Source organism: Acidimicrobiales bacterium, assembly GCA_040219085.1.
GTDB lineage: Bacteria > Actinomycetota > Acidimicrobiia > Acidimicrobiales > JAVJTC01 > JAVJTC01.
In genome coordinates this window covers 1-57,671 of record JAVJTC010000028.1, presented here as the reverse complement: position 1 = coordinate 57,671, position 57,671 = coordinate 1, and the positions used below count along the sequence as shown (strand labels likewise).

51 protein-coding genes (1 of these 51 running past the window's edge) are annotated in these 57,671 nt (G+C 66.2%); 15 read left to right on the top strand and 36 right to left on the bottom strand.

The window, feature by feature from the left end; genetic code table 11:
• From RIE08_11915 to RIE08_11900, 4 genes are all read left to right on the top strand, one after another.
• Nucleotides 1–568 carry the 3' portion of a glycosyltransferase family A protein gene (locus RIE08_11915; protein MEQ8718305.1) on the top strand. The gene continues 365 nt to the left of window position 1, outside the view, so only the last 568 of its 933 coding nucleotides appear in the window; its start codon lies off the left edge, out of view; its stop codon occupies nucleotides 566–568.
• 55 nt (nucleotides 569–623) lie between these two features.
• Nucleotides 624–2,189: a gamma-glutamyltransferase gene (locus RIE08_11910; GenBank protein ID MEQ8718304.1), complete on the top strand. Its 1,566-nt coding sequence runs from the start codon at nucleotides 624–626 to the stop codon at nucleotides 2,187–2,189.
• A 260-nt stretch (nucleotides 2,190–2,449) separates the two neighbouring features.
• Nucleotides 2,450–2,734, top strand: coding sequence for a type II toxin-antitoxin system Phd/YefM family antitoxin (locus RIE08_11905; protein ID MEQ8718303.1), 285 nt, complete (start codon nucleotides 2,450–2,452; stop codon nucleotides 2,732–2,734).
• Entirely contained in the window at nucleotides 2,731–3,006 is a 276-nt protein-coding gene (locus RIE08_11900; GenBank protein ID MEQ8718302.1) for a type II toxin-antitoxin system RelE/ParE family toxin, read from the top strand. Before RIE08_11905 ends, RIE08_11900 begins: the two co-directional genes overlap by 4 nt.
• Nucleotides 3,007–3,037: 31 nt before the next feature.
• Here the strand turns inward: RIE08_11900 and RIE08_11895 are convergent, their stop codons facing one another.
• The 3 genes from RIE08_11895 to RIE08_11885 form a co-directional block, all read right to left on the bottom strand.
• Complete coding sequence (locus RIE08_11895) at nucleotides 3,038–3,952, bottom strand: acyl-ACP desaturase (GenBank protein MEQ8718301.1); 915 nt, start codon at nucleotides 3,950–3,952, stop codon at nucleotides 3,038–3,040.
• A 91-nt stretch (nucleotides 3,953–4,043) separates the two neighbouring features.
• A complete protein-coding gene (locus tag RIE08_11890) occupies nucleotides 4,044–5,246 on the bottom strand; it encodes a DUF1015 family protein (GenBank protein MEQ8718300.1) in 1,203 nt (400 codons plus the stop codon).
• Between the two features lie 5 nt (nucleotides 5,247–5,251).
• The gene (locus tag RIE08_11885; GenBank protein ID MEQ8718299.1) at nucleotides 5,252–6,469 is read right to left on the bottom strand and encodes an NAD(P)-dependent oxidoreductase; all 1,218 of its coding nucleotides are present in this window, start codon (nucleotides 6,467–6,469) and stop codon (nucleotides 5,252–5,254) included.
• A 104-nt stretch (nucleotides 6,470–6,573) separates the two neighbouring features.
• Here RIE08_11885 and RIE08_11880 point away from each other — a divergent pair, with 104 nt between their 5' ends.
• The 6 genes from RIE08_11880 (at nucleotide 6,574) to RIE08_11855 (ending at nucleotide 13,796) form a co-directional block, all read left to right on the top strand.
• Nucleotides 6,574–7,095: a phosphoribosyltransferase gene (locus RIE08_11880; protein MEQ8718298.1), complete on the top strand. Its 522-nt coding sequence runs from the start codon at nucleotides 6,574–6,576 to the stop codon at nucleotides 7,093–7,095.
• Between the two features lie 7 nt (nucleotides 7,096–7,102).
• Nucleotides 7,103–8,623 carry an FAD binding domain-containing protein gene (locus tag RIE08_11875; protein ID MEQ8718297.1) on the top strand — a complete coding sequence of 507 codons (1,521 nt, stop codon included), beginning with the start codon at nucleotides 7,103–7,105 and terminating at the stop codon, nucleotides 8,621–8,623.
• Entirely contained in the window at nucleotides 8,620–10,935 is a 2,316-nt protein-coding gene (locus tag RIE08_11870) for a xanthine dehydrogenase family protein molybdopterin-binding subunit (GenBank protein MEQ8718296.1), read from the top strand. The genes RIE08_11875 and RIE08_11870 overlap by 4 nt, the downstream gene beginning before the upstream one ends.
• A 14-nt stretch (nucleotides 10,936–10,949) precedes the next feature.
• Complete coding sequence (locus RIE08_11865) at nucleotides 10,950–12,248, top strand: Zn-dependent hydrolase (GenBank protein MEQ8718295.1); 1,299 nt, start codon at nucleotides 10,950–10,952, stop codon at nucleotides 12,246–12,248.
• On the top strand, nucleotides 12,245–13,180 hold the full coding sequence (locus RIE08_11860) for an N-carbamoyl-D-amino-acid hydrolase (GenBank protein MEQ8718294.1): 936 nt from the start codon (nucleotides 12,245–12,247) through the stop codon (nucleotides 13,178–13,180). Before RIE08_11865 ends, RIE08_11860 begins: the two co-directional genes overlap by 4 nt.
• A 214-nt stretch (nucleotides 13,181–13,394) precedes the next feature.
• Complete coding sequence (locus RIE08_11855; GenBank protein ID MEQ8718293.1) at nucleotides 13,395–13,796, top strand: hypothetical protein; 402 nt, start codon at nucleotides 13,395–13,397, stop codon at nucleotides 13,794–13,796.
• On the opposite strand, the gene RIE08_11850 is transcribed toward RIE08_11855, so the two are convergent.
• The 8 genes from RIE08_11850 to RIE08_11815 all read right to left on the bottom strand — a co-directional run bounded on the left by RIE08_11850 (nucleotide 13,771) and on the right by RIE08_11815 (nucleotide 24,642).
• Nucleotides 13,771–15,050, bottom strand: a protein-coding gene (locus RIE08_11850) for an IS3 family transposase (protein ID MEQ8718292.1) whose coding sequence is annotated in 2 segments (ribosomal slippage) — nucleotides 13,771–14,777 and nucleotides 14,777–15,050 — 1,281 coding nt in all. Because the reading frame shifts where the segments join, the coding sequence is not laid out codon by codon here. The genes RIE08_11855 and RIE08_11850 overlap by 26 nt on opposite strands.
• A gap of 34 nt (nucleotides 15,051–15,084) precedes the next feature.
• Nucleotides 15,085–15,660, bottom strand: coding sequence for a putative DNA base hypermodification protein (locus RIE08_11845; GenBank protein ID MEQ8718291.1), 576 nt, complete (start codon nucleotides 15,658–15,660; stop codon nucleotides 15,085–15,087).
• 784 nt (nucleotides 15,661–16,444) lie between these two features.
• Complete coding sequence (locus RIE08_11840; protein ID MEQ8718290.1) at nucleotides 16,445–17,884, bottom strand: aldehyde dehydrogenase family protein; 1,440 nt, start codon at nucleotides 17,882–17,884, stop codon at nucleotides 16,445–16,447.
• A gap of 46 nt (nucleotides 17,885–17,930) precedes the next feature.
• Nucleotides 17,931–19,487, bottom strand: coding sequence for an acyl-CoA carboxylase subunit beta (locus tag RIE08_11835; GenBank protein ID MEQ8718289.1), 1,557 nt, complete (start codon nucleotides 19,485–19,487; stop codon nucleotides 17,931–17,933).
• 57 nt (nucleotides 19,488–19,544) lie between these two features.
• Entirely contained in the window at nucleotides 19,545–21,413 is a 1,869-nt protein-coding gene (locus tag RIE08_11830) for a biotin carboxylase N-terminal domain-containing protein (GenBank protein ID MEQ8718288.1), read from the bottom strand.
• A gap of 50 nt (nucleotides 21,414–21,463) precedes the next feature.
• Nucleotides 21,464–22,297, bottom strand: coding sequence for a fumarylacetoacetate hydrolase family protein (locus RIE08_11825; GenBank protein MEQ8718287.1), 834 nt, complete (start codon nucleotides 22,295–22,297; stop codon nucleotides 21,464–21,466).
• A 292-nt stretch (nucleotides 22,298–22,589) separates the two neighbouring features.
• Nucleotides 22,590–23,072 (bottom strand): MaoC/PaaZ C-terminal domain-containing protein, encoded by a 483-nt coding sequence (locus RIE08_11820; protein MEQ8718286.1) that lies wholly within the window; start codon nucleotides 23,070–23,072, stop codon nucleotides 22,590–22,592.
• 58 nt (nucleotides 23,073–23,130) lie between these two features.
• Entirely contained in the window at nucleotides 23,131–24,642 is a 1,512-nt protein-coding gene (locus RIE08_11815) for an AMP-binding protein (GenBank protein MEQ8718285.1), read from the bottom strand.
• A gap of 103 nt (nucleotides 24,643–24,745) precedes the next feature.
• Between RIE08_11815 and RIE08_11810 the strand changes: the two genes are divergently transcribed.
• The 3 genes from RIE08_11810 to mftD all read left to right on the top strand — a co-directional run bounded on the left by RIE08_11810 (nucleotide 24,746) and on the right by mftD (nucleotide 27,410).
• Nucleotides 24,746–25,630, top strand: coding sequence for a CoA ester lyase (locus RIE08_11810; GenBank protein MEQ8718284.1), 885 nt, complete (start codon nucleotides 24,746–24,748; stop codon nucleotides 25,628–25,630).
• Nucleotides 25,631–25,742: 112 nt separating this feature from the next.
• The gene (locus RIE08_11805) at nucleotides 25,743–26,222 is read left to right on the top strand and encodes a MaoC family dehydratase (protein MEQ8718283.1); all 480 of its coding nucleotides are present in this window, start codon (nucleotides 25,743–25,745) and stop codon (nucleotides 26,220–26,222) included.
• Between the two features lie 15 nt (nucleotides 26,223–26,237).
• Nucleotides 26,238–27,410 (top strand): mycofactocin biosynthesis FMN-dependent deaminase MftD, encoded by a 1,173-nt coding sequence (gene mftD / locus RIE08_11800; protein MEQ8718282.1) that lies wholly within the window; start codon nucleotides 26,238–26,240, stop codon nucleotides 27,408–27,410.
• Between the two features lie 201 nt (nucleotides 27,411–27,611).
• Here the strand turns inward: mftD and RIE08_11795 are convergent, their stop codons facing one another.
• Both RIE08_11795 and RIE08_11790 read right to left on the bottom strand, forming a co-directional pair.
• Nucleotides 27,612–28,625 (bottom strand): LLM class flavin-dependent oxidoreductase, encoded by a 1,014-nt coding sequence (locus RIE08_11795; GenBank protein ID MEQ8718281.1) that lies wholly within the window; start codon nucleotides 28,623–28,625, stop codon nucleotides 27,612–27,614.
• 130 nt (nucleotides 28,626–28,755) lie between these two features.
• The gene (locus RIE08_11790; GenBank protein ID MEQ8718280.1) at nucleotides 28,756–30,057 is read right to left on the bottom strand and encodes a substrate-binding domain-containing protein; all 1,302 of its coding nucleotides are present in this window, start codon (nucleotides 30,055–30,057) and stop codon (nucleotides 28,756–28,758) included.
• Between the two features lie 216 nt (nucleotides 30,058–30,273).
• Here RIE08_11790 and RIE08_11785 point away from each other — a divergent pair, with 216 nt between their 5' ends.
• Nucleotides 30,274–30,780, top strand: a complete 507-nt coding sequence (locus RIE08_11785; protein ID MEQ8718279.1) for a nuclear transport factor 2 family protein — start codon at nucleotides 30,274–30,276, stop codon at nucleotides 30,778–30,780.
• Between the two features lie 80 nt (nucleotides 30,781–30,860).
• Here RIE08_11785 and RIE08_11780 read toward each other — a convergent pair whose 3' ends face one another.
• The 9 genes from RIE08_11780 to RIE08_11740 form a co-directional block, all read right to left on the bottom strand.
• Nucleotides 30,861–31,511, bottom strand: a complete 651-nt coding sequence (locus tag RIE08_11780) for a TetR/AcrR family transcriptional regulator (protein MEQ8718278.1) — start codon at nucleotides 31,509–31,511, stop codon at nucleotides 30,861–30,863.
• 113 nt (nucleotides 31,512–31,624) lie between these two features.
• A complete protein-coding gene (locus RIE08_11775) occupies nucleotides 31,625–32,719 on the bottom strand; it encodes an NDMA-dependent alcohol dehydrogenase (protein ID MEQ8718277.1) in 1,095 nt (364 codons plus the stop codon).
• Between the two features lie 67 nt (nucleotides 32,720–32,786).
• Nucleotides 32,787–33,923, bottom strand: a complete 1,137-nt coding sequence (locus tag RIE08_11770) for an acyl-CoA dehydrogenase family protein (protein ID MEQ8718276.1) — start codon at nucleotides 33,921–33,923, stop codon at nucleotides 32,787–32,789.
• Nucleotides 33,924–33,946: 23 nt separating this feature from the next.
• Nucleotides 33,947–34,351 carry a cupin domain-containing protein gene (locus RIE08_11765; protein ID MEQ8718275.1) on the bottom strand — a complete coding sequence of 135 codons (405 nt, stop codon included), beginning with the start codon at nucleotides 34,349–34,351 and terminating at the stop codon, nucleotides 33,947–33,949.
• On the bottom strand, nucleotides 34,348–35,388 hold the full coding sequence (locus RIE08_11760; protein MEQ8718274.1) for an ABC transporter permease: 1,041 nt from the start codon (nucleotides 35,386–35,388) through the stop codon (nucleotides 34,348–34,350). Before RIE08_11760 ends, RIE08_11765 begins: the two co-directional genes overlap by 4 nt.
• A gap of 2 nt (nucleotides 35,389–35,390) precedes the next feature.
• Nucleotides 35,391–37,946, bottom strand: coding sequence for an ATP-binding cassette domain-containing protein (locus RIE08_11755; GenBank protein ID MEQ8718273.1), 2,556 nt, complete (start codon nucleotides 37,944–37,946; stop codon nucleotides 35,391–35,393).
• A 130-nt stretch (nucleotides 37,947–38,076) separates the two neighbouring features.
• Nucleotides 38,077–38,922, bottom strand: a complete 846-nt coding sequence (locus RIE08_11750) for an LLM class F420-dependent oxidoreductase (GenBank protein MEQ8718272.1) — start codon at nucleotides 38,920–38,922, stop codon at nucleotides 38,077–38,079.
• On the bottom strand, nucleotides 38,922–39,260 hold the full coding sequence (locus RIE08_11745) for an EthD domain-containing protein (GenBank protein MEQ8718271.1): 339 nt from the start codon (nucleotides 39,258–39,260) through the stop codon (nucleotides 38,922–38,924). The genes RIE08_11750 and RIE08_11745 overlap by 1 nt, the downstream gene beginning before the upstream one ends.
• A 167-nt stretch (nucleotides 39,261–39,427) precedes the next feature.
• Complete coding sequence (locus RIE08_11740; GenBank protein MEQ8718270.1) at nucleotides 39,428–40,579, bottom strand: substrate-binding domain-containing protein; 1,152 nt, start codon at nucleotides 40,577–40,579, stop codon at nucleotides 39,428–39,430.
• A gap of 203 nt (nucleotides 40,580–40,782) precedes the next feature.
• Here RIE08_11740 and RIE08_11735 point away from each other — a divergent pair, with 203 nt between their 5' ends.
• A complete protein-coding gene (locus RIE08_11735) occupies nucleotides 40,783–41,190 on the top strand; it encodes a TIGR03668 family PPOX class F420-dependent oxidoreductase (GenBank protein MEQ8718269.1) in 408 nt (135 codons plus the stop codon).
• A gap of 270 nt (nucleotides 41,191–41,460) precedes the next feature.
• On the opposite strand, the gene RIE08_11730 is transcribed toward RIE08_11735, so the two are convergent.
• The 14 genes from RIE08_11730 to RIE08_11665 all read right to left on the bottom strand — a co-directional run.
• Complete coding sequence (locus RIE08_11730) at nucleotides 41,461–42,366, bottom strand: alpha/beta fold hydrolase (GenBank protein ID MEQ8718268.1); 906 nt, start codon at nucleotides 42,364–42,366, stop codon at nucleotides 41,461–41,463.
• A 26-nt stretch (nucleotides 42,367–42,392) separates the two neighbouring features.
• The gene (locus RIE08_11725) at nucleotides 42,393–43,142 is read right to left on the bottom strand and encodes an SDR family oxidoreductase (GenBank protein MEQ8718267.1); all 750 of its coding nucleotides are present in this window, start codon (nucleotides 43,140–43,142) and stop codon (nucleotides 42,393–42,395) included.
• Entirely contained in the window at nucleotides 43,139–43,873 is a 735-nt protein-coding gene (locus RIE08_11720; GenBank protein MEQ8718266.1) for an SDR family oxidoreductase, read from the bottom strand. The genes RIE08_11725 and RIE08_11720 overlap by 4 nt, the downstream gene beginning before the upstream one ends.
• Nucleotides 43,870–45,015: a dihydrolipoamide acetyltransferase family protein gene (locus RIE08_11715; GenBank protein MEQ8718265.1), complete on the bottom strand. Its 1,146-nt coding sequence runs from the start codon at nucleotides 45,013–45,015 to the stop codon at nucleotides 43,870–43,872. The genes RIE08_11720 and RIE08_11715 overlap by 4 nt, the downstream gene beginning before the upstream one ends.
• Nucleotides 45,016–45,029: 14 nt before the next feature.
• Complete coding sequence (locus tag RIE08_11710) at nucleotides 45,030–46,028, bottom strand: transketolase C-terminal domain-containing protein (GenBank protein ID MEQ8718264.1); 999 nt, start codon at nucleotides 46,026–46,028, stop codon at nucleotides 45,030–45,032.
• Nucleotides 46,025–46,993: a thiamine pyrophosphate-dependent enzyme gene (locus RIE08_11705; protein MEQ8718263.1), complete on the bottom strand. Its 969-nt coding sequence runs from the start codon at nucleotides 46,991–46,993 to the stop codon at nucleotides 46,025–46,027. The genes RIE08_11710 and RIE08_11705 overlap by 4 nt, the downstream gene beginning before the upstream one ends.
• Complete coding sequence (locus tag RIE08_11700; GenBank protein MEQ8718262.1) at nucleotides 46,990–48,759, bottom strand: hydantoinase B/oxoprolinase family protein; 1,770 nt, start codon at nucleotides 48,757–48,759, stop codon at nucleotides 46,990–46,992. Before RIE08_11700 ends, RIE08_11705 begins: the two co-directional genes overlap by 4 nt.
• Nucleotides 48,756–50,804 (bottom strand): hydantoinase/oxoprolinase family protein, encoded by a 2,049-nt coding sequence (locus RIE08_11695; GenBank protein ID MEQ8718261.1) that lies wholly within the window; start codon nucleotides 50,802–50,804, stop codon nucleotides 48,756–48,758. Before RIE08_11695 ends, RIE08_11700 begins: the two co-directional genes overlap by 4 nt.
• The gene (locus RIE08_11690; protein MEQ8718260.1) at nucleotides 50,801–51,346 is read right to left on the bottom strand and encodes an FAD binding domain-containing protein; all 546 of its coding nucleotides are present in this window, start codon (nucleotides 51,344–51,346) and stop codon (nucleotides 50,801–50,803) included. Before RIE08_11690 ends, RIE08_11695 begins: the two co-directional genes overlap by 4 nt.
• Complete coding sequence (locus RIE08_11685) at nucleotides 51,343–53,466, bottom strand: NAD(P)-binding protein (GenBank protein MEQ8718259.1); 2,124 nt, start codon at nucleotides 53,464–53,466, stop codon at nucleotides 51,343–51,345. The genes RIE08_11690 and RIE08_11685 overlap by 4 nt, the downstream gene beginning before the upstream one ends.
• Nucleotides 53,463–54,458 (bottom strand): LLM class flavin-dependent oxidoreductase, encoded by a 996-nt coding sequence (locus RIE08_11680; GenBank protein ID MEQ8718258.1) that lies wholly within the window; start codon nucleotides 54,456–54,458, stop codon nucleotides 53,463–53,465. The genes RIE08_11685 and RIE08_11680 overlap by 4 nt, the downstream gene beginning before the upstream one ends.
• Nucleotides 54,455–55,810, bottom strand: a complete 1,356-nt coding sequence (locus RIE08_11675; GenBank protein ID MEQ8718257.1) for an aspartate aminotransferase family protein — start codon at nucleotides 55,808–55,810, stop codon at nucleotides 54,455–54,457. Before RIE08_11675 ends, RIE08_11680 begins: the two co-directional genes overlap by 4 nt.
• A 389-nt stretch (nucleotides 55,811–56,199) precedes the next feature.
• Nucleotides 56,200–57,030, bottom strand: coding sequence for an IclR family transcriptional regulator (locus RIE08_11670; GenBank protein ID MEQ8718256.1), 831 nt, complete (start codon nucleotides 57,028–57,030; stop codon nucleotides 56,200–56,202).
• Between the two features lie 352 nt (nucleotides 57,031–57,382).
• Nucleotides 57,383–57,671 (bottom strand): IS30 family transposase (locus RIE08_11665; protein ID MEQ8718255.1); only part of this gene is annotated, 289 nt, incomplete at its 5' end.

The window sequence follows — 57,671 nt, the reverse complement described above, 5'->3', positions numbered from 1 at the left end:
CGAGGCGGGCACCTCCTGGATCCATCGAGCCTCGGCCGGATACCTGGACACGCTCGCCACCGCCCTCTACGCGCCCAGGCCCTACCTCTCCGCGACGCTCGCACCGAGGGACCTGTTCTCGATACACGGAGGCTTCGACCCGGATCTCAGGAACTTCCAGGACTACGACCTGTTGCTCCGGTGGGCAGCCTCAGGAGTGCGCACGGTCGCTGTCGACGACGCCCTCTTCATCCGCAATTACCACCTCGCGTCACTCAGCAACCGACACGAGAGCCACATGCGTTCAGAAGCCATCCTCCAGGAGAAGTGGCTCCCGGCCGTCACCGACGCCGTAGGCCCGCTGCGAGCGCGTCGCTGGGCGGCCCGTCGCTGGGTCCAGCACCTCTCTGGACGCGTCGAGCGGGACCTTGCCCGCGGCGATCGCCGCTCGGCGGTGGGCGCCATCGTGGCCATGACACCCCATGTCTGGGCAGCGCCGGGGAAGGGACTTCGATGTGTCGCCAAGACCGCCCTCGGCCTCGACGCCTACCGCCGCGTCGTGGCCTCGGTGGGCCGCGGAACCGCCTGAACCGGGACACGACCGGGTTCGTCATGGGGGCCGAGGCGCCCTAGCGTCGGTCCCGATGACACCTGACACCTCCGTACGCGCCCCCCACGGCCTCGTCGCCAGTCCCGACTCGCTCGCGTCCCAGGCCGGAGTCGCAACCCTGCGGGCTGGCGGCACCGCGGTCGACGCGGCGATCGCCACCAGCGCCGTCCTGGCGGTCACCTCCCCCCACATGTGCGGGATGGGGGGCGACCTGTTCGCGCTCGTCCACGAGGGGCCGGGTGCACCGGCGTGCCTCAACGCCTCGGGGCGTGCCGGCAGCGGCGCCGACCCTGACCGCGTCCGCGCCCAGGGCCACACGACGATTCCGCTGACGGGTCACATCGCCGCTGTACCCGTACCGGGCTGCGTGGACGGATGGCTGGCGCTCCACGACCGGTACGGCCGACTGCCGCTCGCCGAGGTGCTCGAGCACGCCGTCGGTTTCGCCGACGACGGGTTCCCGGCCTCTCCGCTGCTCGCGGCCGCCGCCGGTGGCGTCGCCGACGTCCGGGGTGCTGCGGCTCTGCGGCCCGCCACCGACGGCGCGGGAGCACTGATCCGACGCCCCGGTGTCGCCCGTTCGCTGCGGGCCGTCGTGGACCACGGCCGGGACGGCTTCTACGGCGGAGAGTTCGGTGAGGGACTTCTCACGCTGGGCGCCGGCGAGTTCGTCCCCGGGGACCTCGCCGTGCCGCTGGCCGACTGGGTCGAGCCGCTGTCGGTGCGGGCCTTCGGCCACGACGTGTGGACGACGCCGCCGAACTCGCAGGGCTACCTGACCCTGCTCGGCCTCGCCATCATCGAAGGGCTCGACCTGCCCGACGACCCGGCCGACGGCGCCTGGGCCCATCTCATGGTGGAGGCAGCGCGGGCAGCCGGGCGGGACCGACCCGAGGTACTCCACGAACACGCTGACGTGTCGGTCCTGCTCGCGGCGGCCGAGGTCACCCGCCGTCGAGCGGGCATCGACCCGGAGCGACGCTCGCGTCTCGCGGGCCCCGCGGCCGACGGCGGCACGATCCACCTGTCGACCGCGGATGCCGACGGGATGGGTGTCTCGCTGATCCAGTCGAACGCCGCAGGCTTCGGGAGCCACCTCGCGGTCGGTGAGACCGACATCTTGTTGCACTGCCGTGGTGTCGGCTTCTCCCTCGAGCCCGGCCATCCCGCCGAGTACGGGCCGGGCCGTCGCCCACCCCACACGCTGTCCCCGGCGATCGTCACCCGCTCCGACGGCGGACTCGCGATCGTGGCGGGGACGATGGGCGGCGACGCCCAGCCCCAGATCCTGCTGCAGACGCTGACGCGGATGCTGCGGCACGCACAGCCGCCCGGTCCGGCCATCGCGGCCCCCCGATGGGCACTGGGCCTCGACGGCGGCAACGGCTTCGACACGTGGAACGCCGTCGGCGACCAGATCGTGATGCTCGAACTCGGTTCCCACGGTTGGGTGACGGGGCTCGAGTCGCGCGGACACGGTGTGCGACCGATGCAGCAGAGCCCCGGCTTCGGACACGCCGACGCCATCGTCGCCACACCCTCCGGATGGGCCGGCGCAGCCGACCCGCGCGCCGTGGTCGGCGCCGCGATCGGCTACTGATAGCCGCGAGCCGAAGCCGGGCCGAGCCCTGTCCCGTAGGCGACTCCAGCATCTTGTCCGAGTCTCACAGGAGCCTGCGCCGGTCAGCCACCCCCCTGCTACTTGCGGGCATCCCGATTCCAGTCCTTGCTTTTGAAGTGAGCCATCGGCACCGGCGGCGAACTCCGTCGCCACGTAGACGGGCGTCACCGTCGAAGCGGGCGACTCGGTCGCCGGGTGGAGGGTTGACGGAGGCAGGCAATCTAGCCATACTTCTAGCCATGTCCTCGAGCGAGCATCTGTCCCTGGCAGACGTGAAGAACCGACTGTCTGAAGTCGTCGACAGGCTCGAACGCGAGCATGGACGGGTCGTCGTGACCAAGCACGGACGACCTGCTGCCGTGATGCTCAACGTCGACGACTTGGAATCCCTCGAAGAGACACTAACGATCCTCAGCAGTCCGACGCTGACAGAAGCAATCCGTGACGGCCATGCCGACGTCGCCGCCGGCCGCACGGAGCGCCTCACGAAGGACCAGGCGCTCGCTCGCATCTCCAAGAAGTGACACCGGAGCCGTTCGAGGTCGACTGGGCATCGAGTGCACTTCGGTCGCTCGATCGCCTACCGGAGAAGATCGCGACCGCCTGCGTCGAGTTCGTCTACGGCGGACTCGCCGAGAACCCCCACCGGGTCGGGCGGGCGCTACGTTTCGATCTCGAAGGGAAACACAGCGCTCGCCGCGGCGACTTTCGGGTCGTCTACCAGATCGAGAACGAGCGTCGCGTCGTGACGGTCCTCGCGATCGATCACCGCAGCGACGTGTACCGGCCACACTGACGGGGGATATCGCCCCCCCCCGGCCGCCGAATCAGGTGCGGGTGAGCCGCTTCTTGCGCTTGGCGAGTCGGGTCTCGAAGTCCTCAGCGGCGACGAGGAGGTCGTCGTAGAGGCTCATGATCTTGTCCTGAGCCTGCGCCGCGGCACCCGACAGGCCGTCGAGTGAGCCGATGTTCCACTCGCGCAGCAGCGGCTGGACGACCTGTTCGGCGTGGATCCGCATGTTGTAGACACCGGCGCGCGCCATCTCCATGGCCTTGCGGCTGAAGCCGGGGATCGTCGTTCCCGGCATCTCGAAGTTCGACAGCACCTTGTAGATCGAGCCGATGACCTGGGTCGGCGCTTCCTTCAACATCGCCGTGGTCACGCCGCGGTAGAAGAGGAAGTGGTGGTTCTCGTCGGCCGCGATCCGTTTCATCAGCTGGAAGGCGGCCTCGTCGTCGGCGAGCGAGCCGGCGTTGCGGTGGCTGATCCGGGTGGCCAGCTCCTGGGCCGAGGTGTAGACGAACAGGTCGACGGGGTCGACGACGTCGGTGGCCCAACCCCGGGTGGTCGTCTCCAGGCGGTCGTCCTCAAGCTTGACGGGATCGCAGTTGCGCGAGACCAGCAGGTACTCGCGCATGGCGGACCCGTGCTGGGCCTCCTCGGCGGTCCACAGCCGGGCCCACTCGGCCATCGGCGAGTCCTCGGGGAACGACGTGGCGAGCTTGGCGTAGTAGTAGGGCAGGTTGTCCTCGGTGAGGAGGTTGACGTGCAGCGCGGTGCGGGCGATCGGCGACAGGGTCGCCTGACTCTCGTCCCATGGCTCGTCGGCGTAGCTGCGGCCGCGCTCCCACGGGATGATCTCGTGCGCGTACCAGTGCGCCCGGCGTTCGCGATGGGTCGCCATCAGCGACTCGATCGTCGGCGAGACGGATTCGACGAGCTCCACAGAGGCAGAAGTCACGAGCGAAGGCTACCGCTGCGCACGACATCGGCTCCAACGGCGGACGTGAACGGCGCGTGAAAGTGACCTTGTCCCGGCTCTCCCGGGAACCTCAACGAAGCCGCAGGAAGATCCCCGAGCGTGGCTTGGGATGGAAGAACGTCGACTTCGGTGGCAGGACCCGTCCGGCGTCGACCACGTCCATGAGCGTGTCGACACCGGTCGCCTCCAGGGCGAACCCGACAGTGCCGGTCAGGCCGCACCGCTCGGCGAGCGTGTCGAGACCAGCCGTGCCCGGGAGGTACTCGATGCGGTCACTCGCACCCGGATCGTCGATTCCGAACACCGGTCGCAGGACGCGGTCCTGGAGGACGTCGGCGGGCAGCGCGCCGCCGTCGTCGCCCCGGGCATCCACGTCGAGGCGCCACCAGTGACCGGCAGCGTGGACACCGAACGTCCGCGCTCCGCTGCCGGCGACGGGGCCGTCGGCTGCGGTGAGGGCTCCCGCCGCGGCCAATGCGGCAACGGCGTCGGCGGGGGCGCCGTCGACTGTGACCATCCGGTGGAAGGGGTACACCTGCAGCTGGGCGGCCGGGAACAGGGCGCACAACATGAAGCGAGCAGGATGGTCCTCTGCGAGGGTCCCGGCGGCAGCGAGGGCGTTGCGCGCTGCGACGGCCGCCGCCGTGCGGTGGTGCCCGTCGGTGATGTAGAGGACGGCATCACCGATCGCGTCGTCGAGGTTCGCGATGAGTGCCGGGTCCGCCACCCGCCACACGGTCTGCTCGAGCCCGGAGGCGTCGGAGAAGGCGAGGATGGGCGGACCGGCGGTGACGGTCTCGACGATGTCGTCGACACCGGGGTGCTCGCGGTAGGTGACCGCAATGGGACTCGACGAGACCCGCACACGTTCGAGGTGGTGACCGAGCAGGCTCGCCCGTGCGGCACGGGTGCGTTCATGGGGGCGGAGTCGACCTTCGTCCGCTATGGCAACCGGGACGTCGGCGACGACCGCTGTCTGCAAATGATCACCGAGGCGGAGCCGGTAGAGGTAGACGGCCGGGCCGTAGCTCTCGTAGGCGTCGGCGTCGAGAAGGCGCTGTAGTGCGGTGGCGCTGGAGTCGGCCAGGGCGCCGGGGTCCCGGGGCGAGCCTTCGGCGACGTCTTCGGGAGAGCGCGTGACGTGCAGGAAGACGTACGGGTTCTCGTCCATCATCTTTCTGCGTTCCGTCGCGTTCACCCCGTCGTAGGCAGGCGAGACGACGCGCTCGGCCCATTCCGGACGTACGACGTGGCCTTCGAAGGGGACGAGGATGCGGTTCAGCAGTCCGCCCCCCGCACCGCCACCGACAATATGTGTTCGCCGGCTGACAACTCGGCGACGAGATCCTCGCCGACCTCACCCACGACCTCGATGAGCGCCATCGCGGCCCGGCCACCGGTGAAGACCCGGTTCTCCATCTGCTCGACGTTGATGTCGGCGCGGCGCAGGACGTCGAACACGCCCGCCAGCACACCGACGCGATCGAGGTGCCGCACGACGACCGTGCACGAGCCGAGCCGGCGTGTCTCGACGTTGACGCAGTTGACGAGCCGCCCCTCGTCGAACGCCTCGATCACCTCGGCCACCGCGTCGGCCACCGAAACCTGCGCCTGGTCCGTCGACGCGCCGATGTGGTGGGTCGCGACGACGTTCGGGTGCCGCGCGAGCGCCGAAGCCCATTCGCCCTGCTTCTCCGGGGGCTCGTCGGGCCATACGTCGAGGCCGGCGTGCATGCCCAGTTCCAGGGCGCCGAGGAGGGCGTCCGGGTCGACCACATCACCCCGGGATGTGTTCAACAGGACGGGCGCGTCGGTGTCCGCGGCGAGAGCGGCGAGAACGGCGGAATCCACGAGGTGCCTGGTCTCGTTGCCACCAGGGACGTGGAGACTGAGGATGTCGACCGCCCGGGCGAGCTCCGAGGCGACGCTGTGGACCGTCACGTCGAGGTCGTCGATGAGGCGGCGGGTGGCCGCCGAGCGCCCGGCGCGGTCCAGGGTGTGCAATTCGAGACCGAACGCGGCCGCCCGGGTGGCGACCTCGGTGCCGATGCCGCCGAGCCCGACGATGCCTAGCCGTCGCCCTGCGAGTCCCCGCGCCTTCGAGTACCGGCCCTTGTCCCAGTGCCCGGCTCTGGCGTCGGCCGTCGCCTCGGCGATGTGGCGGTCGACCGCCAGGAGCAGACCCATCGTCAGCTCCGCGACGGCGATCGCGTTGCGACCGGGCGTGTTGCACACGGCGATGCCTCGGGCCGAGGCCATGTCCAGATCGATCGTGTTGACACCGGCACCGGCCCGCACGACGAGACCGAGGCGCTCGCCCGCCTCGAGGGCGGCCGCTGTGACCCGGGTGGACCGGACGACCACCGCGTCATGGCCCGTGATCGCGTCGACGAGTGACGCCTCGTCCAGGTCCGGGGTGAGCGTCACCACATGACCTCCCGTCCGCAGTCGGTCGACGCAGGACAGGTGGCAGGAGTCAGCGAACAGGATGCGCACGCCGCAACCCTAGGTCCGGTACCTGCCCTGTCGCCGGACGGCGCTAGCGTCGGAGTGACAAGCCGACGAATCGAGGCCATGACGGCCCCGGGAGGAACTTGGCGATGAGCACCGAGCGAGAGGTACTGGACTGGGACCTGTACGGCCGTGCGGTGCGCGAACTCGCAGTCCAGGTCGCGGATGACGGCTACCGCCCCGACATGATCCTCGCCATCGCCCGCGGCGGCCTCTTCGTGGCCGGATCCCTGGGCTACGCCCTGGGCGTCAAGAACCTGTACGTGATGAACGTGGAGTACTACACCGGCGTCGACGAACGTCTCGAGGTACCGGTGATGTTGCCTCCCTACGTGGACTTCGTGGACGTCGCCAACGCCAACATCCTCGTCGCCGACGACGTCGCCGACACCGGTCACACGCTCGAACTCGTCCGCGACTTCTGCGCCAAGAAGGTGACCGAGGGCAAAGTCGCCGAAGTCCGCACGGCGGTCCTCTACGAGAAGTCCCATTCGGTCGTGAAGTGCGACTGGGTCTGGAAGCACACCGACCAGTGGATCAACTTCCCGTGGTCGACCGAACCGCCCGTGGTGGACCTGTCCACCGCCCAGACCGACGCCGTCGACGCCTGAGCCACACATGCACCCGGTCCAACAGCACCACCGCCACGTCCACGGCTACCACGCGGTGACATCGGTCGACGCGGCGCTGGACCTGCTGGCCGAGCACGGGGAGGCGGCGCGGCTCGTGGCCGGCGGGACCGACATCCTCCTGGAACTCGAGCGGGGTGTCCGGCCCGGCATCGGTCATCTGATCGACGTCACCCGGATCGCCGGTGCCGATGAGATCACCGTCGGAGACGGCTCGTTGAACCTCGGCTTCGCGACCACGCATGCGCAGGTGATCGCGTCGAGCGACGTCGTGGAACACGCTCTTCCGCTGGCCCAAGCCTGCGTGGAGGTCGGCTCACCCCAGTTGCGCAACCGGGCGACGGTGGTCGGCAACCTCGTCACCGCCTCGCCGGCCAACGACACGATCTCGGCGCTGATCGCCCTCGACGCAGCGGTATCGATCCGCTCGGCGTCGGGCACCCGCGCTGTGGACGTGGCCGATTTCTACACGGGGCTGCGCACCACCGTTCTGGAACCCGCTGAGATGGTCACCGGGATCACCGTTCCGACCGCGCCGGCCGGGTTGGACCGCCGCGGGCTGTACGTGAAGCTCGGGCTCCGCAGGGCCCAGGCCATCTCGATCGTGCACCTGGCCGTCGTGGTCGACCTCGACGACGACATCGTGACGCGGGCACGGGTCGCGCTCGGCAGCCTGGCGCCGACCGTCTTCCGGGCGACCGGCGTGGAGAACCTGCTCGTCGGCGCCCCCCTCGACGGCGCGACCATCGACGCCGCTGTGGACGCCACCCGTGCGGCGGTGAACCCGATCGCCGACGTGCGGGCCACCGCCGAGTACCGCGCCGATGCCCTCGGCACCGTCGTGGCCCGGGCATTGCGGACGCTCGCGTCCGGCCGACACCGGGAACGCTGGGCGCCCGATTCGCCCCGGCTGTGGGTGAACGCACCCGGCGGCCACTGCCCCACCGGTGAGGAACACGCCACGTCCACCGACGGGCCGGCGCCGGTGACCGCCACGGTCAACGGGACGGAACTGACGGCTACCGCCGACCCGTCCTCGACGGCCCTCGACTGGCTGCGCGAGAGCGCGCACCACGTCGGCGAGGGCAGCCTCACCGGGACCAAGGAGGGCTGCGCCGAAGGCGAGTGCGGCGCCTGCACGATCGTGATGGACGGCATGGCGGTCATGTCCTGCCTCGTGCCGGCCCCCCGCGTGGCCGGGACCGACATCACCACCGTGGAGGGACTGGCCCGGCTGGGACGGTCCGCCGAAGGCGGCGACAACACCGTGGAGGGACTGGCGGAGCCTGACCAGCTGCATGCCATCCAGGAGGCGTTCGTGGACAAGGCCGCGGTGCAGTGCGGTTTCTGCATCCCCGGCTTCCTCGTGTCGGGCGCGTCGCTGATCGCCGAGCACCCCCGGCCGACGCCGGCTCAGATACGCACCGGGCTGTCGGGCAACCTGTGCCGCTGCACCGGCTATTACAAGATCATCGAGGCGGTCGAGGCCGCGGCGGAGGCGTCGTCGTGAGCGCCCCGGTGCGCCACAGCCCGCCCGGCGGCGTCGGCCAGTCGAGCCGCAAGATCGACGCCCACACCAAGGTCACCGGCGAGGCCCGCTACCCCGACGATCTCGCCCCGGCCGATGCCCTGTGGGCCCGGGTGGTCTTCACCGGGAAACCCCACGCCCGGCTCCTGTCGCTGGACTTCGCCGCGGCCGAGGCGATGCCCGGCGTGATCGCCGTGTTCGGCTCCGCCGACATCCCCGTCAACGAGTACGGCCTGACCCTGTTCGACCAGCCGGTGTTCGTCGGGCTCGAGAACTCGGGGCGCAGCGTGGTGCGCTGCGACGTCTCGCGCTGGGAAGCCGACCACCTGGCACTCGTCGTCGCCGAGACGAAGGCCGCTGCCGACGCGGGGGCCGCTGCCATCGTGGCGGAATGGGAGGACCTCCCGCTCATCGACGACATCGATGCCGCTCTCGCCAAGGACGCCGCGCCACTGCACCCGGAGCTGACCCCGGACTCGAACATCTACCAGACCTACAAGTTCCGGCGGGGCGACATGGACGCCGGGTGGGCCGAGGCCGACGTGATCGCCGAGGGCGTCTACGAGGTCCCCCACCAGGAACACGCATACCTGCAGCCGGAGGCCGCGCTGTCCTACGTGGACGATGAGGGTCGCCCGACCGTCGAGGTCGCGGGCCAGTGGACGCACGAGGACCGTGAGCAGATCGCCCACGCGCTTGGCCTGCCCCATGAACGCGTTCGCGTGATCTACCCGGCCATCGGCGGTGCGTTCGGCGGCCGCGAGGACACATCGCTGCAGATCGTGATGGCCCTCGCCGCGCAGCAACTCGCCGAGCGGGGGGAGACCCGCCCGATCCGGTCCCGCTGGTCACGCGAGGAATCGATCATCGGGCACCACAAGCGCCACCGCGGCCGGATCCGTACGCGTTGGGGGGCGAAGGCCGACGGCACGATCGTCGCCGTCGAGGCCGAGTCGTATCTCGACGCCGGCGCCTACAACTACACGACGAACAAGGTCCTCGGGAACCTGCACCTGTGCGTACCGGGGCCCTACGTCGTGGCGAACCTCCACGTCGACAGTCACGCGGTCTACACGACGTCGGTTCCCGGTGGCGCCTTCCGCGGCTTCGGTGCCCCCCAGGGCGCGTTCGCAGCGGAGTGTCAGATCAACAAGCTGGCCGATGCCCTCGGCATGGACCCGGTGGAGATCCGCCGCCGCAACATGATCCGCGACGGCTCGATCGGCCACACGGGTTCGGTCTACCCCGAAGGCGTCAGCCTGCCGGCCGTCATCGAACGCTGCGCCGCCGAGTCCACCTGGGACGACCCCGCCTATGAGCCTCCCGGCGTGGACCCCGAGCCGTTCGCCTCGCTGCCGTCCGAACCCGACGACATCCGCCGCGGGCGGGGCTTTGCGTGCGCCTACAAGAACGTCGGCTACTCGTTCGGCTTCCCGGAGCGGTGCGAGTCACGCATCGTCCTGCACGGCGAACCGGGCGAAACCGAACCGACGAGCGCAGATCTCTTCCACGCGGGGGCGGATGTCGGCCAGGGCGGCCACACGGTGTTCCGCCAGATGGCGGCAGAGGCGACCGGCCTTCCCGCCGAGGCGATCCGGGCCCACTACTCCGACACGGCCACGGCCGGCGACTCCGGTTCGGCTTCGGCGTCCCGGCTCACGTGGATGTCGGGCAACGCCATCCTCGGCGCCGCCGAGGAGGCGGCGAAGGCCTGGCTCGACGGCGAGCGTCCGGCCGAGGGGTTCTTCCGCTACGTGCCTCCGCCCACGCAGGCGCTCGACCCCGACACTGGCGAGTGCGACCCGAACTTCGCCTACGGCTATGTGGCGCAGAGCGTCGACGTGTCCGTCGACATCGGCACGGGTCACGTGACCGTGCACCGGGTGGTCTCGGTGAACGATGTCGGCCGGGCGATCAACCCTGATCTCGTCGTGGGCCAGATCGAGGGTGCGGTCGTGCAGGCCCACGGCTACGCGATCACCGAGGATCTCCAGTTGCGCGACGGCCACATCACGAACCCGCGCCTGTCGGGATACCTGATGCCGGGCATCGGCGAGATCCCCGAGCGGGTGGAGTCGGTGGTGATGGAGGTGCCTGACCCGATCGGCCCGTTCGGGGCCCGTGGCATGGCCGAGATGCCCTATCTCCCCTACGCCCCCGCGGTCGTCAACGCGCTTCACGACGCCACCGGCGTCTGGTTCGACGCGTTCCCGCTCACACCGAGCCGGGTCCTCGCAGGACTGCGCGCCGCGGGCATCACACCGTCGTCGATCCCCCCGGTCGCTGCCAGATGAGCGAGGTGGGGTCCATGGTCCCGCCGCACTCCGATCTGCGCGTGGACGGCGGACGCCTGCTGCGCCGACTGCGTGAGTTGGCCGGGATCGGGCCGATCACCGGGCCGACTGGCGCGGCCGGGTCGTGCCGGATGGCTCTCACCGACGAGGACCGCGACGGCCGCGATCTCGTCGTCGCCTGGATGCGGGATCTGGACCTCGACGTGACGGTGGACGCGATCGGCAACGTCGTCGGTGTGCGCCCCGGACGTCACGACGGTCCGCCGGTGATGACGGGCAGCCACATCGACACCGTCCGCACGGGCGGTATCTACGACGGCAACCTGGGGGTGCTCGCCGGCCTCGAGGTGGTCGAGACGCTGGCGTCGGCCGAGGTCGTCACCGACCGACCCCTCGCTGTCGGGTTCTTCACCGGTGAGGAGGGGGCCCGTTTCGCCCCTGACATGCTCGGCAGCCTCGTCTACGTCGGCGGCATGGGCCTCGAGGAGGCGCTCGCACTGACCGACACGGACGGGGCGGTCCTCGGTGACGAACTGGACCGCATCGGCTACCGCGGTACCGCACCGTGCCCGGGACCCGCTCCCCATGCGTTCGTGGAGCTCCACATCGAACAGGGTCCGGTCCTCGAGGCCGAAGGTCTCACGATCGGTTCGGTGACCGGGGTGCAGGGGATCTCCTGGACCGGCATCGAGATCGCCGGGCAGTCGAACCATGCGGGCACGACGCCGATGGCCATGCGCCGCGACGCCGGCTGGGTTGCCGCTGCCGTCACGACGTTCGTGCGTGAGCTCGCTGTGGAGATGGGCGGCAGCCAGGTCGGCACTGTCGGCACGATCGACCTGCATCCGGACCTCGTCAACGTGATCGCGGCCCGGGCCCACCTCACGGTGGACCTCCGCAACACCGACGAGGCGGCGCTGGTCGAGGCCGAGGCCCGCCTCGCCGCCGAGTTGGATCGCCTCGCCGCAGCCGAGGGTGTCACGATCAGCTCCGAGGCGATGGCGCGTTTCGAGCCGGTCGTGTTCGACGAGGGTGTGATCCGCCGGATCGAGGAGACCGCGATGCGCCTCGGTCACCGGGTGCGGCGGATGCCGTCGGGGGCCGGGCACGACGCCCAGATGTTCGCCCGCGTCTGTCCGACCGGGATGGTCTTCGTACCATCCGTCGGGGGGATCTCCCACAACCCGGCCGAACACACCGGCCCGGCCGATCTGACGGCCGGCGCCGATGTCCTGTTGCAGACAATGCTCGGATTGGCGACGATCGTTCCCCCTGCGGACAAGGGGACCGACGAAGAGGAAGACGGATCGTGACGAGGAGGGTGCGGGTCGCCGCGGCACAGATGGGACCGATCGCCCGTGCCGACTCCCGGGCGGACGTCGTGGAGCGCCAACTCGTGATGTTGCGCGATGCGGCCGAACGCGGCTGTGACCTCGTCGTGTACCCCGAGCTCGCACTGACCACCTTCTTCCCCCGCTGGTGGATCGACGATCAGGACGAGGTGGACTCGTTCTACGAGACGCAGATGCCGGGCCCCGAGACCGCTGTCCTGTTCGACGAGGCAGCCCGGCTCGGTGTCGGCTTCTGCCTCGGGTACGCGGAGCTCACGCCCGACGGCCACCGCTACAACACCTACGTCCTCGTCGGGCCCGACGGGGTCGAGGTGGCGAAGTTCCACAAGGTCCACATCCCGGGCCACTCCGACGACGAGCCGGACCGGCCGTTCCAGCACCTCGAGCGGCACTACTTCGAGTCCGGCCCCGAGGGCTTCGGCGTGTGGCGGGCCTTCGGCGGTCTCGTGGGCATGGCGCTGTGCAACGACCGTCGCTGGCCCGAGACCTACCGGGTGATGGGACTCCAGGGCGTGGAGTTGGTGCTCATCGGCTACAACACGCCGATCCACTACGCCCCGGATCCGACGCAGAACACGCTGGCGTCGTTCCACAACCATCTGGTTATGCAGTCCGGCGCGTACCAGAACGGCACCTGGGTGGTCGGCGTCGCCAAGGGCGGGACCGAGGAGGGCGTCGAATCGCTCGCCCACTCGGCGATCTACGCGCCGTCTGGCCAGATCGTGGCTCAGGCCGTCACCGAAGGCGACGAGGTGATCGTCGCCGACTGTGACCTCGACATGTGCGCCCAGTACAAGAAGACGCTGTTCGACTTCGACCTCTATCGGGAGCCCCGCCACTACCGGCTGATCACCGAGCAGAAGGGCGTGGTCGAACCCCCGGCTGCGCCGTGAGCTCTGGACGCGGCCCGGGCCCCGTTTCCGAGCAGTGTCATAGCGAATCCAGCCGTTCGGCCCGGACCCCGTTTCCGAGCAGTGTCATAGCGAATCCGGCCGTTCGTCCCCGACCCCGTTTCCGAGCAGTGTCATAGCGAATTCGAGTGGCCCGTCCTGGTGGCGTGCGAACACGGCAGGCACCGATGTCACAGGCTGCGGCCAACCTGGCGGCATGAGAGTCGATATCGACCATGCGAAGCGAGGTGAGCTGCGCGGACGTGGCCTGAGGCACGTGTTGGTCGTGTGCCTGGCGGATGCGAACCAACCCGTCAGCCTTCACGAGCTCGCCAAGACAGTCGCGCGCCGCGGGGTACACCTTCCGGGCGCTCCCACCAAGCTCATCTCAGACTCCCTGCGGTGGGAGATCCGCCGGGGCAGGGTCAGGCGGGTCCGTCGGGGCATCTACGAGTTCGCGGGTGCGCCGCCGTCAACGATGCGCTGGATCCGCACCCGCGTCAGCCTCCTCCTCGGGATCGTCGCGGACGCAACAACTCAACACACCAGCGAGGACCTCGACGCCGTGAAGCGCCCCAGGTTCTCTGCCGCTCTTATGCGGGTTGCGGCTCTCGGTTGAGGGTCGCGTAGTGGGCTTGTTCGTAGTCGATGGGGGTGGCGTAGTCGAGGGTGCTGTGGAGGCGCCGGTTGTTGTACCAGTCGACCCAGCCGGCGGTGGCGTACTCGACGTCGGCGAGGGTCCGGTAGGGGCCGGCGTGGAACACGGTGGTGCGGATGCACTCGGTCTTGAACAGGCCGATCGTGGACTCCATGAGCGCGTTGTCGTAGGCGTCGCCGACGCTGCCGATCGAGGGGTGGACGCCTTCGAGGTCGAGGTGCTCGGTGAAGCGGATCGAGGTGTATTGCGACCCGGCATCGGCGTGGCCGATCAGCTCGCCGGGCACGATCGGGTGGCCGTCGCGGTCGCGTTGCCAGATCGCCATGCGCAGCGGCGCCATCACCAGGTCGGTGTCTTTGGACGTGGCGGCGTTCCAGGCCACGATCCGGCGGGCGTACACGTCGACGATGAACGCGACGTAGGTGAACCCGGTCCAGGTTCGGACGTAGGTGAAGTCCATGACCCATTTCTTGTTGGGTGCTGGGGCGGTGAAGTCCCGGTTCAACAGGTCACCGGCTCGGCGGCCGTCTTTGGCCGGGATCGTCGTTCGGATCCCCTTGGCCCGTCGGACACCTACCAGGCCCAGGCTGCGCATGGCCCGATCGACCGCACCCGGCGTGGCGTCAGGGATCGAGTGGCGCACGGCCCGGAGCATCTTGCGACGTCCGTAGAGGCCTTCGGGGGTGAGTTGGCGGCGTCCGTCGTCGGTGACGGTCCAGGCCAGGTCGCGGACGCAGGCCTCGACGAGCGCGTCGCTGAGTGTGCGGGCCGCCACTTGCTGGGCGGGTTGGCTCCAGGCCCGGTAGGTCCGCGCGGCGACCTGGCAGCCCTGCTCGGTGAGGACTCGACAGATCGACTCGACCGCGTGGCCCTGGGCGCGCATCTCGTCGATGAACGCCACGATCAACGGTCGCGGGGGTCGAGTTCCCCCGCGAAGAAAATCGATGCCTGTCGCAGGATCTCGTTGTCCTGCTCGAGACGCCGGACCTTGGCCTTGAGTTCCTTGATCTCGGCCAGCTCCTCCGACGTCGGGCCCTGGCGTTGGCCGCCATCGATCTGGGCCTGGATCACCCAGCGGCGCACGGTCTCCTTCCCGACGTTCTCGCGTCGGGCGACAGCCTCCGCGGCCGCCGTCAACGACGAGTACTCCTGCAGATGGTCGAGGACCTGACGCACGCAGCGCTCCTTGACCCTCGGATCGATCTTCTTCGGCATAGTTCGCATCCTTCCAACTCAGAAAGACGCGGCATCAATCCCGGGGCGCTTCAATCTGGCCGATCGTTCCATCTCGGAGCAGCTCATGGATGAGGGCGAGGTGGTTGTGGTGCTTACGAGCGAAGCCGAGTTGGGGGTTCGGCATGATGTAGGCGGCAGAGTAGACGCGCCGGTCGTTGTCGATGAGTTCGTCGAGGACGCAGGCGTAGCGGCGGGCGTCGAACGAGGCGGCGGTCGGTTCGCCGACCGCGGCGACAAGGTGTTCCCAAGAGTCGGCTCTGTTGAAGATCTTGAAGAGCAGCGTCCGAAAGATCGTGTCGGCGGCGGTGCGGGGCTCGTCGTAGATGACGTTGTGGAGGAGATACTGACTGACGCGGTCCGAGGCGCGGTACGCGTTCGTGAACCGGGGACGCGCGATGACGGGGTCGGAGGTCCAGGGGGCGGGTCGGTTGTGTGCGCGCCGGAAGAACACTGCTTGGCGTTCGGCGGCGAGGTTCCAGTACGACCAGAACACCTCGGTGACGATTACTCGCCGCCCGGCGAGGCGAATCGCCCAGGATCCTTTGGGAGGACGATCGCCATCCGCAAACAACTGCCCCGCTTGCGTCATCGGGCCCACGGTAATCGGCGTGGACGTTCGAGTTCGCTGATCCCTACTTCCGTCCTTACCTTCGCCTCGGAGTAGGGATGATCCGCGCTCAGCGGCAGACAACCCGGATTCTCGTTTTCCCAGCTCAGGCCATGAATACGGCACCACCGGTCACCAGTGGATAAGTGCAGGAGAGATCCACGACCTCTTCGAAGCGCTGGAGATGTTCCTGTACGACGTCGCACAAGACCGATTGTCCGACACGAGCCTACGACAGCGTCCGTGCGACGTGGACAGCGCCTTGGTCGCACTCGGCCTCGTCGAGACTAAGGGTCGAGGCCCCGCCATTCTGAGAGCCCAGGCGTCGACCATGTCGCCGGCTCGTCTTCGGCAACGCCGATGTCTGTTTGGCTCATGTCTGCTTGGAGACATCGCAGGACGAAGGTGCGCAACCTACTCAAGCAGCTCGGAGTGGTAGCCCTCGCTGACTCCGGCTCTCCCGAGCGGGGAGTCGAACGGTTGGATCTGATCGTGTCCTTGGCATCAGGATGAGAACCCAACACAGCCTCACTTGGTTGGAGTGGTTGAGGCGTTCGGCGACCTACGGGTCAAGTGTCCTGCGCCCTCAGTGTTCCGTCAACGGCGCAGTCCTCAACAGTTGCAGCGTGGAGCCGGCGGCCAGATGTTGACATCGATTCGCTGGGATCCTTTCGAGAACCGATGCACCGAGGCCTGGGTGAGGCCCGGTAGTTCTTGGCCCCAGTCAGCGTCGGTGGCAGTCTCGTGACTTCGTCATTCCTCGACGTCATTCCTCGACGCTCCCGAGGATCGCCTTCGTGCTGAGGAACCCCGCGAGCCCCCACTCGTCGTGCTCGTAGCCGTTGCCCGACTGCTTGCGTCCACCGAACGGTGACGACGCGTACTGGGTGAACTCGTGGTTGATGTAGACGTGGCCCGCCACGAGACGACGCGCAACCCTGAGTGCGCGGTCCGTGCTCGACGACTGAACGACAGCCGCGAGCCCATAGATGCTGTCGTTCGCGATCGAGATCGCGTGCTCCTTGTCCTCATACCCGATGATGGACAAGACCGGACCAAAGATCTCAGTTTGCGCGATCTCCATCGAGTTGTCGACGTCCGCGAACACGGTCGGCTTCACGAAGTATCCCCGGTCCAGTCCCTCGGGACGGCCTGTCCCACCACACACGAGAGTCGCCCCGGCATCGATGCCGGACTGGATCAGCCCCTGGACGTGCTCGAACTGCATCCGGTTGACGAGCGGCCCCATCGTCGTGTCGGGGCTGGTCGGGTCCCCCACGACGTGGTCTTCGGCAGCGGTCTTCGCGATGGCCGCTGCATCGGCCATCGCTGCAGCGGGCACGAGCATTCTTGTGGCGACACTGCACGACTGGCCGGCGTTCGCGTAGCACGCAAGCACTCCTCGCGGAACCGCAAGCTCGAGGTCGATGTCATCGAGGATCACGTTCGGGGACTTGCCGCCGAGTTCCTGGTGGACGACCTTGACCGTGGCGGCGGCGTCCTTTGCGATCTGAACACCCGCCCGGGTAGAACCGGTGAAGGACACGACGTCCACCCTGGGATGCGACACGAGCGCCGCCCCGGTCGTGGGACCTTCGCCGTTGATCAGGTTGAAGACACCGGGCGGGATCCCTGCCTCATCGACGACCTCGGCGAACAGAACTGCGTTCAGAGGCGCGACCTCGCTCGGCTTCAGCACCATCGTGCACCCGGCGGCGAACGCCGATGCGAACTTGGTGAAGACCTGGTTGACCGGCCAGTTCCATGGTGTGATCAGCGCGGCCACCCCCGTCGGCTCACGAACGACCAGTGTGTTGCCGCGGAGGGCCTCGAAGGAGATCCGCCGGAGAGCGTCGATGGTGCAGCGCAGGTGGGCCGAACCGAGGTCGCACTGAGCGGTCGAGGTGAGCGAGATCGGGCCTCCCATCTCTGCGGTCATCGCGCGGGCGAACTCGTCGCGCCGGCGCTCGTACACGGCGAGCACGGCCTCGAGCCAGGCGATTCGCTGCTCCGTGGTCGTCACGGAGAAGGACTCGAAGGCTCCGGCAGCAGCGTTGACGGCCGCATCGACATCGGCCCGGCTCGCCAGGGAGATGGAACCGATAGCCTCGGTCGTCGCCGGGTTCTCGACTTCCATCGTCGCCCGGTGTCGCGGCGCGACCCACTCACCGCCGACGTAGAACATTTCCTGGTGCTCGCTGATCATCGAGGCGCCTGACTCTCTTTCGGGGAGCCCGGTCGGACGAACCGGGTCATACTGGCTGCACTCCGTTGCGGCGCGAGGGCGAGACACGTGGGCGGCGGGAATAGACCGCGTACCTGCGGATTAACTCGTCGCGGAGATCGTTGGGGGGGACGACCGCCTCCACCGCGTTCTCGTTCGCGATCCGGAAGACGTCGATCCCGGCGGCGTACTCCTCGTGCTTCTCGCGGACGAACGCCGCGCGCTCTTCAGGGTCCTCGAACTCCTGGATCCGGTTGTAATGGATCGCATTTACGGCGGCATCGGGCCCCATGAGAGCGGGCTTCGCTGTCGGAAGCGCGATCACAGCGTCGGGGTCCATGGGGGCACCGGACATCGCGAGGTATCCGCCGCCGTAGGCCTTGCGGACCAGGACGGCGATCCGCGGGACGCGGGAGGCTCCAACCGCATAGAGCATCTTGGCGCCGTGCCGGATGATCCCGTCCCGCTCGACGGCACTTCCTATCATGTACCCGGCTATGTCAACCAGGAACAGAAGTGGGACGTTGAAGGCGTTGCAGATCCAGATGAAGCGGGCTGCCTTGTCCGACGAATCGCTGAAGAGGACACCGCCCCTCACCGACGAGTTGTTGGCGACGATCCCGACGGGCTTGCCGCCGAGCCGTGCGAAGCCAGTCACGAGCTCCTCGGCGAAGAGCGTCTTGTACTCGAAGAAGCTGCGTGAGTCGACGAGCGAGTCGATGAACTCGACGACGTCGAAGGCGGCCGACTCACTCTCGGGAACGATTTCCTTCGGCGACCGGCCATCGTATGGCTCCTCGGGCGGTGCAGAGGGCGGCTCTTCCTTCCAGCTGGACGGAAGGAACGAGAGCCAGACTCGGATGGCGGCGATCGCCTCCTCGTCGTCCTCGACCAGTACGTCGCCGAGTCCCGACACCTGGCAGTGCATCTCCGCACCGCCCATCTCCTCGAGTGATACCTTCTCGCCGGTTACCATCTCCGCCAGCCGCGGTGAACCGAGGTAGGCGGTCGCGTTTCCTCGGACCATGATCGTGAGGTCCGACAGCGCTGGCACATAGGCCGATCCCGCTGGGGAGGGGCCGAAGAGCGCACACACCTGTGGGACCTGACCCGAGATCTGGATCTGGTTGTAGAAGATGTTGCCCCAAGCGCGCCGCCCCGCGTAGCTCTCGAACTGCTCGTCGATCCGCGCACCGGCGGAGTCGAAGAGGTACACGATCGGAACACCGGCCTCGACGGCGACGTCCTGGGCACGGATGATCTTTTCGAACGTTCTCTTCCCCCAGGTTCCGGCCTTGACCGTGTAGTCGTTGGCGATCACACAGATCTCGCGTCCGTCGACCGTGCCGAAGCACGTGACGACGGCGTCACCCGGCAGCCCCTCGTCGAATCTTGCCAGGAGGCCGTCTTCGAACGACGGCTCGGAGTCGAAAAGGAGCTCCAGCCGCTCGCGGACCAGCAGCTTATTGGCCTCGTGTTGTTTCTGGCGTCGGTCTTCTGGGCCGCCCAGACGAGCGACGGCCAAGCGCCGATCCAACTCCTGGTGGATGTCGTCGATCACGTCGGCAGCATCTGCATTCGGCATCTCATTGACCCATCGCTGGAGGTGTGACTTGACAACTTGGGGACGGCGCGCAACTGCTCATGCGGCGCCGCCAGGTTCGATCTCGACGAGGATCTCGCCCGACGCGACGACGTCGCCGACCTCCACCGTTATGGCCACGACCTCACCATCCACATCGGCCGTGATCGAGTTCTCCATCTTCATCGCCTCGAGAACCAACAGGACCTGCCCCTTCATCACGGCGTCGCCCACGGCGCTCGTGAGCGCGATCACGGTGCCCTGCATCGGGCTGCGCACCTTTCCGTCTGCGCCGGTAGCGTCCCGCGGAGCGCGCCGATCCGGGGCCGGCCGCGCAGCAAATCGAGACCGCGCCCTGCCGGACGGCTCTGGCCGCGACTGCGCGGGCCGAGGAGCCTCGGGCCGACGGTGAGGATCCCCCGGCGGAGGCTGCGTGGTCGCTGATGTGATCTTGTATTCGCGCCCGCCGACCCACACGATTCCGTCGTCGGACGCGGGCATCGAGGCGGGCGCGGGCCCGGCCACGGAAGACAAGGCGACCCCATCCTCGTCGTGTCGCGCCAGCTCCTCAGATAGGAGCTCCGTCAGCTCGAGCTCGTGTTCCAACCAGCGGGTGCCGACAGCGCCTGCGACGAAATCGGGGTGCCTTAGGATCGCAGTAGCAGCCGGAATCGTTGTGGGAGGTCCGACGATGTGGAGTCCCTCGAGCGCCGCGACCGCACGGACTAGCGCCCAACCCCGGGTCGGCGCCCACACGACCAGCTTTCCGATCAAGCTATCGAAGTCCGGCAGGACGTCGTCGCCGGGCTCATAACCGGAGTCGAAACGTATGCCGGGCCCGACGGGGATCCGAAGATCGGTCACGAGGCCCGGCGAAGGAATGAATGCTCCCGTTGATACGTCCTCGGCATTGACCCTGACCTCGATGGCGTGACCCCGCGGGGTCAGCTCCCTCGCCGCAACGCTCAGCCGTCGCCCCGCTGCGATGTCCAGCTGAGCGGCGACGAGATCGATGCCGAGCACCTCTTCGGTTACAGGGTGCTCGACCTGGATACGGGTGTTCATCTCCAGGAAGTAGAAAGCTTCGTCAGCCGGCTCGTAGAGGAACTCCACCGTGCCGGCCCCGACGTAGTCGACCTCCTCGGCGAGACGGATCGCCGCTTCGGCCATGGCAGCCCGCGTGGCGTCAGCCAGGCCGGGAGCGGGAGCTTCCTCGACCAACTTCTGATGCCGGCGCTGGACCGAGCAGTCCCGGTCGCCGAGAGCAAGGACGGTCCCGTGGGTGTCAGCGAGAACCTGCACCTCGACATGGCGAGCGGAGTCGAGGTATCGCTCGAGGTAAACTGCTGCGTCTCCGAAGGCCGCTTCAGCTTCGCGCTGTGCCCCTTCGAGTGCGTGGGAGATCTCGGACGCGTCCCGAATCAGCCGCATTCCGCGCCCACCTCCGCCCGCGGAGGCCTTCAGAAGCAGCGGAAGCCCGTGGGTGTCCGCGAACTCCTCGATGAGGCCGACCGACGACACCTGGTCGGTCCCGGGAACGATGGGGACCTCAGCGACGACGGCACACTCCCGTGCCTTGATCTTGTCGGCCATCGTGGCGATGACATGGGCCGGTGGCCCAATGAATATGAGACCGGCCTCTTCGACGGCGGCGGCGAACTCCGCGCGTTCGGAGAGGAACCCGTAGCCGGGGTGGACGGCGTCGCAGCCGCGGGACTTGGCGGCGTCCACGATGGCTGCGATGTCAAGGTACGAGCGGGATCCGGACGGAGCGTCGATCGCGACGGCGTCGTCCGCGATCCTCACGTGCCAAGCCTCCTGGTCCGAATGGCTGTGGATCGCCACTGTTTCGATACCGAGCTGGGCACAGGTCGTCAAGACCCTCACCGCGATTTCGCCCCGGTTTGAGACCAGGACCCGGGAGATCACGCAGTCCGCGTCAGCCTCGAAGAGCGCGTCGGCCGTTCCGGAGTGCGCCCTCACGAGGCCTCCACGCAGCGGTTGGAGCAGGATCCGAGGCCTGTGATCTCAGAATGGAGTGTTTGGCCCGCGTCTAGGTATACCTCCGGCGACCGGCCGGCGCCGACGCCGGAGGGCGTGCCGGTCAGGATCACGTCTCCGGGGATCAGCCGAGTGTGTCGGGACAGGTAGAAGACGAGCTCGGCTGGTGAGAAGACCAGATCGCTCGTACTCCCTCTCTGCATGACTTCGCCGTCGACGGTGCACGTGAGTTCGAGGCCCGATCCGTCACCCACCTCGTCGGTCGTTACCAGGAAAGGTCCGAGCGGAGTGACAGCGTCGAAGGACTTCGCGAGAAACCACTGTGAGGACTGTCGCTGGAGATCACGAGCGGTGACGTCGTTCGACACGGCGAATCCGGCGATTGCGCGGCCAGCATCCCGTGGCTGCTCGATGGCGGGTGCCCCGGCGCCGAGGACGACCGCCAGCTCGATCTCCCAGTCCCACATCGTCGATGCGGAACTCAAACACAAGTCGTCGTTGGAGCCCAGTAGCGAGGTGCCGAACTTGGAGAAGACCGTCGGACGATCAGGGATCTCACGACCCATCTCCTCGATGTGACCGCGGTAGTTATGCCCGATGCAGAAGACACGCGCTGACATCGGAAGTAACGGAGCGAAGTCCAAGGCGAGATGCATAGGCACGTCGGCGCCTTCGATAGATTCGAGACCACTGATCGAACCCGCCGACGCCAGCGCCTCGGGCACTGTACGGAAGGGCAGCATCTTCGGGGACCCGCCGTCGATTCGGGCGACGCGCTCGTCCGTGCCTAGCCGCACTACTGCAACTCTCACCTACTTCCTCCTAGTCCCCTGTGGCTTCTACCGCGCTGCACGCCCGCTCAAAGACTAACCTAGGTTCCCGCTGTAGCCAAACGAGCGCTCGTACGTCACGCCAGCAAACAGCGGGGGTTTAGGGAACTGCCTGGTTCATACCCGAGCGTGTGCTCGTACGGCCCCGCCCGATGAGACACGGCAACATGCGCCGTCCGTCAGGGTCCTCGGATCGGGAGCCACAAAGGTCTGGGCGTTTCTAGGGCAGGATCCGCCGAGTCGCAGTCTGCACTGGGAGTCTTCGCCGATGAGCTCACGCGTGGCGGGTTGTGAGCAGGAAGCCTGATACGAATGTCATCACTTCGGCGTCGTCCTGGTTGGTGATGCTGTAGCCGAGGTGGGCCTTCCCGTACTCGGGCTTGGATGATCGCGACGCCTCGAGAACCGTCGCGGTCACAGTGATCGTGTCGTCGATGAAGACCGGAGCCGTCGCCCTGACTTCGTCGAGTCCCAGCCATGCGACGACGGCGTCGCCGAAGACTGTGGTCTGGACGATCAGCCCGAGCGAGAGCGCGAGGGTCAGCGGACCGTGCACGATGCGGTGACCGAATCGCGTCTCCTTGGCAAACTCCGCGTTGGTGTGGAGCGGGTACCAGTCACCGCACGTCATCGACCACATCACTAGATGCGTCTCGGTGACCGTGAGCCCCTGAGAACGGACCGCGCGTCCCACTGCGAAGTCCTCCCACGCAACGTTCCGGTCCGGATCGGATACGGGATGGGCGAGACTCTCCATGTGTATGACCCCTTCAACAAGCGAACGCTCGTACGCCACATCAATTCGATTCCGGCCGCTACCAGAGGTCCGCGTCGCGGAGTTCACTCTTGATGATCTTCCCGCTGGGGTTGATCGGGATGTCCTGCCTGGACACGAATGCAATCCGTTTGGGGATCTTGTAGGCGGCTAGATAGTCCCGGCAGTAGGAGCGGAGGTCCCGCTCCGATAGCGACGCTCCCTCGTCGAGTGCGACTATGGCTCGGACCTCTTCGTCCCACTCATCACTGACGACCCCGATCACAGCAGCCTCCGACACGGCCGGATGGCTGTAGAGGACCCGTTCCACTTCCTGGGAGTAGACGTTCTCGCCGCCGGACTTGATCATGTCCTTCTTCCTGTCGTGAAAAAAGAGATAACCCTCGGCACTTTGGGTCGCCATGTCCCCGGTCTTGAGCCAGCCTTCCTGAATGGCATCGGCGGTCGCGTCAGGACGATCGTGATAGCCCAGCATCACGTTCGGACCTCGCACGCAGATCTCACCTACGTCGCCGGTCGCGACTGGCTCGCCGTCGTCGCCGCGCAGCGAGACTTCCGTTAGCACGAACTCGGTGCCGATCGAGCCGTCGACCTCCTCGCGGAACATTTCGCCGGGGAGTAGCCGGCTGACGATCGGACCGGCCTCGGTCAGCCCGTACTGGTAGTAGATGTCGGTCGCGGGAAGGGCGTCCCTGACGGCGAGCTTGTCGGGCATCCGGAACGTGGCTCCACCGACGTAACAGCGACGGTAAGTGGCGAATCGCTCGCCGCCCAGATTCCCGCTCGCGAGCAGGCGCCGGACCATGTTCGGTACGAGGAACCCATTCGTCACGCCCTCGGACGCCGTCACCTCGGCCACGGCGTCTTCGTCGAAGCTACGCAGGAGCACGCTGCGCGCACCGAGGACCACGTGGGGCAAGAACCAGCACAACAGCGAACCGGAGTGAAACATAGGAGCGATGATCAGCGTCCTGTCGGCGTGTTCCATGCGGGTGTCGATGATCATGTTCATGCAGTTCGCCAGCACGTTCTCGTGTGTGAGTACGACAGCTTTCGAGAAGCCTGTGGTGCCGCCGGTGAAGATCATCACATTCGGATCAGCCGGGGAGACCGCGACCTCCGGTTCACTGCCGGAGCGAAGGAAAGATTCGTAGGCCTCGCCTTGGTGAATCACCGTCTCGACGTGCGAGAGGCCGACGTCACGCGCCGCGCCGAAGGACTCGATGTGAGGCTTCTCGACCAGTACAACCCGGGCGTGGGTCGACTCGACGCCGTGTACCAGCTCCCGCGAGGACCAGAGGTTGTTGTATTCGACAGCGACCGCCCCGGCCGCGACGATCCCGAGATACGTCTCGGCTGAGAACCGACTGTTCCCTGACAACACGCCAACGGGATCGCCCGGCTTCACTCCGGCCTCGAGAAGCCCTCGTGCCAGGGCCCAACATCGATCGGCGACCTCACCCCAGGTGGATGAACCCGACTCGTCCACGAGCGCTATCTCGTGCGGGTAGCGGCGCTTGTTCCATCGGAGTGCGTCACCGACTACAAACATGGCTCCCCTTCGGCGTGGCGCAGGCCAAGCTGGATCTTCGATCGAACCCTAGCCGATACTGGCCAGGCTTGCAAACAAACGCTCGTACGTCTACGCTGGTGGTGTGAACCTGGCCCCAATGCGTTCAGCCCTCTTCGTCCCTGCGCACAAGCCGTGGGCCCGAAAAGCCGTCGATTCGGGCGCGGACGCCGTGATCCTGGATCTCGAGGATGCGGTTCCAGAGGATCAGAAAGTTGCGGCCCGCGCGGGGTTGCGGGAGGCAGTCAGCAGCATCCGCGACGCCGACGCAGCGCCTGTCGTCCTCGTACGGCCCAACGCACTCGACAGCAATCACTACGCGTCCGACGTCGAGGCCGCCGTTGTCGAACGCGTCGACGCCCTCTTGTTGCCGAAGCTCTTCGGCGCTGACGACGTCCGCGAGTTCGAGGCTGTCGTCCGATGCTTTGAGGTGATGCACGCCGTTCCGCAGGGATCGGTGGCGCTCGTCCCGTCGTTGGAGACGGCGCGGGCGATTCGGGACTGCACCCAGATCATGACGGCTTCGGACCGGATCGTGTCGGTCCTTGTCGCCGCGGCCCGTGATTCCGACGTATCACGCGAGGTCGGTTTCACCTGGACCCCGGAGGGACTCGAGACGCTGCAGTACCGCACAGCTGCGATCGTCGCCAGCCGCGCCGCAGGAATTGACGCGCCAATGGTCGGGCTGTGGCAGGAGCTCACCGATCTCGACGGTCTTGGCCGATTCGCACTTCAGAACTCACAACTCGGCTTCCGCGGTCAGGTTGTGATCCATCCCTCCCACGTCGCCGTCGTCAACGAGGCGTATACACCTCCGGGGCATGTCCTGGAACGCTACCGACGGATGGTTGCAGCGTTCGAGGTCGGGCAGGAGGCCGGTTCCGCTGCAGTGACGTTCGAGGGGGAGCACATCGACATCGCACACGTCAAGACGGCCCGGACCATCCTCGCCCGCTTCGATCACGCATGACCACGGCGCGCGGCACGTAGAGAACCGACGACGGGGCGTTCTGGAGCACATCCCAGCACGCTGCGCTCGAAGAAGATTGACAGAGCCGAGAAGACACGGAAGAGAGGCAGCCATGAGTGGGATGTACCTGGAGGACTTCGAGCCTGGCCTGGTACTGCGCCATGCGGTGACGAGGACAGTCACCGAGACCGACAACCTGTTGTTCACGACGTTGACGATGAACGTCCAACCACTGCACCTGGATGCGGAGTTCGCCGGCAGGACCGAGTACGGATCGAGGATCGTGAACAGTGTCTTCACTCTGGGCCTTGTCGTTGGCATCCCCGTCGCCGACACGACGCTCGGTACGACGCTCGGAAACCTCGGCTTCGAAGAGGTGAAGCTCCCCGCTCCGGTGAGGATCGGCGACACGCTCCGTGTCGAGACGGAGGTCCTCGAACGCCGGGAGTCGAAGTCCCGACCCGACGCCGGCATCGTGCGGCTCGAGCACCGGGGCCTGAACCAGGACGGAGAACTCGTCTGCGCGGTGCGCCGGGCCGCGCTGATGCTGAAGACGCCAGCCGAGAGAGACCGGAACCAGCGCCACTCTTGAACAACGGGAGGCACGATGTCCAGCAAGTGGTTCGAGTCCGTGGCCGTCGCTCAGCGTCGGGCGAAGCGCTTCCTGCCAAGGTCGGTCTACGGGGCGCTTGTGGCCGGGTCCGAGGCCGGGGTTTCGGCGAACGACAACACCGCGGCGTTCCGCGAGCTGGGTCTGCGCCCGATGACGGCGGGTCAACCCGCCGAGCGAAGGTTGGACACGACGGTGATGGGTCAGCCGATGTCGATGCCCGTGATGATCTCGCCGACTGGCGTGCAGGCCGTCCACCCTGATGGAGAGGTGGCGGTCGCCCGGGCTGCGGCCGCCCGCGGTGTCGTCATGGGGCTCAGCTCGTTCGCTTCCAAGCCCATGGAGGACGTGATCGAGGCGAACCCCCAGACCCTGTTCCAGATCTATTGGGCGGGCGACCGGGATTCGATGGGTGCCCGCATGGAACGCGCCCGGGGCGCCGGAGCCGTCGGACTGATTCTCACTCTCGACTGGTCGTTCTCCCACAGCCGGGACTGGGGCAGTCCCGACATCCCCCAGGCCATGAACCTCAAGACGATGGCGAAGCATGCCCCCGAGGTGGCGATGCGCCCCATGTGGCTGCTCGAGTGGTTGCGCTCGGGCGGACTCCCCGGCCTCGGCGTCCCGAACTTCGTGCCGCCCGGCGAGCGAGTCCCCGGCTTCTTCGAGGCGTACGGGACCTGGATGATGACGCCCCCGGCCACTTGGGACGACGTCGCATGGGTTTGCGAGCAGTGGGGTGGACCGTTCATGGTCAAGGGCATCGCCCGCGCCGACGAGGCCCGTCGCGCCATCGACGCAGGCGCTACCGCCATCTCGGTCTCGAACCACGGCGGAAACAACGTAGACGGCGCCCCCGCGGCGATCCGGGTCCTTCCCGAGGTGGTCAATGCGGTCGGCGATCAGATCGAGGTCGTCATGGACTCCGGCATCCGGCGTGGAAGCGATGTAGTCAAGGCCCTCGCTCTCGGCGCGAAGGCCGTCATGATCGGCCGTGCCTACCTGTGGGGCCTCGCCGTCGCGGGCCAGGCCGGTGTCGAGAACGTCCTCGACGTCCTGCGGATGGGGATGGACTCTACGATGCTCGGGCTGGGCAAGGGTGCCATCGACGACCTGGGCCCCGACGACATCCTTATCCCCGAGGGGTTCCCCCCGCCAAAGATCTCCTGACGCAGCCGCTCTTGGCCGGTCGCTAGCGTGAGCAGATCGCTGACAGGCATCCAAGGCGACGACAACCCTGCACTGCCCATTGGGCGAGAGCGGCGTGGCATGGCTAGCCGCACTGCCTATTGGGCAAGTGGTCCTCATCGCACTCGAATCTGCGACGAGATGCCGAGTGCCGCGCACTTCTGCATGTAGTAGTGCGGCTTGTCAGAGCGCGCTCAACCGGGGCTCCACCTCCGCAGCGAACATCTCTATTGATCGGTTGCTGCTCGAGATGGACAACCCCGGAGGCCGCGCCCAGAACGTCAGCAGATCGAAGGGCTGGTCGCCGTGCTGCCGAGTTATCTCAGCCACCACTTCATCGGGCGTACCGACGATGTTCACCTCGCGCGACATCGGTGTGCGTTCACGCATGGTTTCGGGCGTGTCGTGCGGTCCTGGCTTCTCATCGCGGTACCACGCTTCGTAGACGTTCTCCTGGTACCTGAGGTGTGGTTCGATCTCCTGCCAACCTTGCTCGGTATCGTCGCAGACATAGATCATCCGGTTAGTCCCGAGCGGGCGCAGGTTATTACTTGTGAGCTGACGCTGCGCTTGGACGAAGGCGTCGATAGCTTCCGGTGGTGTCCCCTGATCGGCGAGGAATGCAGCTCCGAATCGAACCGCCCTCTGTGCGGCGGCGACACTGGACCCCCCGATCCAGATCGGCGGGTGCGGGCTCTGTGAGGGGGGTGGAGTGACAATCACGTCGTCGAAGTCGAAATGCCGGCCGTGATGAGAGAACGGCTCGCCTGTCCAGGCTTGGAGGAGCAACTCGATGGTCTCGTCGGTTCGCGACCCGCGCTGTTGACGGGGGATCCCTAGAACCTCAAACTCGTGGGCCCGATAGCCCGGTGCCAAACCCAACTCGACGCGTCCCCCCGACAACTGATCGACGACCGCGATCTCTTCGGCGAGTCGTAAAGGATGGTGGAGTGGCGCCAGCAGAACCTGGGTGCCGATCCGTATCCTCCGGGTGCGTTGGGCGATGGCTGCCATCATCGGCGTGACGGCCGGCAGATAGCCATCCTCGGTGAAGTGGTGTTCTGAGAGCCACACCGACTCGAAGCAGCCGAGGTCGTCGACCCACTCGATCTGGTCGAGTAGCTCGCTGTAGAGAGACGCGTACGCCTGGCGCCATGGCCCTGGGTTGCGGAAGTCGTACCAGAGCGCGACGTTCATGCGGGATCTTTGCGGTGGAGGAGGCTCGAGGCCGTGCCGGTGTCGGGGCGGGTTTCGATGCCTCTCGTGTTGGTCGGCCGGGGGAGTGAGCCGACCAACACGAGGGCGCCGGGATGACAGGGGGGCGTGATCAGCCGAAGAGTTCTTGGAGCTGTTCGGTCGTCAGCCCAGCCGAGAGGTCGGCGTCGGGGGGAAGGTCTTCGTCACAGGGAGGATCCTGCCCGTTGACTGTGTCGATGAACGTGATGAGCTCGAATTGCTCGGGCTCGTTGTCAGGGAGCCCGTTGAGGGCGGCCAATGCCTTACGGAGCGCTACGCGGACAGTTTGGGTGGTCCCGTCGATCGAGAGCAGCTCGAAGTCCGGCATCTCGGGCGAGAGCTCCTGCCACAGGCAGCCGAGCTCGTTGTCTGAAGCCGATGTGGCGAGTGGCGGGTGCGGACGTCCGGCATTGACGAAGGCACGGATACCGCCCTTGGATGCGACGCCGTAGTCCGAGACGATGAAGTCGATGTCGTCGAACTGCGTCAGGACGCCGGCCATCACGCGCTGTTCCTCGGCTGGGTCCCAGTTGGTGTCGATCGGCTCGTCGCTGAGGAAGGTGATGTCGCTACCGATCTCGTCGAGTCGGCTCCGGACGATTTCCATCAAACCCAGCGAGGCCGGGTTCCCGGGGATGCCGCCGACGAAGAGGAGGTTGCCGTCAGGCCCGAAGTTTTCATGGAGCCAGTCGGCCATCGCGTTGCCCTCGGCTTCGAAGTCGTACTCGACGTAGCCGGCGTAGTCCTCGCCCACCGTGCCACCAGGATCAGCGATGTACGGAACCACGACGACGCCGGCATCGGTCGCATCCTGAAGCACGCCCAGTGCCTGGTTGCCGAAGTCGTCATAGGTCACGATCGCGTCGAAACCCTGCGCGACGAACGAATTGATCGCTGTGATGTAGGTCTGAAGATCGAAGTCCGCCTGCGCGTACTCCACAGTGATGTTCGGACACGCCGAGGCCTCGTCCAACAACTCGGCAACCACGATCTGACGCCAGGTGTTGGCACCGAAACCGTCGACATGAGCGATCCGGACCTCTCCATCGCCACACAGCTCGCCGATCGGCAACGGATCGCCGCTGGATGCACCGTCGTCACCGGTTGACCCGTCGTCACCGGTTGACCCGTCGTCACCGGTTGACCCGTCGTCGCTGGATGCACCGTCGTCACCGGTTGACCCGTCGTCGCTGGATGCACCGTCGTCACCGGTTGACCCGTCGTCGCTGGATGCACCGTCGTCACCGGTTGACCCGTCGTCGCTGGATGCACCGTCGTCACCGGCCGCGCCGTCGTCATCGTCGTCACCACACGCGGCAGCGACCAACGCGAGGACGGCGAGAAGTGCGACGAGACGCCACCACAGGCGACGCCTAGTCGAGTTTCGGCTCACAAATCGACTCATGAGTGTTCCCCTCTGTTGTCCGCAGCGCTTCTCGGCACAGCACGGATGGCACGCTGGCCGCATATCTCCGAACGGCGGATGTCGTGATAGTCACGATACAAACTAGCGCACGTTCGCGTCAAGTGGTACGGTTGGCTTCGACGAAGGAGTGGTTCGTCATAATCGTACGAACGCCCGTGTTTCAGGAGAGAGGGGACCGCTGCCATGAGCACGACCGAGGACAGGATCGCCGAGCTTGAACGACGCCTTGGCGAACTGGAGTCCGTCCGAGAAATCCAAGAGCTCAAGTACCAGTACGCTGCCTACTGCGATGACAACTACGACCCAGACGGGATTGCTTCACTCTTCACTGAGGACGGCCGGTGGATCGTCGATGGCGTCGGCGGAAACAACGAAGGACGTGAAGAGATCCGCGAGCACTTCCGCGCTCTGTCGGGCCCAATCCCCTGGGCGTTGCACTACATGATTGCGCCCAGCATCACGATCAATCCTGACGGGGACTCGGCGACGGGCACCTTCTATCTCCTGTGCTTGGCCACTATCGCCCGCACCGACGATCCCTCCGAGTTTGATGCCGTTCTGATCACGATCCAGTACACGGACAAGTTCCTCCGCCAGGACGGAACCTGGCTGTTCGAGGAACTCATGGGCAAGACCCACCACGTGTCGGACTGGACGGAGGGCTGGGTCCGCCAACCCCTGCGCCCCTAGGAGTGGTCATGCATCGAGCCGATGGCGCGGTCTCTTCTCGGGACGCAGCAGCCCCGCTCCTCGTCTTCACTCGGTGTCTATCATTCCGATAGCTCGCCGTTGACCTCGATCGGCTTCATCAGGGGCTCGAGGCGATCGTCACTCAGGCCGAGTTGCCTCACAGCGAGCGCTCTGTAGATGTTCACGATCTCATCGAGTGATCGTGGGCCCGCCGGGTCGTACCACGACGCCAGGTGAGGAGCCATGGCTAGGATTACGTAGGTTTGGAACTGAGGATCGATCACGACGGCCTCTGTCTGCGACGCGATGTCATCGATGAGGCCACGGATCTTCGCTTCGTATTCCCGACGGCTACGGCGAACCTTGCGGGAATCCTGATCCGACAGCGACCGCATCTCCGAGTTCCCGATGAACACCTTTCGCGCGTGCTCGGCGTGGAATCGGATATGGGCTTCGAAGACGCGGTGGAACCTCTCAACGGCGTCGTCATCGACATGCGAGAGAGCAGCGTCGATCTCGCCATGGAGGCTGGTCATGACCGTGCGCAGGATCTCTCCCAGCAACTGCTCCTTACTATCGATGTGGTTGTAGAGAGATCCCACCTTCAGACCCACGCGATCGGCGATCTCGCGGAGAGTCGTCGCTGCGTACCCGTGCTCCAGGAACAGATCGGCTGCCGCCTCGCGGATGGCGTCGGCGGTTGGAAGCTCCGCATAGTCACCGGTTCGCACGTGGTTCGTTCCTTTGTTCGGTGATCGGACGCGGGGCGCTGGTTGACTCCGGGGAAGATACCGGCCAACGATCCATGCGCCCCGCACTGACGCAATGGCCGGCGAGAAAGGCCTCAATGGGCGATGTCGAGGATCCCTCTGATGTTGATGCCGGCCAGGAGATCGTCATATCCCTTGTTCACGTCCTCCAGGGGGTAGCGGTTCGTGATGAGCTCCTCGAGCTTGAGGTTTCCGCTCTGCCAGAGACGGATGACAGTTCGGATGTCCTGGTGTGGGTTTCCGGACCCGAAGAGCGAGCCGACTAGGCGCTTCTCGTACAGTGTGAGCTCGAGGCTCGGGATCTCGAGCCTCGTCTCGGGATTCGCAAGGGCCGTCACGACGACGGTGCCGGCCTTGCGGATCACGCGAAAGGCTTCGGAAACGACGCCAGGTTCGACGATTCCGACGGTCACGATCGCGCTGTCCGCGCCTTGGCCGTGGGTCTCCGGCCAGACGAACTCGTAGGCCTCCTCTGCGGAAGCAAAGGTATGGGTCGCACCGAGCTGGGCCGCTGTCTCTCTCTTGAACTCGACGGGGTCGACGGCGACGATGATCTCTGCGCCGGCGTGGCGCGCACCCTGCACGGCGTTCACCCCGATTCCGCCTACACCGTAGATCACGACCACGTCACCGGGCCGGGTGTCGGCGGCATAGACGGCGGAGCCCCAACCAGTGGGTACACCACAAGCGGTGATCGCGAGAATGTCAAGCGGCAGGCCTTTGTCCACCTTCACACATGCCGACTCGGGAATCACGTTCCACTGGGAGAAGGTCCCGAGCAGGTCTACACCCCCCATTCCCATTCCACGGGCGTGGACGCGCTGGGTCCCGTCGAGCATCGTGCCAGCCATCAGGAACTGGCCGTTGTCACAGAGGTTGCTCTTGCCCATCATGCAAAAGCGGCACACCCCGCCACACGTCGGCATCCAGGACGTGACAATGTGATCTCCAGGCTCGACCGCAGTTACCCCCGGTCCGACGGCTTCGATCACGCCACTTCCCTCATGCCCACCGACCATCGGCGGATCGATGGTCAGGTCGCCGTGACGGAGGTGCTCGTCGGAATGACACAACCCCGCGTACTCGTAGCGGACGAGTACCTCATTCGCCTTCGGATCGTCCACCTCGACTTCGGTGATCTCGAAGTTTCCAGAGGGGGCCCACATCACCGCTGCAAGTGATTTCACGATTCGTTCCTTTCTGTTGTCGATCTGTCACTGATGCCCACGTGACCTGTCAATAGGACTTCGGGAGGCCCAACGTGTGTTGGGCTATGTGGTTCAGGATCATTTCGCGACTGACGGGAGCAATTTCGTAGAGACGCACTAGCCCCCAGAGATCTGCGAGGCCGTACTCGATCGCCAGTCCGTTGCCGCCGTGGGTCTGTACAGCCGAGTCGAACGCCGACCGAGCCGACTTCGCGCACACGTACTTGGCCATGTTCGCGAGCTCCCCCACGTCACGACCGGTGTCATGGGCCCGTGCCGCCTCGTACAGCGCGATCTTTGCGACGTCACACTCGATCTTCGCCTCGGCAAGGGGGTGAGCCACCGCCTGATGTGCTCCGATGGGGACGTCCCAGACATGGCGGTCCCGGGCATAGTCGACCGCCTTGGTGAGGCAGAAGCGGCTCAGACCGATACAGACGGCGCCAGACATGACCCGTTCCGGATTGAGTCCTCCGAACAACTGGCGGAGCCCGTCCCCCTCGTCGCCGAGGAGGTGGTCATCGGCCACCTCGACCTCGTCGAGAAAGACCGAGAATTGCCGCTCGGCCGCCCGGACTGCGGTCGGAATCGGCTGGAGCTCGATCCCTGGAGAGCCGGAGGGGACGATGAACATAGAGAGGCGCGCGCGTCCTGACCTCTCGTGTGTGCCCGTACGGGCCACGACCATGAGGTTCGCGGCCTCGTCGACGCCTGAGATGTACGTCTTCGACCCCGACAGAACCCACGTGCTCCCGCGTCGCTCGGCACGCAGCTTGACGTTGTGGGTGTTCGAGCCTGCATCCGCTTCGGTCACAGCGAAGGCCATTTTCGCTCCCTCGGCCAACGAAGGGAGCCATCGCTGCTTCTGGGCCTCCGTTCCCAGGGTCGTGATCAGCGGGACGCACAGACCGGGCGACACGACCAGCATCATCAGCGGACAGCCGGCGGCTGCTGTCTCCTCGGCCACGATCGCGAGCTCGGTGAGCCCCATACCCCCGCCGCCGAACTCGACGGGAACGTTGACCCCCACGAACCCGGACTGGGCGAGGTCATCCCAGAGCTCCTGTGCGGACTCACCCGCCGCCGTCTTCCGCGCGAAGTACGCGGGTCCATACGACGCAGTGAGCCCACTGACCGTCGAACGCAGGAGGTCGATGTCTGTCACAGCGAGGCTCTGAGCGGCATCGCTCAGGCCAGCTCCTGACCAGCGGCGGCTCCTTCGAGAAAGCGATTGGGCTTCAAGAAGAAGGCGATGAGCAGGACTCCGTCGTCGGTCCAGGGAGAATGCCGGTTCCCCTTGGGGCGCCACACGAAGTTGCCGGCAGTGACGGTGCCTTCCTCGTCGGTGAGCGAGCCGGACAAGACGAAGGACTGCTCGATCTCGATGTGCTCGTGAAGATCGAGCTTCGTGTCTGGTTCCCAACGGAACAGCGCTGTCAGGAGGCCGGTGTCGGGGTCGCGGAGCAGGACCTTCATATCGACGCCCTTGACGGGCGTCGGTTGCCAGGCGAGGTCGTCGACATCGACATACCGGCCCGCGAGCTCTCCGATGGAGGCCTCGTAGTCCTCGAGGCCAGGGGTGTGCGCAGTCATGATGGCGAAATCCTTTCGTCCGCTGTTCTGACAGATCTGTTGCCGCGGGCGACATCGACCGCTCTTTCGAACCCACGGCGCAACTGTTCCTTCCGTTCTCGTGATCCGATCGTCTGTGCGCCAATCGCAACGGCGAGAACCCCGGCCTCGATAAGGAGCTGTGACGAGGTGGGGAGCCCCACCGACAACACGAGCTGCGATAGCTGGCTGAGGAACACGGCACCCACCGCGGTGCCGATCACGCGTCCCTTTCCGCCCGCGAACGACGTGCCGCCGATGACCACAGCGGCAATCGACGGCAGGAGATAGCGGTTTCCCGAGGTCACGGTCGGCGATGCGATGAATCCGGCGAGCACGATGCCGGCACCTGCGAAGCACAGGGATGCCGCCATGTAGCTGGTGATCTTGATCCAGGTCGCCGGTATGCCCGACGCAATCGACGCGCGCTCGCTGGCACCTACGGCTTGTAGCTGCCGACCCCAGACCGTCTGCACGCCGAGGATGCCGGCTACGAGGACGATGAGAAGCGCGAGAAGGGCCGAGTTGGACACACCGAACGTCTTCCTGAGGGCGAAGTCGGCCAGACCATCCGGTGCGCGTTCCGGCGTCCCTCCCGTGTAGCTCAGGGCAACACCTGCGAGAATGGTGTTCATTGCGAACGTTGCGACCAGTGGGCTTACCCGCAGGATCGCCACGGCGACACCATTCGCGAACCCGATCACGATGGCGACGACGATCACGATCAGCATTGCCGCGACGAGGTTGCCGCCATGGTCTGACGAGTACTTGCTTACGATGAGGGCGGCCATTGTCATCTGCCCCGCGACCGATAGGTCGATGCCTCGCGTCATGACGACGAGCGTCTGCCCGACTGCGGCGATGGCGAGAATCCCGGCGAACGGCAGCATCGAATCGATGGCAGTGCCCTGGACGCTCTTCGGCTCAATGATCCAGCTCAGGATGAACAGCCCGATCGTCGACAAGACGATCGGCGTAGCGACCAGCCGTACGCGCTGCAGGCGTTGTGTCGCCAACACCGTCAACGACTCCTTAGGAGCGAGTAGGAGGCGGCGGCGGCGATGGTGAGACCTCCGAGGAGGTACAGCTGCCACTCGCGACCCCAGCCGAGGAACTGCACGACGGTGTTGATCTGGGTGATGAGCAGCGCCCCCATCAGCGCTCCGAGGAGGGACCCCCGTCCGCCGTGGATGCTGGCCCCGCCGAGCACCACGGCCCCAACGCTTGACAGCGTGAAACCATTCCCGACTGAGGCATTCCCGCCTCGTACCTGTGCCATCAACATGAACGAAGCGAGTGTCGCGAATAGGGCTGCGCCAAGGAACGTGAGGAACAACATGGCGGACGGCGAGATTCCAACCTTTGCGGCCACGATTCGATCCGATCCTGCGCCGCGAACGTGCATTCCCCACATCGTGCGGTAGAGGGCGAGTTCCAAACCGATCGCGAGCACCACCGCTGCGATCAGCGCCGCCGGGATGAACCAGACCTCGGACTTCATCGCGTCGGTGAGTCCGTCAGTGATGCTCCCACCCGGTGTCGGCCGCAGGAGCAGGGAAACGCCCTGGAGGGCCCCGAAGGTGACCAAGGTGGCGATAAGCGGGTTGATCCGCACGAGGTCCGTCAGCAACCAGTTAACCGACGCGACCAGTACGGCGACACCGAGCAAGACAAGGATCGCGCCGACCCATCCGGCCGTCGACACGCCCGAATCAAGCATGAACGACGCGATGACAACCTGCAGGCCGGCGAGCGGCCCGATCGAGAGATCGATAGCCCCGGTCATCATGACAAGCTGTTGGCCCATCGCAAACAGCGCCAGGGTCGCCGCGAGGGGTAGCGTAAGAGAGAAGTTCTGCTGCGTGAGGTAGAACTCGCTGTCGTTCGTGGCGATGATCCCGAGTACGATGAGAGCGGGTATGAGCGCGAACGACGGAGCGAAGTCGCTTCGCAACAGTCGCATGAACCAGTGCTGACGGAATGCCCCCGCCAGTTCCCGGTCCTTGCGGACTGTTGTTGCCGTGAGCGCAGCCTCGGTGATCGAGCGCTCCACGACGTCGTCGCCGGTCAGCTGGCCGGCGATCTGGCCACGGGACACTACGAGCACGCGGTCGCAAAGCCCTTCGAGTTCGGCCGAGTCGGCGGAGACCACGATTACGGCCATACCCTCGGCAGCCGCCGTCCGCAACATCTCGTAGAGGTCCGCTCTGGCACCAACGTCTACGCCCTGGGTGGGTTCGTCGGCGAGGAAAACTGCACTGCCGTTCAGCAGCGCGCGACTGAACATCACCTTCTGTTGGTTTCCGCCTGACAGATCGTCGATCGCTGTCTCGAGCGACGGTGTCTTGACCTTGACCTCTTCGAGCTGCGCCCGGACCGCCGGTCGCTCGCGTCGCGGGACCATGAATCCGGCGGTGGCCCACTGCGAGAGACCGCCTGCAGCAGCATTCTCCCGAACCCCGAGATTGGGGAGTACGCCTTCCCGGTGGCGGTCGTGCGCGAGGTAAACAATTCCGTGACGAACGGCGGCAGTCGACGTTCGGAGTCGAACGCCCTTTCCATCCACATGGACTGTTCCCACGGACCGCTGCAGGCCGGCGAGAGCACGCAGGAGCTCACGCTGGCCTTGGCCCTCGATTCCGGCTAGACCCACGATCTCACCCGCCCGGACCTCGAGGTCGATGTCGGAGAATCCCTGGCCCGACAAGCCCTCTGTGCGGAGCCGGACCGGGCCCAGGTCGTCGGTCGATGCCTTCGAGGGGAACCTCGCCTCGAGCCGGCGGCCGACGATGAGGTCAACGATGTCGGACTCCGACAGCTCCGACGCCTCCCCGGTGGTGACGAGCTCGCCATCGCGAAGGACGGATACACGATCCGCGACCGCCTTGACCTCCCGGATCCGGTGGGAGATGTAGACGACCGAGCCACCCCGATTGCATACCTCGCCGATCAGAAGGAATAGCTCCTCGACACCCGCCGCAGGCAGGTGCTCAGTTGGCTCGTCGAGGATGAGTACGGTCGGCACCTCCGCGACAGCGCGTGCGATCTCCACGATGAATCGTTCGAGGGGAGCGAGGTCCCGCACGTAGGCACGCGGGTCGATCTGTGCAATGCCGCTCCAGCTCTCAAGAACCTGGCTGGCGTAGGCAAGTTGGTCGGACACCGGTGGGCGGTGATCGTCGGGCATCCCGAGACGGACGTTCTCTGCGACGGTCAGGTCCGGAAGCAAGGCTGGCTCTTGGTACACGATCGCGAGGCCGTGCTCCCGAGCCCAGTCGGGATCACCCAACGGGGCCCGTGCCCCGTTGATCCAGATCTCCCCCTCCTCGGGGGCAACCGCTCCAGAGGCAATCCCGACGAGCGTCGACTTGCCTGCACCGTTCTCGCCAACGAGCCCGTGGACCTCACCGCGTCGGACAGTCAAGCTTACATCGCTGAGCGCCTGGACTCCCGGGTAGCGCTTGGAGACAGAAACAGCCTCGAGGACATCCTCTCCCGAGGACCGCCTAGCGTTCTCCGCATGGCGGTCCTCGAGATTCGCAGCATCTGCCAGCCGTTCGAACAGTTCAGAGCACATCAGTTTGTTGCCTGCGCGCCCCGCTGGCTATCGGACGCGGTTTGAAGGCAGTCCTCGGCGCCGTATGGGAGGCGACCGGCGACAGGTTCGGACGACGAAGAGTCGTTGTCCGAACCCCCGCGGACCTGCATCACAGCAACTTGGCGAGCTCGTCAAGGCCCCGGAGAGTCGAAGCCTCGTCGGCCGGATCGAGCCACAGAGCGACCCTTTCGACGCCCTGCTCCTCGTATTTTGCAAGCACGGCTGGATCTGGCGGACCTGAGGCGACCGCCACACCGACCGTGTCGGGGTCTCGTCCATGCTCCTCCGCCATCCTTCGGAGCCTGGGAATAGCCTTCTCGAGCGTGACGTCGGCCGCCGAGGGAACGACGTACCATGTGTCACCCCACTCGATCGTGTGGCGCATCGTCGTCGGTCCCGCTCCTCCCACGTAGATGGGAGGGTGCGGTGACTGGATCGGCTTCGGCCACGCCCAAGAGTCAGAGAACTGCACGAAGTCCCCGTCGGCCGATGCGACCTCTTGTTGCCACAGCGCCTTCATCGCGAGGACCTTTTGCTTCACCGTCGTGAATCGGTGACCCCAGTCGACGCCGTGGTGCTCCGCTTCGTCCTGGTTCCAGCCGAAACCGACCCCGGCGATCACGCGACCGTTCGAGATGTGGTCGAGCGACGCGATCGCCTTGGCGGTGTACAAGGCGTCGCGCTGACCGACGAGTGCGACGCCCGCACCGAGCCTGATCCGCTCCGTAACGGCAGCCATTGCCGCCAGGGTTACGAAGAGCTCGAGTGTCCGCTTGTAGAACTCCGGGAGCTCACCGCCTCCGTAGACCTCGGGATAGGGAGTGACCCGCGAAGTGGGAATATGAGAATGGTCGGTCATAAAGAGGCTCTCGAAGCCCCTCTGTTCGACCTCGGTCGCGAGACGAGTGGGAGAGATCGTCTGGTCGGTGCAGAAATAGACGACTCCGAGATCCATCAGTCGCTCTCCTTGTCGACCACCACATAGTCGTCTAACACGACGACGGAGTGCTTACCGAGGAAGTTCGGCACGTCATCGAGCGCACGCTGACCCGCCTCGCTCGCCCAGCCCGCCTCCATGGCCTCGATGCTCTCGTAGTCAAGCACGGCGAACCCGTCGACACCGAACTCGTTATCGGGTTCGTCGGCTTCGGGCACGACGTAACGCTGCACGTAGCGCGTGACGCCCGGCACCTGTGCCGCCAACGGTGCGTGGGTCTCCTTCCAGTAGCGGCAGAACTCCTCAAAGGACATGCCGGGCTTGCGGCCGAGGATTGCAATGGTTCGAATAGTCACCGAAATCGAGCTCCTTCGACGGATCTTTGGTCCATGAGACCGGGCCTCTGGTCCGCTCTCTTCCCTTCTCTTCATTCTTATCGGGTGGGCGTCCGGACCAACCCGGACCCCCACCCGTATATCAGCGACGGTGGGTCGCTGTGCGACCACCGTCGGTGCTCGCAGAATTAGCTCTCGAACACAGCGGCGAGCTGCTCGGGGCTCAGACCTGACGAGAGGTCCGCGTCGGGCGGAAGGTCGGGCTCACACGGCGGGTCGATGCCGTTGACCGTGTCCATGAACGGCTCGAGCACGAAGACCTCCACGTCGGTGTCCGGGAGGCCGTTCAGGGCGGCCAGCGCCTTGCGGACGGCGAGGCGCACGACCCGGGTCGTCCCGTCGACGGCGAACAGCTCGAAGTCAGGATTGTCCTCGCTGAGCTCGTACCACACGCACCCGAGCTCGTTGGACGTCGCGTAGGTCGCGAGCGGCGGAATCGAGCGCCCGGCATTCTCCATGGCGCGGATACCACCGACAGACACGACGCCGTAGTCACTCACCCAACCTTCGAAGTCTGTATACTGGGTGATGGCACCGGCGAGTGCCTGCTGAGCGTCGGCCATGTTCCAGTTGGTGTCGATCGGCTCCTCGTTGAGGAACTCGAGACCGACACCGAGCGACTCGACGGCGGCCTCGAAGTTTCCCTTCGCCGCGAGGCTCGACGGGTTGCCGGGGATGCCCCCGACGAAGATGAGCTCCGCGTCGTCACCGGCGACGTCGGCCATCCAGGCCGCCCAATCCTCGGCAATAGCCGCGTAGTCCATCGTGATGAAGTCCGAGTAGTCCTCACCGACCACGCCATTGGGGTCGGATGTGTAGGGCACCACGACCACACCGGCCTCGAAGGCGTCCCGCAGTGACCCCAGAGCCTGGTTGCCGAAGTCGTCGTAGGTCACGATCACGTCGTAGCCCTGGGCGACGAAGGAGTTGATCGCCGCCGAGTAGGCCTGCAGGTCGCCACCGGCCTCGGCGTAGCTGACCTCGATGTTGTCGCAGTCGGAGATCTCGTCCAGGAGTTCGGCATGGGTGATCTGACGCCACGCGTTGCCGCCGAAACCATCGATGTGGGCGAGTCGGATCGGCTCGGTCCCGCAGAGCTCCGAGGTAGGCAGCGGGCCACCATCGGTCGAGCCGTCATCACTCGACGCGGAGCCGTCATCAGCCGACGAGGTGTCATCGTCGTCGTCACCACAAGCCCCGGCGATGAGCGCAGTGACCAATAGGACGGCCAACAGTGCTTGCAGCCGGCGGAACAACACGCCTTTTCGGATCTCACTCACAAAGGTCCCCTTCCCCAGGTACGGCTAGCCATCGGAGTGTACGAACAAACGACCGTTCGTGTCAATTGGCAGCTCTTGAGTGTCGAGTGGCCTGACCCAGCGAGCGCTCGTCAGGGCGCATGCTTCTTTTCGGCGAAAGACGCATGGTGCCCTGGATTCGTCCCCAGTTGCGGTTGGCGGCCAGACTTAGAATCATGGCCTAGATGAAAGCCAACGTCATGAGGCGCCGGGCTAACGATGCCAGAATCGCGAAACTCGGTACTGTCGACTCCAAGAACCGGCCCCACATCGTTCCGTGCTGCTTCGTGATCGTCGGCGAGACGCTGTTCTCGCCGGTCGACCATGTGAAACCCAAGTCGAACCGCACGCTCAAGCGCCTTAGGAACATCGAGCAACAGCCGACAGTCACGGTGTTGGTCGACCATTACGATGAGGATTGGCGGGAGTTGTGGTGGATCCGACTCGACGGCACCGCCGCTGTCGCGCAGACTTCACGACACCGAGGACCTGTGATCGAATTGCTCGTCACCAAGTATCCACAATACGACTCGGCCTCGTTTCGAAACCAACTGATTGTGGTGCAGATCTCCCGCTGGACCGGATGGCCGTAATCCACCCCTCTCGCAAGATTCGGAAGCTGCACGGTGGGCGATCATTGATGTCGCTTCCAGGTCAGTGCCGATGGCGTCGTATCGGTCCCCGACCTTCGGAATGCGGGTATCGAGTCCATCGTGAGGTCGAAGGGCCCGATCAGCGGCCTCGGCCCCGACGGCCTCGCTGTCCGCCGCGGCTTCGTGTCGACGTACGCTATCGACCACAGCTGACTCGGCGGCCGGGACGTGCCCACTCGGACCGCACGGGAGTGTCAGCTCGGGACGCACTCACCTCAGGTGGGCGTCGAACCACTCGATGCACGTGTCCGCGGCGACCTTGGTCTTCGCCGGATCCCGGTAGATCTCGTGGTGACTCGTCCCGTCGAGGGTCACCAGCCGCTTGTCAGGCGTGGGAATCGCGTTGAACGCCGTGGTTTCGAGGTCCGAGAAAGTGAAGTCGTCGTTGTCCGCCAGGACCAGGAGTGTCGGCGTGTCGACGAGGCGGGAGACGTAGGGTCTGACGTCGTACTCCATCAGTCGCTCTGCCGATTCGATGGTGTTTCGGTTCTCGTAGGCCGGAGCCTCGGTCTCCTTGAGATGCTGGAACAAGGGCGGACTCGCCGGGAAGGGCCAGGTGCACAGCTCGGTCTCAGGCGCCTCGGACGAATGCTTCATGTAGCCGTACTCGCCGGTCAGGAACCGGGTGCGACGATCCTCCAGGACCGCAGCCCTGAGCCTCCGAAATCCCATCGTCCCGTGAGCGCGGCGCATGGTCTCGTAGCCGTCGATGACGGGCACGATGGAGATCAGGCATTTGACCCGGGGGTCGAGGCCGCCGACGACGAGAACGTGACCACCGCTGTAGGAGATCCCCCAGACGGCGATGCGGTCGGGGTCGGCGTCGTCACGGGTCTCCACGTACGAGATCGCGTTGCGGTAGTCCTCGATCTGTGCCCACGGGTCGAGGTGCTGACGGGGAGTCCCCCCACTGGCACCCAGACGGCGATAGTCGAAGATCAACGCCGCAACACCGGCCCTGGCGAACGCCTGCGCGTACCGCGGCTGGACGAGCTCCTTCACGTAGCACCACCCGCCCGCCATGACGACCGTCGGATGAGGGCCGGGGCCCTCGGGCCGGAACCAGAGTCCCTCCACGGTGTCACCGTGGCTCTGGAATGACGCAGACTCATGCATTGGGTCGCTCCTTTTCGTCGCTTCGGTCACGCCGTGAGCCAACCGCCATCCACGGGAAGGATGGCGCCGGTGATGTACGAGGCCTCATCGGACGCGAGGAACGCAATGGCGGCAGCCTGCTCGGCGGCCTCGGCGAACCGACCCATCGGAATGGACCGTCGCAGCCTCGACGCGCGCTCAGCGTCCTCGCGTAGGGCCTCGTTCATCGCCGTCGCAGTCACGCCCGGGGCGATCCCGTTGACCCGGATGTCGTGATCCGCGAGCTCCAGGGCGAACGCCCTCGTCAGCATCGCCACGGCGGATTTCGAGACCGTGTACGCGGCGTGATCCGGTGCGGCGGTGAAGGACTCAATCGAGCAGACGTTGACGATCGAGCCGGGAGTGTTCTCGCCGATGTGACGGGCACTGAATGTCCGGCTGGTGCGGAAGACGGAACGGACGTTGACCGCGAGGGTCTCGTCCCAGGCCGCGAGGCTGTGGGTCACGAACGGTTCTCTTCTCAACACGCCGGCGGCGTTGACCAGCACGTCGGGGGGCGGGCCTCCCGCGATCAACTCCAGCAGGACGTCGTCGCGCACGTCCGCGACGAAAGTCGTGACGCCAGCGGTGTCACCGTGGCGCCCTTCGAGCCGAGCCGGATCACGGTCGACGGCGACGACAGCTGCTCCCTCGGCAGCGAAGCGCCCCACAGCCGACGCGCCGATTCCCGATGCCGCCCCGGTGACGATCACCCGCCGACCGGCGAACCTGTCGTCCTGTTGCACGACGGAGGTCACGGGAGCCGATACCCGCCGTCGACATAGAGGATCTCCCCGGTGACGTACCGCGCGGCGTCCGACAGCAGGAACACGGTCGCCGACCCGATGTCAGAAGGAGTGCCGTAGCGGTTTCCGAGCGGGATGCGTGCCTCGGTCTCGGCCTTGTTGGCGGCTGCCATGCCCGTGTCGATCGCTCCGGGTCCGACCGCCACGGCGCGGATGCCGTGAGCGGCGAGGTCGTAGCCGAGAACCCGCGTGAGGCCGAGCAGCGCACCCTTTGTCGACGCGTAGACGGCCTGGGGCGGATCCTTCCAGCCAACCTCGGACTCGACCGAGCAGATGTTGACGATGACTCCGGGAGTCCCGCTGTCGATCCAACGCCGGGCGAAGTACTGCGAGAAGCGGAACGGAGCGGTGACGTTGACGTCGTACATGTCATCGAAGTCGTCGTCGCTTTGCTCCCAACAGTGGGCCGACCGGTGGAGGCCCGCGTTGTTGACGAGTCCGTCGACACGCCCGAACTCCTCGATGGCCCGTTCGAACGCCAACTCAGGCGCTTCTCGCAGGGTGATGTCCACAGCCACCGATCGGAACCGATCCGCTGCCGCAGCCGGTAGCGCGTCGCCACTTCGGGAGACACCCACGACTGCGCCGTCGGCGTCGATGATCGCAGTCCCGATCCCGGTGCCGATACCCCGGCTGCTTCCGGTGACCACGATCACGCGCTCGTGCAGCGACGGATCCCTCACCGAGGGATGTCCGCGCACTGCTCGGCGACAGAGGACAGGAATCGTGCGGCGTCGGCTCCATCCAGGCAGCGGTGGTCGGAGACGAGTGTCATCGTCATCAGGGCCGACGTTCCGACGGGGCGCAGCCTGCCGACCCCAAGTACCGCGACCTGGGGAGGAGTCAGCAACGGCGCCAACGCGTTGGCACCGAGCGGACCGATATTGGAGACCGTGAACGTGGCACCGACGAGGTCGTCCGGTTTCAGCTCACCCGACTGGGAACGACTGACAAGATCAGCCCGCCGGGCGGTGAGCTCACCGGGGTCCAGCGTGTCGACTCGCCGGATGGTGGGAGCGACCACGCCGTGGGGACCGTCGACTGCGAGAGCGATGTTGATGTCGGCGAACCGCGTCCAACGTCCTTCGTCGTACCACGAGTTGAACGAGGGGTGACGTCTCAGGCTGTGTGCAACGACCGTCAAGATGACATCGGTGAGGGTCGCCTCGGGGACCGTTTCTCGTCGGGATTCGAGCTGCCGCCTGAGGCCGGTCACGTCGAAGTCGCGGAACACCGGGAACTGGGGAACCCGTGAGGATCTCTCCATCGCCCGCGCCACGGCCCTGCGGTGAGCTGTCGCCTCGACGACCTCGTACGCGCCTCCCACCACGCTGAGGTCTGCGGCTGGGGATGACGCGCGGATGTCGCGCCTCCCTACCAGGTCTCTCCTCCGGGAGAGGCGTCGGGATGGCAGCCCACCGAGTGCGCCGTGTCTCACGGCGACGCGCTCGGGCGGAGCCGACTCCGGTTCCGTCGCTGCAACGGCCTCCGCCGAGCGGCCGGCGGCGCTTTCGAGATCGCCAGCGCCGGACGCGAGGGTCGCGTGCGCTCCGGCTGGGCGGCTGTTCGACTCCGCAGGAGTCCCCGCGTCATCGATCTCGTCGGGGTCACCGACCAGCCCGATGATCGAGCCGTGGGTTACGATCTCCTCCGCGGTGGCCAGCACTCGCAGGAGTACCCCCGAGGCCGGCGCCTCGACCTCGAGCGTGGTCTTGTCGGTCTCCACTTCGAGCAGCGGCTGGCCTTCGGTCACGGTGTCACCCACCGAGGCGACCCATCTGACGACGCGCATCTCTGTGTCGTCGCCGAGCGAGAGCTTGGGCATTCGGACCTCGTGCACTAGTCGCAGCTCCAATCGAGACAGGCTCGAACAGCTGTCACGACCGATTCCACCGACGGATAGACGAGCTCCTCGAGGGCCTTCGCATAAGGAACCGGAATGCTCCTGGCTCCGACCTGAAGCACAGGCGAACGCAGAACGTCCCAGGCCTCCGTGGTCGCTGTCGTCGCGAGCGTCGGAGCGACCCCGAAGTCGAGGCCGTCGTCGGCGAGGCACACGATCCGACCGGTCCGACGGCATGTGTCGGCGATCGCCTCGATGTCGAGCGGGGAAAGACTCACCAGGTCGAGGACGTCGACGGAGATGCCTCCTTCCGAGAGCTGCTCCGCCGCCTGAAGTGCGATCTGGGTGCCCGCTCCGTAACAGAGCACGGTCGCGTCCTCGCCGTGACGAACCCGCCGTGCCCCGACGCCGGAGGCGTCGGAACGGGTGACGTGTGCCTTCACGCGATACAGGCGGAGGTCTTCGCAGACGACGACGGGGTCGCCCTGAGTCAGCGCCCACCGCATGCACTCGTACGCGGATTGGGCATCGGACGGCGCGAGCACCGCGATCCCTGGACAGGCCGCCAGGGCAGCGTGGAGTGACTGGGAGTGCTGAGCTGCGAAGGACCCCAGTGGACCCTGACCGACGCGGACGACGAGGGGGACCCTCATCTGGCCTGCCGACATGTAGCGGATCTTGGCCGCGTTGTTCAGGAGCTGATCCAGGCCCAGATACAAGAAGCCGGCGAAATCGACTTCGACGACTGGGCGGAGCCCCGACATCGCGGCTCCGACAGCGCATCCCATCGTCGCGGCTTCCGAGATCGGGGTGTTCATCACCCGGTCGGTCCCGAAGTCCTGCGCAAGGCCCCGAGTCGCGCCGAAGGGAAAGCCGGACTCGATGTCCTGGCCGAGCAGGATGATCGACTCGTCGATGGCCATGGCGTCGCGCTGGGCTTCACAGATCGCCTCCGCGAAGGTCATCTCCGCTGCGGACTCGCTCTCGATGGTCATCCCCAGACGTCCTCGTACAGCGCGTCTTCACGGGGGGGCTCAGAGGCGCGGGCGTACTCGAGTGCCGACACCGCGACCTCGTCGACGCGTCGGCGGATCTCGTCGCATCGGTTCTCGCTGAGACGAGCGCGCCGCGCGAGCTCGCTCAGGGGATCGCGCTCGCGCCAGGTCTCGACCTCGTCCTTCGACCGGTAGAGGCCGTGTGGCGGGTCGCCTCGGGAGTGTCCCATGAACCGGTAGGTCATGCACTCGAGGAGCGCTGGTTCTCCCTCGCGGGCCCCGGCAAGCAGTCGTGCCGTGGCGGCGCGCACTGCGATGGCGTCCTGCCCGTCGACCGCTTCCGCGACGAGCCCGAACGACGTCGAGCGGGCGACCAGGCCGGGGCCGGCCGTCGACGCCGATGCCGACGTGGTGATCGCGTAGCTGTTGTTCTCGCAGACGTAGAGGACGGGGAGACCCCACAGAGCCGCGAGGTTCATGGATTCGTACACCACGCCCTGGTTGATGGCTCCGTCACCGAAGAAGGCGACGCACACGTCACCCGTTCCCCGGGTCTTGGAGGCCAGCGCCACGCCGGTGGCCAGGGGTACGGCGCTGCCGACGACGGCCATCGTGCCGAGGAAGCCCGAGGCGACGTCGGTTGCGTGCATGGACCCTCCCTTGCCTCCGGAGACGCCGGTCGAGCGGGCGCACAACTCGGCCATAAGCCGTCCGGGATCGACGCCTCGGGCGAGCGCATGCCCATGGCCCCGGTGGTGGCTGATCACCTTGTCTGTGGGCTCCAGCGCGCTGATGACCCCAGCGGCGACGGCTTCTTGACCGATGGAGACGTGCACGGTCCCTTCGACGTCTCCCTCCTCGTAGGCACGATAGGCGAGCTCCTCGAACCGGCGGATGAGCGCCATGGTCTCGTAGAGCTCGCACGCCGTCGCTTCGTCGATCTCGGTGGACTTCGAACTGCTCACGCGAGTGCTCCGTTGCTTCGGCTCATGCGGGCTTCACGAAGTGATGCCGTCGCCGGCTCGTCGACAGAGCCGTCCTCCGACAAGACGACGCAGTAGTCGACGAGAGCGGCCTCTGGGGACACGTAGCCGAGCCGGACGTCGCGTTCGACGAGCCGGGGATCACGTTGCGACGCCTCGCCCCAACCCCCGCCCCCGGCGGTTAGCTGGGAGATGACTTCTCCGTCGCGCAGATCGACGTCGGTCGCTTTCGATCCGAACTCCGGAGCGGCGTCGCGAGCTTCGCCACCGTGCTGTATCACGAAGCCGGCACGGGCCCCGGGTCCGCCACCTTCGAGCCCCCATGGCGGAACGCGTACGCGGTTGGCCACGATCGACACCTTGGCGTCGTGGCCGAGAAGCCTGTGTTCTCGCCGTATACCGAGTCCACCGCGATGCAGCCCGACGCCACCGCTGTCCGTACGCAGCTCATACCTCTCGACACGAACAGGGAAGCGGCGTTCGACGACTTCGACGGGGACGTTCCAGGTGTTTCCGACGATGGACCAGATCGCCGAGAGCCCGTCGCGGTCGCAGTTCCCTCCCCATCCCCCCTCGGGATACTCGTAGACTACGTATCGTTCGCCGGTTCGGGGGTCCGTGCCGCTAACGATCATGTTGTTCGACGAGCCGTGGTCGCACGCCATCGTGCGAGTTCCCTGAACCTGAGCGAGAGCGCGAAAGACGGCGTTGTGGACGATGCAGGTCGTCTCGTTCCCGCCCGTGCACGCCGCGGGGAAGACGGGATTCACGATGCTGCCCTTGGGAGCGATGATCGTGATCGGCCGATAGCACCCTGCGTTCGGTTCGATGTCGGGGTCGGTGGCGGCTTGGAACACCATGTAGACGCCGGAGTAGGTGTAGCCGAGGACGGAGTTCAGGGGCCCGGCGACCTGTGGCGAGCTCCCTGTGAAGTCGACCTCGACCTCGTCGCCGCTGATGCGGACGGTCACGCGGACTTCGCGAGGGACGTCGGTGATCCCGTCGTTGTCGACGTAGTCCGACGCGTGGTACTCGCCGTCGGGCAACGCGCTCAGGGAGGCGCGCATCCTCTGCTCCGAATGATCGAGGGCCATCGTCATGGCTGCTCGCACGGTCTGCGACCCGTGCCGATCAGCGAGATCCTGCACCCTCGAGATCGCGGTGCGATTCGCGGAGATCTGGCTCTGCAGATCGACTCGCATCTGTGCAGGTAGCCGGCAGTTGCCGAGAACGAGGTCCACGAGCCGGCGATCGAGGACTCCTCTGTCGACCAGCTTCAGAGGGCTGATCCGAATGCCCTCCTGGTAGTTCTCCGTGGCGGCCGAGAAGAAGCTGCCGGGGACCGTGCCCCCGACGTCAAGGTGATGCGCCCTGTTCGCCGCCCAGCCCACGAGCTCGTCGTCGACGAAGATGGGGGCGACCAGCGTCACGTCGTTGAGGTGTGTTCCCCCGAGGTAGGGATCGTTCATGATGACCATGTCGCCGGCAGCGAGCTCGTCGAGGGGAAACGCGTCGGTCACCGCGTCGACCGAGAACGAGAGAGACCCGAGATGGATCGGCAGGAACTCTCCATGGGAGACGATCTCTCCCTTCCAGTCGAACACCGCGCACGAGTAGTCGTTCCCCTCGTTGAAGATCGGGGAACACGACGTCTTGCGGAGGGTGACTCCCATTTCCCGCGACGCCGCGGCGAGCGCATAACTGATCACCTGAAGCGTGATCAGGTCGCTTCCTTCGCTCAGGGTCATTGCTGTTCCTCGTCTCGCTCGACGATCAAGGTGCCGGTCTCATGCGCGGTCGCCCTCCACCCGGGTGGGACGAGAACGGTCGAGTCGACGGATTGGACGACGACCGGGCCCGTCGTCTGGCTACCGAGGCCGAGTTCGGCTCGCAGGCACACTTCGGTCTCCACGAAGTCGCCGATGGACTCGAAGTAGACGCCGCGTGACTCGTGTCGCTCCGGCCCACTGGACGCTCTCCAATCCCACCACATGGTCGGGTCGTCCGGTGCTCCGAATCCGGTGACCCGGACCGTCACCAGCTCGATCGGGATCTCGTCGAACGAGTGCCCATAGAGCCGGTCATGGAGCCGGTGGAACTCCTCGGCTGCCGCTGCGAGCGTTTCGGGCGTGAGGTCGACGCCGTCCAAGCGGATGGCGAGATCGTGGGCCTGGCCGGTGTAGTGGAAGTTCAACCAGACTTCGACGCTGACCCGGTCGGCTTCGTATCCTTCACCGGCGAGCGTCTCGCCGAGCTCCGCAGTGAGGTCGGCGATCATCACTGCGAGCTCATCCACGACGAGCTCGTCGACGGGACGGCCGACTGAACGCAACAGGTCCCGCCGTGTCACCGACAACGCGGCACCGAACGCAGACGTGCAACCCGGGAAGGGCGGGACGAGAACTGTCGGGATCTGCAGCTCGCGAGCGATGTCGACGGCGTGGACGGGTCCTCCGCCTCCGAACGCCGCCAGCGCGAACTGGCGGGCATCACGGCCGCGTTCCACCGAGATCGTGCGCACGGCGTTGGCCATGTGAGCGTTGACCAGCCTCACGATCCCGGCGGCAGCTTCCTCCATGCTCAGGCCGAGCGGCGCAGCGATGTCGGTGTCGATCGCCACCTTGGCCGCTTCGAGGTCGAGTTGCAGTGAGCCCCCGAGGGGATACGCGACGTCGTAGCGCCCCAACACGAGATTGGCGTCGGTGACCGTGGGTCGTGCACCGCCGCGTCCGTAGCACGCCGGGCCCGGAACGCCGCCGGCAGATTCGGGACCGATGCGGAGAGCGCCGCCCGAGTCGATCCACGCCACCGAGCCGCCGCCGGCTCCGATCGTGTGGATGTCGAATGTCGGATACGCGACGTCGAGCCCACCGATCTCCATGTCGAGTCGCTCGTCAGGCACTCCGTCGACGACTCCTGACACGTCGCAGCTGGTCCCGCCCATGTCCAATGTGAGCAGGTTCTGGATGCCCACGCGCTCTCCGAGCCAACGAGCTGCAGCCACACCTCCGGCCGGTCCTGAGAGCAGCGTGGGCACCGGGGCCTCCGCTGCTGCGTCCGCGCTCATGGCGCCCCCAGAGTTGGTCATCACGGACAGCCGTCCAGCTCGCAGGCCTTCTGCGCCGAGGCGAGCAGCGAGCTCCGAGACGTAACCACGTACTGCTGGGGCGACATACGCGGCGATGACCGTCGTCGAGGTCCGTTCATACTCGCGGAAGACCGGCAGCACCTCCGTCGAAGTGAACACGACGTCGGCACCACCCTCTTCGAGCACGATCTCCTTGGTCCGCATCTCGTGGTCCGGGTTCTCGAACGAGAACAGGTACGCAATCGCCAGCGCCGTGACGCCCTTGTCCCGTAGCTCCGCCCACGCCCGCCGCACGCCGTCCTCGTCGAGTGGCGTCACGACACCCCCGTCCGAGGAGACGCGCTCGTCAATCTCCAGTCGCAGATCCCGAGGTACCAGGGGCTCGGGAACGGTTTCGTAGAGGTCGAAGAGCTTCTTTCGATGGGTGCGTCGGATCTCGAGCACATCGCGAAACCCACGAGTGGTGAGCAGCCCGGTGCGTGCGCCGCCGCGTGTCAGAATCGCATTCAAGCCGAGAGTCGTCCCCACTTTGACGTGTGAGACATCCCCTGCCGGCACCCCCGACTCCTCGAACGCGTGCATGATCCCGTCGCTCGGCTGGCCGTAGTCCGTCGGGGCTTTGAACCACGACGTCGCACCCGACTCCTCGTCGAGAACGACGACGTCGGTGAAGGTGCCGCCGACGTCGATACCGATGCGCTTCACGCCACACCCTCCCAGAGACGCGCGACGATCCGGTCCGAGGACATCGGGGGCTCGACAAGCCGAAGTCCTGTCGCATCGCTAGCCGCTGATGCCAGGGTCGCGCCCGGAAGGATCACCGGCGCCTCACCGGTGCCCTTCGCGCCGAACGGGCCGACAGGAGACGGGAAGTCTTCGATGGCGAGTATCTCGACCTCGTCGGGAATGTCAGCAGCGGTCGGCATCCGGTAGTCGACGAGGCTGTCGTTGACGGTCCGGCCGGTGGCGTCGCTGACGATCTGCTCGAGAGCCGGGTCGACCGGTTTGCCGCGGGCGGCCCAACCGGATGCAATGGACAGGCTGCGGGGCGTTCTCACGAGGTTCCGCAGTTCGGGCACGTGCTTGAGGTCGACGATGCTCTTCGGCGAGACGAGGCCGTCCTGGTGGAGAACCACGAAATCCGTTCCGCCTGCGAGGGGATACGCGCCGTCCTCGGCGAGGATCTCGGCCGCCGCGCCGATGGAGGTCGGCCTGGGGTAGCGGGGATCGCTGCGGCCGAGCTTCATCGCGATCGGCTCGCCTGAGCGTAGGTCGACGGTGACATGACGACGCGCTCGCGGATGAACGGCTGGTGTTTCGTCGGATCCTCCCCGTCGATCTCCCGGGCAAGTCGGTGACCGGCGAAGGTAGCGTCGGCAACCAGGCCCGGAACGACGCAGTCGCCGATTCGATGGACGGCGACGATCCCGGCGTCGGCGAGGCCGGTGGCGTTTGCGACCAGCGAGTGATAGAGCGCGTCGCGGGAGACGCGCTGTGTGACGAGCACGACGGCGTCGGCGGCCCACTCAACTCGCTCGTCTCTGTAGTGGTGCGAAGCCACTACCCCGCCCGGGTGGACAGCCGAAAGTGTGTGGTTGCCGACGATCTCGGCGCCGAGCTCGTAGAGCCGCCGGTGAACGTGGCCGAACTCCCCAGTGAAGTGGAGGAAGCCGCCCGGCTCGGCGTGCGGGGACACGAGCCGGACTCGATGACCGGCGATCGCGAGACGCTCGGCAAGAGACGGTCCGATGAAGTACCCGTCGGTGTCGTACACGACAACCGCCTCGCCGGGGATAGGCTTGTCATCCACCATGACCTGTTCGGGCGTCAGAACGTGGGGGGCCGAGGCGTCCACCCCAGGAATCGGATCGTGGGTCACGGGATTCAACCCGTCTCTGGACCAGGTCGATCCGGTTGCGACGACGACGATCTCGGCGCCGTAATCGAGGACGCCAGAAACGTCGAGCCGGCAGCCGGTGACGATCTCCACGTTCGCGAGCTTTGTGATCTGGCTCTCTCTCCAACCGACGAAGCGTCGCCACTCGCCCAGGCCGGGCAGGTTGGGGATCCACCCCATGGCCCCCCCGACGTCGGGCCCCGCTTCGACCAGGTGGACGCCGGCCATGTCTCGCTCGCCCAGGACGCGCGCGCATTCCAGTCCGGCCGGCCCTGCGCCAACGACCAGCACGCGACGGTGGGCGTTTGAAGCCATGGTGAACCGTTCGGGGTGCCACCCGCGCCGGAATTCCTCCCCGACCGTCGCATTCTGAGTGCACTTCAGGCGCGATCCGACGCCCCACACCGTTGCGATGCAGATGTTGCAGCCGATGCACTCGCAGATGTCGTCGAAGCGGCCTTCCTCGATCTTCAGCGGCAGGAAGGGATCAGCGATGGACGGGCGGGCGCAGCCGATGACATCCGCCACTCCTGACGTGATGACATCGACCATCACGTCGGGACTCACGAACCGCCCGACCGCGATGATCGGCTTCTTGCTGACAGATCGAGCGTGACCCACCCACGGCGCTGTCCAGTTCTCCTGGTGGATGCGACTGGGACCACTGTCGTCCTCCCAGTTCGTGATGCTCCCTACGTGGAGGTCCCAGAAGTCCACGTGGTCGTCGAGGTACTCGACGACGCGCAGCCCGTCGCCGTGGACCTCGATGCCGTCGTCCCCCCGGAGACTGTCGATGTTGAACCTCGACCCGACAGCACAGGCGTCACCCACCTCGGCCCGGATCTTCTGGAGCGTTTCCTCGAGGAACCGGACCCTGTTCTCGAACGAGCCGCCGTAGTCGTCGGTTCGCTTGTTGTAGAACTGGGCGAGGAACTGAAGCGTGATCGTGTGGAAGTGGCCGGCGTAGACGTTGATGACGTCGAACCCGGCGGAAACGGCTCTCCGCGCGGCCGAAACATAGAAGTCCTGGAGCTCGTGGATCTCGCTGACGCTCATCGCGTAACACGACTGATTGTGGAAGTCGTCGGAGTTGAGCTGGGAGACGCCCCGCGGGGGGACGCGGGTCTCGTAGTTCCCTGCGTGCGCTGCTCCGAACCACAGCTCCACGCCTGCGAGAGCACCGTGGCGGTGCACTTCGGCCGTCATCACGCTGAGATTGGCGACGTCGTCGTCATCCCAGAGCCGCGCGAAGTTGCGCGGATAGTCGTCCGATTCCGGGTGGATGGAGCAGTACTCGGTGTTGACCATCGCCCAGCCACCCTCGGCCTTCATGGCGCGGAGGCCAGCCTGGCTACCCGGTAGGTCGACCCCGAAATGCGAGCAGTGCGGCACCTGCACGAATCGATTCCGGAGGACCTTCGGCCCGATGCGAATCGGTTCGAACAAGATGTCGTAGCGGTGGTCTCTCACCCGACATGACCCGCAGGGGCCCCTCCGGCACCCGCTGACCTCGCCACCTCGGCGATGAGGTCGACCTGTTCGGGATCGTTCGAGACCGGTCCTACGATGAGATCGTCAAATCCTGCTGCGGCGATCCGCTCCATTCGTGCGCAGATGTCATCCACCGAACCGAGGAGATATGACGCCACGAGGTTCTCCGTCGGGCGCTCATGGCCCATCACCCTCCTCACGAGGGGGAGCTGAGCAGCGAGAGCCTCGTCACGATCCGCGGTGTCGACGACGTGAGTCCACTGAACGTGAAGGCGCCGGAAGGGGCGATCCCCGACGGCTCGGTTCACGATCGCGAGTTCCTGCAGCGTCAGAGCCTCGTCTCCTGCGCAGGGTGCGAGCCAGCCGTCAAACCGGCAGATCCGGCGAAGAACGGGATCGGCCATCTGCGGGAGATCGTTCGACGACCCCGAGTCCGGGACCCGGCCGCCGCCCGCGACGACGATGGGGACGCGCCATCCCGGTCGTGGCGCGATGGTTATCTCGTCGAAGGGATAGAAGGGCCCGACGGAGCTCGCCGGACCCTCAAGCAGGCGTCGGAGCGATTCAGCCACCTCGTCGGTGCGCGGACCCCGTTCCCGCAGCTCGAAGCCGAAGATCTCGTATTCCGAAGCCATCCAGCCCGAGCTCAGTCCCACTGTCAGGCGCGGGCCGGCAAGGACCGCGAGGCTTGCGATCTGCTTGGCGAGCATCACCGGGTGACGCGGTCCTGCCACCAGCGACGCCGTTCCCAGTTCGAGTCGCTCCGTAACTGCCGCGGCCGCCGCGAGCGCCACCACCGGGTCGAGCCACGCGCCGGTGTGGACTTCAGCTCCGCTGGGCAGGAGGTGATCGATGACCCACAAGGAGTCGAATCCTGCGTCCTCCGCGCGCGAAGCGAGTGACCCGACGGTGTGGTTCGCGCCGCCCACAGAGTCGGAGCCGAACGTCGGGAGCCACAGGCCGAGCCTCATGCGAGCGTGCGGAGGACGTCGTCCATGGTCGACAGAACGCGATCGATGTGAGACTCCTCATGGGCCGAGGAGGTGATCGCGGGATGGAACGGTGGCCACAGGACACCGCCGGCCATCATCCCCAGCAGGACGCTCCGGGTCATCTCGGGTTCGCCGGCCAGGACGTCGCGGCGATTCGACACGGCGGTCACTCCGAAGTGGATCTGCGCGATCGACCCGACACCGGTCACCGTCGACTCGATCCCCCGATCGGCAACGATCGCCCGCAACCCCGACCTGAGCATCTCGCCGGATGAGTCCGCGCGCTCAAGTGCGTCCGTCGTTTCGAGCACTGTGAGTGTTGCTGCGCCGGCGGCAATCGACAGAGGGTTCTCCGTGAAGGTGCCGGACTGGAAGACACGACGGTCACCGGCGTCTGCTCCGAGCGTCGCTTCCATGAGCTCTGCCCTACCGCCGAACAGAGCCAGAGGGAGGCCGCCGCCAATCGCCTTGCCCGCCGTGGCGAGGTCCGGAACGACCCCGAGGTAGCCCGGCGCACCCGCAAGGCCGAGGCGCAGCGCGCACAGCACCTCGTCGAAAATGAGGAGAGCCCCGTTCCGGTGGACCGCGTCGCGCACGGTCCGCGCGAACGCCGGCGTGGCAGGCACCGACCCACCACTCGAGAAGGCGACGGGCTCCATGATGACCGCGGCGAGCTCGTGACCGACCTCATCGATGATCGCCGCTGCTGCCTCCGGCGCGTTGTACGGAAGCACCACCACCTCGTCAAGGACGGCAGGTGACATGCCGGCGTAATCGGCCACAGGATCGGGTCGTAGCGGCGGCCCCTTCGGTGTTGGGGTGTGAGCAGAGACCAGAGCCCAATCGTCAGAGCCGTGGTAGTTTCCCTCGAACTTCGCGATCTTGTGACGCCCAGTCACGGCGCGTGCCACCCGGATCGCAGACCGGGTGGCCTCCGAGCCGGTGTTCGTGAACCTCAGCTTCTCGAGATACGGCATGTGCTCTCGTAGCCGCCTGGCGTACTCCAACGACTCCCTCACGGGCATCATCGGGTTCGCCATCACGCCTACTTGTTGTTGGACGGCGGACACAACGGCCGGGTGAGAGTGTCCGATGAGCAGAGGACCCGCGCCCATCAGCAAATCGACATACGTGCGGCCGTCGACGTCCGTGAGCGTCGCGCCTGACGCCGATGCAACGAATACCGGATACGGCGCGACTACCTTCGCCTGGCCTGAGACGCCCCCAGGAAAGATGGCCCTTGCTTCCTGCCAGATTCGGAGAGAGGTAGGGGTCGCTGCCGTGTAGTCGCTATTGAACGAAGTCACAGATCCTGAAGCGGGATCTCCCATCGAGGCCCGCCCCTTCGGTTCGATAGTCGATACGGAGTACCAATGAACGGTACAACGATGTGCACCGCCATTTCAAGGGCTGAATCCCCGACGCGACCGACCGTCCGTCCGCGTCAAGAAGGTCAAACGCTGTGGCCACGACTTCCGAATATCCGAGCACTAGCGCCTCCAGGTGCTGCTGCATGCCGCCGGAATTACCTGGCCCGACCGGCCATCACCAACCCATCGGAACTCGCGCCCCCCACTCATTCGCAGAGAGTCAGCAGAGACGGACCCGGCCACCCACGAACTCCATGGATGCGAACGACGTTGCGTTTGCGCCGGGTCTTCCAGGACGCGCCGCTCGGGACTTCGCCCAGAGCAGCGTCCGCTCGCTCCAGGACAGGAGTCTACGAGTTGATGACAGCGGACGAAGAGGACGCCAGTGTCGCCGAGTGCGGGGCACCCAGTCCATGACTGACTTGTGCCGCCGCATCGCGCAGGCGGCCGCGACACTCGAGGATGCGGTCCGCCGATACGCGCGCTGCCGGAACGGACATACTCAACGCTCCCGCGACATGTCCGGTGTAGTCGAAGACGGGTACTGCGAGCGAGCGGTGACCGATCGCCAGCTCTTCGTCGTTTATCGCATAGCCCTGGGAGCGGATGTCTGCGACTCTCTCCAGGAGGGCATCGAGAGTGGTCAGCGTATTCGGGGCCCGCTTCTCGAACGGGCCATCGGCAACGAGCCGGATGACCTCGTGGTCGGCAAGACCGGCCAGCTGGACCTGCCCGGAGCATGTGCAGTACGCCGGGAGTCGAGACCCGACACTCGATCGCGTCATCAGTATCGCCTCAGCCTCGATCCGGTCGACATACACGATCTCGGCACCATCGAGGACCGTGACGACGACGGTCTCGTTGAGGTCGGCTGCCAACGCCTCCAGATGGGGTCGCGCAACTTGTGGCAGATTGGTCGCCTCTAAGGCAGCCTGACCGAGAGTGATGAGGGTTGGGCCAGGTATGTATCCGTCAGCCGTGAGCCGAAGGAACCCCAGAGCGTCCAGGGTGCGCACCAGCCGATAGACGGCCGCCTTGTTCCAGCGCAGCTCCGATACAAGCTGGGCGAGTGTGACCGGGCGACGCAGGTCGGCAACCGTCAACAGGAGATGTGCGGCCTTTCCAACGGTCTCCACGTAGTAGCGTGGGTCTGCTCCGACGGCCTCTGCACCGGTCGCCATGTCCCTCCTGGCTGTCGCCGGTTCTCGCCGTTCCATTGGCTGAACAGTAGTTCCGTAGTGTCGTAGGCAACGTCGACCACGGCGGCCGATTTCTCGGCGGGCCGCGGCGATAGTCCAGCCTCGTGCCACCGGGTGAAACTGGCTATTAACGTATCAGAATCCGAATCGACGTAGTGCTCAGCGATACACACTTGCTCGCAGGGACAGCGCGTCTTGGAACAGGCAGGCGGCGGGGTAAGAGGACCATCGACGGCAAGCCGAGCCCGCACCAGCCCCACCGGGTGGGGAGTCGTTTGCCCAAAGAGGCGGCCTGATCACACAGAAACCCCTGTCCACAGAACCGGGGGCGGTCTCACGCGGTCGTCGCAACAGCTTGGGCGAACGCTTCGGATGGTGTAATCCAGCCGAGGGTCTGTCGAGGGCGGCCGTTGAGCTCTGCGGCGATCTCGTCGAGCCGGGCCTGGTCGTGCCGGCTGAGGTCAGTGCCCTTTGGGAGGTACTGGCGGATGAGGCCGTTGGTGTTCTCGTTGGTGCCGCGCTGCCATGGGGCGTGGGGGTCACAGAAGTAGACGGCCATGCCGGTGTCGATGCTGAACTCGACGTGCTGGCCCATCTCTTTGCCGCGATCCCAGGTCAACGAC

Excerpts from the sequence above, each read along its gene's own strand:
- RIE08_11785 (MEQ8718279.1), top strand. The coding sequence starts at position 30,274 with ATGAGCACGACCGAGGACAGGATCGCCGAGCTTGAACGACGCCTTGGC.
- RIE08_11820 (MEQ8718286.1), bottom strand. The coding sequence starts at position 23,072 with ATGGAGAGTCTCGCCCATCCCGTATCCGATCCGGACCGGAACGTTGCG.
- RIE08_11670 (MEQ8718256.1), bottom strand. The coding sequence starts at position 57,030 with ATGGCGACCGGTGCAGAGGCCGTCGGAGCAGACCCACGCTACTACGTG.
- RIE08_11795 (MEQ8718281.1), bottom strand. The coding sequence starts at position 28,625 with ATGAACGTCGCGCTCTGGTACGACTTCCGCAACCCAGGGCCATGGCGC.
- mftD (MEQ8718282.1), top strand. The coding sequence starts at position 26,238 with ATGTCCAGCAAGTGGTTCGAGTCCGTGGCCGTCGCTCAGCGTCGGGCG.
- RIE08_11865 (MEQ8718295.1), top strand. The coding sequence starts at position 10,950 with ATGGTCCCGCCGCACTCCGATCTGCGCGTGGACGGCGGACGCCTGCTG.
- RIE08_11750 (MEQ8718272.1), bottom strand. The coding sequence starts at position 38,922 with ATGGATCTCGGAGTCGTCTATTTCTGCACCGACCAGACGATCTCTCCC.
- RIE08_11840 (MEQ8718290.1), bottom strand. The coding sequence starts at position 17,884 with ATGATCAGCGAGCACCAGGAAATGTTCTACGTCGGCGGTGAGTGGGTC.
- RIE08_11680 (MEQ8718258.1), bottom strand. The coding sequence starts at position 54,458 with ATGAGGCTCGGCCTGTGGCTCCCGACGTTCGGCTCCGACTCTGTGGGC.
- RIE08_11710 (MEQ8718264.1), bottom strand. The coding sequence starts at position 46,028 with ATGACCATCGAGAGCGAGTCCGCAGCGGAGATGACCTTCGCGGAGGCG.
- RIE08_11730 (MEQ8718268.1), bottom strand. The coding sequence starts at position 42,366 with ATGCATGAGTCTGCGTCATTCCAGAGCCACGGTGACACCGTGGAGGGA.
- RIE08_11735 (MEQ8718269.1), top strand. The coding sequence starts at position 40,783 with ATGAAAGCCAACGTCATGAGGCGCCGGGCTAACGATGCCAGAATCGCG.
- RIE08_11805 (MEQ8718283.1), top strand. The coding sequence starts at position 25,743 with ATGAGTGGGATGTACCTGGAGGACTTCGAGCCTGGCCTGGTACTGCGC.
- RIE08_11835 (MEQ8718289.1), bottom strand. The coding sequence starts at position 19,487 with ATGCCGAATGCAGATGCTGCCGACGTGATCGACGACATCCACCAGGAG.
- RIE08_11700 (MEQ8718262.1), bottom strand. The coding sequence starts at position 48,759 with ATGACCCTGAGCGAAGGAAGCGACCTGATCACGCTTCAGGTGATCAGT.
- RIE08_11855 (MEQ8718293.1), top strand. The coding sequence starts at position 13,395 with ATGAGAGTCGATATCGACCATGCGAAGCGAGGTGAGCTGCGCGGACGT.
- RIE08_11845 (MEQ8718291.1), bottom strand. The coding sequence starts at position 15,660 with ATGACGCAAGCGGGGCAGTTGTTTGCGGATGGCGATCGTCCTCCCAAA.
- RIE08_11910 (MEQ8718304.1), top strand. The coding sequence starts at position 624 with ATGACACCTGACACCTCCGTACGCGCCCCCCACGGCCTCGTCGCCAGT.
- RIE08_11765 (MEQ8718275.1), bottom strand. The coding sequence starts at position 34,351 with ATGACTGCGCACACCCCTGGCCTCGAGGACTACGAGGCCTCCATCGGA.
- RIE08_11675 (MEQ8718257.1), bottom strand. The coding sequence starts at position 55,810 with ATGGGAGATCCCGCTTCAGGATCTGTGACTTCGTTCAATAGCGACTAC.
- RIE08_11905 (MEQ8718303.1), top strand. The coding sequence starts at position 2,450 with ATGTCCTCGAGCGAGCATCTGTCCCTGGCAGACGTGAAGAACCGACTG.
- RIE08_11755 (MEQ8718273.1), bottom strand. The coding sequence starts at position 37,946 with ATGTGCTCTGAACTGTTCGAACGGCTGGCAGATGCTGCGAATCTCGAG.
- RIE08_11715 (MEQ8718265.1), bottom strand. The coding sequence starts at position 45,015 with ATGCCCAAGCTCTCGCTCGGCGACGACACAGAGATGCGCGTCGTCAGA.
- RIE08_11875 (MEQ8718297.1), top strand. The coding sequence starts at position 7,103 with ATGCACCCGGTCCAACAGCACCACCGCCACGTCCACGGCTACCACGCG.
- RIE08_11690 (MEQ8718260.1), bottom strand. The coding sequence starts at position 51,346 with ATGAAGCTCGGCCGCAGCGATCCCCGCTACCCCAGGCCGACCTCCATC.
- RIE08_11815 (MEQ8718285.1), bottom strand. The coding sequence starts at position 24,642 with ATGTTTGTAGTCGGTGACGCACTCCGATGGAACAAGCGCCGCTACCCG.
- RIE08_11880 (MEQ8718298.1), top strand. The coding sequence starts at position 6,574 with ATGAGCACCGAGCGAGAGGTACTGGACTGGGACCTGTACGGCCGTGCG.